This window comes from Roseibium sp. Sym1 (assembly GCF_027359675.1).
Lineage (GTDB): Bacteria > Pseudomonadota > Alphaproteobacteria > Rhizobiales > Stappiaceae > Roseibium.
Genome location: NZ_CP114786.1, coordinates 5,251,647 through 5,306,683, shown reverse-complemented (window position 1 = coordinate 5,306,683; position 55,037 = coordinate 5,251,647). Strand labels below are relative to the sequence as shown.

58 protein-coding genes and 3 tRNA genes (2 of these 61 cut by a window edge) are annotated in these 55,037 nt (G+C 60.0%); 29 read left to right on the top strand and 32 right to left on the bottom strand.

Going from position 1 to position 55,037, the window contains the following annotated elements; all coding sequences use genetic code 11:
- The 3 genes in view from O6760_RS24720 to O6760_RS24710 are tightly spaced (at most 42 nt apart) and all read left to right on the top strand, a layout consistent with a single transcriptional unit that may run on beyond the window.
- Positions 1 to 939 carry the final stretch of a serine/threonine protein kinase gene (locus O6760_RS24720; RefSeq protein ID WP_269582309.1) on the top strand. It extends 957 nt beyond the left edge of the window, so 939 of the gene's 1,896 nt are visible here — the last part of the coding sequence; the start codon falls outside the window, past its left edge; it ends in the stop codon at positions 937 to 939.
- A 42-nt stretch (positions 940 to 981) separates the two neighbouring features.
- Positions 982 to 1,404 carry a biopolymer transporter ExbD gene (locus O6760_RS24715; protein WP_269582308.1) on the top strand — a complete coding sequence of 141 codons (423 nt, stop codon included), beginning with the start codon at positions 982 to 984 and terminating at the stop codon, positions 1,402 to 1,404.
- The gene (locus O6760_RS24710; RefSeq protein WP_269582307.1) at positions 1,401 to 3,206 is read left to right on the top strand and encodes a hypothetical protein; all 1,806 of its coding nucleotides are present in this window, start codon (positions 1,401 to 1,403) and stop codon (positions 3,204 to 3,206) included. The genes O6760_RS24715 and O6760_RS24710 overlap by 4 nt, the downstream gene beginning before the upstream one ends.
- Here the strand turns inward: O6760_RS24710 and O6760_RS24705 are convergent.
- The 3 genes from O6760_RS24705 to O6760_RS24695 all read right to left on the bottom strand — a co-directional run bounded on the left by O6760_RS24705 (position 3,198) and on the right by O6760_RS24695 (position 4,856).
- Complete coding sequence (locus O6760_RS24705; RefSeq protein ID WP_269582306.1) at positions 3,198 to 3,869, bottom strand: MotA/TolQ/ExbB proton channel family protein; 672 nt, start codon at positions 3,867 to 3,869, stop codon at positions 3,198 to 3,200. The two genes, O6760_RS24710 and O6760_RS24705, sit on opposite strands and share 9 nt — an antisense overlap.
- 33 nt (positions 3,870 to 3,902) lie before the next feature.
- Positions 3,903 to 4,334 (bottom strand): hypothetical protein, encoded by a 432-nt coding sequence (locus O6760_RS24700; protein WP_269582305.1) that lies wholly within the window; start codon positions 4,332 to 4,334, stop codon positions 3,903 to 3,905.
- 69 nt (positions 4,335 to 4,403) lie between these two features.
- Positions 4,404 to 4,856, bottom strand: coding sequence for a DUF1036 domain-containing protein (locus tag O6760_RS24695; protein WP_269582304.1), 453 nt, complete (start codon positions 4,854 to 4,856; stop codon positions 4,404 to 4,406).
- A gap of 149 nt (positions 4,857 to 5,005) precedes the next feature.
- Between O6760_RS24695 and O6760_RS24690 the strand changes: the two genes are divergently transcribed.
- A complete protein-coding gene (locus tag O6760_RS24690) occupies positions 5,006 to 5,431 on the top strand; it encodes an ExbD/TolR family protein (protein ID WP_269582303.1) in 426 nt (141 codons plus the stop codon).
- A gap of 89 nt (positions 5,432 to 5,520) precedes the next feature.
- Here O6760_RS24690 and O6760_RS24685 read toward each other — a convergent pair whose 3' ends face one another.
- Positions 5,521 to 7,056, bottom strand: a complete 1,536-nt coding sequence (locus O6760_RS24685; protein ID WP_269582302.1) for a caspase family protein — start codon at positions 7,054 to 7,056, stop codon at positions 5,521 to 5,523.
- A gap of 482 nt (positions 7,057 to 7,538) precedes the next feature.
- Between O6760_RS24685 and O6760_RS24680 the strand changes: the two genes are divergently transcribed.
- On the top strand, positions 7,539 to 8,393 hold the full coding sequence (locus O6760_RS24680; protein ID WP_269582301.1) for a hypothetical protein: 855 nt from the start codon (positions 7,539 to 7,541) through the stop codon (positions 8,391 to 8,393).
- Positions 8,394 to 8,439: 46 nt separating this feature from the next.
- Here the strand turns inward: O6760_RS24680 and O6760_RS24675 are convergent.
- Both O6760_RS24675 and O6760_RS24670 read right to left on the bottom strand, forming a co-directional pair.
- Positions 8,440 to 8,515 (bottom strand) — tRNA-Glu (locus O6760_RS24675).
- A gap of 125 nt (positions 8,516 to 8,640) precedes the next feature.
- On the bottom strand, positions 8,641 to 9,081 hold the full coding sequence (locus tag O6760_RS24670; protein ID WP_269582300.1) for a VOC family protein: 441 nt from the start codon (positions 9,079 to 9,081) through the stop codon (positions 8,641 to 8,643).
- 56 nt (positions 9,082 to 9,137) lie between these two features.
- Between O6760_RS24670 and O6760_RS24665 the strand changes: the two genes are divergently transcribed.
- The 5 genes from O6760_RS24665 to O6760_RS24645 all read left to right on the top strand — a co-directional run bounded on the left by O6760_RS24665 (position 9,138) and on the right by O6760_RS24645 (position 12,417).
- Positions 9,138 to 9,917, top strand: a complete 780-nt coding sequence (locus O6760_RS24665) for an SIR2 family NAD-dependent protein deacylase (RefSeq protein WP_269582299.1) — start codon at positions 9,138 to 9,140, stop codon at positions 9,915 to 9,917.
- Between the two features lie 137 nt (positions 9,918 to 10,054).
- Positions 10,055 to 10,636 carry a cold-shock protein gene (locus O6760_RS24660; RefSeq protein ID WP_269582298.1) on the top strand — a complete coding sequence of 194 codons (582 nt, stop codon included), beginning with the start codon at positions 10,055 to 10,057 and terminating at the stop codon, positions 10,634 to 10,636.
- 160 nt (positions 10,637 to 10,796) lie between these two features.
- Entirely contained in the window at positions 10,797 to 11,282 is a 486-nt protein-coding gene (locus tag O6760_RS24655) for a DUF192 domain-containing protein (RefSeq protein ID WP_269582297.1), read from the top strand.
- A 99-nt stretch (positions 11,283 to 11,381) separates the two neighbouring features.
- Positions 11,382 to 11,458 (top strand) — tRNA-Pro (locus O6760_RS24650).
- A 248-nt stretch (positions 11,459 to 11,706) separates the two neighbouring features.
- Positions 11,707 to 12,417 carry a hypothetical protein gene (locus tag O6760_RS24645; RefSeq protein ID WP_269582296.1) on the top strand — a complete coding sequence of 237 codons (711 nt, stop codon included), beginning with the start codon at positions 11,707 to 11,709 and terminating at the stop codon, positions 12,415 to 12,417.
- Here the strand turns inward: O6760_RS24645 and O6760_RS24640 are convergent.
- Positions 12,389 to 12,895 carry a hypothetical protein gene (locus tag O6760_RS24640; RefSeq protein ID WP_269582295.1) on the bottom strand — a complete coding sequence of 169 codons (507 nt, stop codon included), beginning with the start codon at positions 12,893 to 12,895 and terminating at the stop codon, positions 12,389 to 12,391. The genes O6760_RS24645 and O6760_RS24640 overlap by 29 nt on opposite strands.
- A 30-nt stretch (positions 12,896 to 12,925) precedes the next feature.
- On the bottom strand, positions 12,926 to 13,165 hold the full coding sequence (locus tag O6760_RS24635) for a hypothetical protein (protein ID WP_269582294.1): 240 nt from the start codon (positions 13,163 to 13,165) through the stop codon (positions 12,926 to 12,928).
- 337 nt (positions 13,166 to 13,502) lie between these two features.
- Between O6760_RS24635 and O6760_RS24630 the strand changes: the two genes are divergently transcribed.
- The gene (locus tag O6760_RS24630) at positions 13,503 to 13,808 is read left to right on the top strand and encodes an ETC complex I subunit (protein WP_269582293.1); all 306 of its coding nucleotides are present in this window, start codon (positions 13,503 to 13,505) and stop codon (positions 13,806 to 13,808) included.
- Positions 13,809 to 13,946: 138 nt separating this feature from the next.
- A tRNA-Arg gene (locus tag O6760_RS24625) sits at positions 13,947 to 14,023 on the top strand.
- Between the two features lie 182 nt (positions 14,024 to 14,205).
- Here O6760_RS24625 and O6760_RS24620 read toward each other — a convergent pair.
- Positions 14,206 to 14,463 carry a hypothetical protein gene (locus O6760_RS24620; RefSeq protein ID WP_269582292.1) on the bottom strand — a complete coding sequence of 86 codons (258 nt, stop codon included), beginning with the start codon at positions 14,461 to 14,463 and terminating at the stop codon, positions 14,206 to 14,208.
- A 178-nt stretch (positions 14,464 to 14,641) separates the two neighbouring features.
- On the opposite strand from O6760_RS24620, the gene O6760_RS24615 reads away from it, so the two are divergent.
- Positions 14,642 to 16,624: a BTAD domain-containing putative transcriptional regulator gene (locus O6760_RS24615; RefSeq protein WP_269582291.1), complete on the top strand. Its 1,983-nt coding sequence runs from the start codon at positions 14,642 to 14,644 to the stop codon at positions 16,622 to 16,624.
- 120 nt (positions 16,625 to 16,744) lie between these two features.
- Here O6760_RS24615 and O6760_RS24610 read toward each other — a convergent pair whose 3' ends face one another.
- A complete protein-coding gene (locus tag O6760_RS24610; protein WP_269582290.1) occupies positions 16,745 to 17,035 on the bottom strand; it encodes a hypothetical protein in 291 nt (96 codons plus the stop codon).
- Between the two features lie 71 nt (positions 17,036 to 17,106).
- Complete coding sequence (locus O6760_RS24605; RefSeq protein WP_269582289.1) at positions 17,107 to 17,397, bottom strand: hypothetical protein; 291 nt, start codon at positions 17,395 to 17,397, stop codon at positions 17,107 to 17,109.
- Positions 17,398 to 17,677: 280 nt separating this feature from the next.
- On the opposite strand from O6760_RS24605, the gene O6760_RS24600 reads away from it, so the two are divergent.
- Positions 17,678 to 19,042, top strand: coding sequence for a YcaO-like family protein (locus tag O6760_RS24600; RefSeq protein WP_269582288.1), 1,365 nt, complete (start codon positions 17,678 to 17,680; stop codon positions 19,040 to 19,042).
- Positions 19,043 to 19,051: 9 nt separating this feature from the next.
- On the opposite strand, the gene O6760_RS24595 is transcribed toward O6760_RS24600, so the two are convergent.
- Together O6760_RS24595 and O6760_RS24590 are read right to left on the bottom strand one after the other, a co-directional pair.
- The gene (locus O6760_RS24595; protein WP_269582287.1) at positions 19,052 to 19,555 is read right to left on the bottom strand and encodes a CAP domain-containing protein; all 504 of its coding nucleotides are present in this window, start codon (positions 19,553 to 19,555) and stop codon (positions 19,052 to 19,054) included.
- Between the two features lie 44 nt (positions 19,556 to 19,599).
- Entirely contained in the window at positions 19,600 to 20,436 is an 837-nt protein-coding gene (locus tag O6760_RS24590) for a phosphodiesterase (protein ID WP_269582286.1), read from the bottom strand.
- A 157-nt stretch (positions 20,437 to 20,593) separates the two neighbouring features.
- On the opposite strand from O6760_RS24590, the gene O6760_RS24585 reads away from it, so the two are divergent.
- From O6760_RS24585 to O6760_RS24570, 4 genes are all read left to right on the top strand, one after another.
- Positions 20,594 to 22,426 (top strand): ArnT family glycosyltransferase, encoded by a 1,833-nt coding sequence (locus tag O6760_RS24585; protein ID WP_269582285.1) that lies wholly within the window; start codon positions 20,594 to 20,596, stop codon positions 22,424 to 22,426.
- Positions 22,410 to 23,321 (top strand): phosphatase PAP2 family protein, encoded by a 912-nt coding sequence (locus tag O6760_RS24580; RefSeq protein ID WP_269582284.1) that lies wholly within the window; start codon positions 22,410 to 22,412, stop codon positions 23,319 to 23,321. The genes O6760_RS24585 and O6760_RS24580 overlap by 17 nt, the downstream gene beginning before the upstream one ends.
- Entirely contained in the window at positions 23,318 to 24,079 is a 762-nt protein-coding gene (locus O6760_RS24575) for a glycosyltransferase family 2 protein (RefSeq protein WP_269582283.1), read from the top strand. Before O6760_RS24580 ends, O6760_RS24575 begins: the two co-directional genes overlap by 4 nt.
- A gap of 64 nt (positions 24,080 to 24,143) precedes the next feature.
- On the top strand, positions 24,144 to 24,458 hold the full coding sequence (locus O6760_RS24570) for a lipid-A-disaccharide synthase N-terminal domain-containing protein (protein ID WP_269582282.1): 315 nt from the start codon (positions 24,144 to 24,146) through the stop codon (positions 24,456 to 24,458).
- 23 nt (positions 24,459 to 24,481) lie between these two features.
- Here O6760_RS24570 and metC read toward each other — a convergent pair whose 3' ends face one another.
- Positions 24,482 to 25,660 (bottom strand): cystathionine beta-lyase, encoded by a 1,179-nt coding sequence (metC, locus tag O6760_RS24565; RefSeq protein ID WP_269582281.1) that lies wholly within the window; start codon positions 25,658 to 25,660, stop codon positions 24,482 to 24,484.
- Positions 25,661 to 26,138: 478 nt separating this feature from the next.
- Between metC and O6760_RS24560 the strand changes: the two genes are divergently transcribed.
- From O6760_RS24560 to O6760_RS24545, 4 genes are all read left to right on the top strand, one after another.
- Positions 26,139 to 27,158 (top strand): amino acid ABC transporter substrate-binding protein, encoded by a 1,020-nt coding sequence (locus O6760_RS24560; protein ID WP_269582280.1) that lies wholly within the window; start codon positions 26,139 to 26,141, stop codon positions 27,156 to 27,158.
- Positions 27,159 to 27,389: 231 nt separating this feature from the next.
- Positions 27,390 to 28,595 carry an amino acid ABC transporter permease gene (locus O6760_RS24555; protein ID WP_442969938.1) on the top strand — a complete coding sequence of 402 codons (1,206 nt, stop codon included), beginning with the start codon at positions 27,390 to 27,392 and terminating at the stop codon, positions 28,593 to 28,595.
- 10 nt (positions 28,596 to 28,605) lie between these two features.
- Entirely contained in the window at positions 28,606 to 29,757 is a 1,152-nt protein-coding gene (locus O6760_RS24550; protein WP_269582278.1) for an amino acid ABC transporter permease, read from the top strand.
- Between the two features lie 66 nt (positions 29,758 to 29,823).
- Complete coding sequence (locus O6760_RS24545; RefSeq protein WP_269582277.1) at positions 29,824 to 30,627, top strand: amino acid ABC transporter ATP-binding protein; 804 nt, start codon at positions 29,824 to 29,826, stop codon at positions 30,625 to 30,627.
- Between the two features lie 191 nt (positions 30,628 to 30,818).
- On the opposite strand, the gene O6760_RS24540 is transcribed toward O6760_RS24545, so the two are convergent.
- A complete protein-coding gene (locus tag O6760_RS24540) occupies positions 30,819 to 31,442 on the bottom strand; it encodes a TetR/AcrR family transcriptional regulator (RefSeq protein WP_269582276.1) in 624 nt (207 codons plus the stop codon).
- Positions 31,443 to 31,532: 90 nt separating this feature from the next.
- Between O6760_RS24540 and O6760_RS24535 the strand changes: the two genes are divergently transcribed.
- On the top strand, positions 31,533 to 32,345 hold the full coding sequence (locus O6760_RS24535) for an HD domain-containing protein (RefSeq protein WP_269582275.1): 813 nt from the start codon (positions 31,533 to 31,535) through the stop codon (positions 32,343 to 32,345).
- Positions 32,346 to 32,504: 159 nt separating this feature from the next.
- Here O6760_RS24535 and sseA read toward each other — a convergent pair whose 3' ends face one another.
- From sseA to O6760_RS24515, 4 genes are all read right to left on the bottom strand, one after another.
- Positions 32,505 to 33,350 carry a 3-mercaptopyruvate sulfurtransferase gene (gene sseA, locus O6760_RS24530; protein WP_269582274.1) on the bottom strand — a complete coding sequence of 282 codons (846 nt, stop codon included), beginning with the start codon at positions 33,348 to 33,350 and terminating at the stop codon, positions 32,505 to 32,507.
- A gap of 9 nt (positions 33,351 to 33,359) precedes the next feature.
- Positions 33,360 to 33,833, bottom strand: coding sequence for a GFA family protein (locus tag O6760_RS24525; protein ID WP_269582273.1), 474 nt, complete (start codon positions 33,831 to 33,833; stop codon positions 33,360 to 33,362).
- Between the two features lie 37 nt (positions 33,834 to 33,870).
- Positions 33,871 to 34,587, bottom strand: a complete 717-nt coding sequence (locus O6760_RS24520) for an alanyl-tRNA editing protein (RefSeq protein WP_269582272.1) — start codon at positions 34,585 to 34,587, stop codon at positions 33,871 to 33,873.
- A 150-nt stretch (positions 34,588 to 34,737) separates the two neighbouring features.
- Entirely contained in the window at positions 34,738 to 35,172 is a 435-nt protein-coding gene (locus O6760_RS24515; protein ID WP_269582271.1) for a hypothetical protein, read from the bottom strand.
- A gap of 170 nt (positions 35,173 to 35,342) precedes the next feature.
- On the opposite strand from O6760_RS24515, the gene O6760_RS24510 reads away from it, so the two are divergent.
- Positions 35,343 to 36,326, top strand: coding sequence for a helix-turn-helix domain-containing protein (locus O6760_RS24510; RefSeq protein ID WP_269582270.1), 984 nt, complete (start codon positions 35,343 to 35,345; stop codon positions 36,324 to 36,326).
- Between the two features lie 92 nt (positions 36,327 to 36,418).
- On the opposite strand, the gene O6760_RS24505 is transcribed toward O6760_RS24510, so the two are convergent.
- From O6760_RS24505 to O6760_RS24490, 4 genes are all read right to left on the bottom strand, one after another.
- Positions 36,419 to 37,063, bottom strand: coding sequence for a LysE family translocator (locus O6760_RS24505; protein ID WP_269582269.1), 645 nt, complete (start codon positions 37,061 to 37,063; stop codon positions 36,419 to 36,421).
- An 82-nt stretch (positions 37,064 to 37,145) separates the two neighbouring features.
- On the bottom strand, positions 37,146 to 37,640 hold the full coding sequence (locus O6760_RS24500) for a hypothetical protein (protein ID WP_269582268.1): 495 nt from the start codon (positions 37,638 to 37,640) through the stop codon (positions 37,146 to 37,148).
- 120 nt (positions 37,641 to 37,760) lie between these two features.
- Positions 37,761 to 39,275, bottom strand: coding sequence for a cardiolipin synthase (cls, locus tag O6760_RS24495; RefSeq protein ID WP_269582267.1), 1,515 nt, complete (start codon positions 39,273 to 39,275; stop codon positions 37,761 to 37,763).
- A 28-nt stretch (positions 39,276 to 39,303) separates the two neighbouring features.
- Entirely contained in the window at positions 39,304 to 40,338 is a 1,035-nt protein-coding gene (locus O6760_RS24490) for a cysteine synthase A (protein ID WP_269582266.1), read from the bottom strand.
- Between the two features lie 315 nt (positions 40,339 to 40,653).
- Here O6760_RS24490 and O6760_RS24485 point away from each other — a divergent pair, with 315 nt between their 5' ends.
- On the top strand, positions 40,654 to 41,310 hold the full coding sequence (locus O6760_RS24485; protein ID WP_269582265.1) for a ChrR family anti-sigma-E factor: 657 nt from the start codon (positions 40,654 to 40,656) through the stop codon (positions 41,308 to 41,310).
- Between the two features lie 58 nt (positions 41,311 to 41,368).
- Positions 41,369 to 42,175: an SDR family NAD(P)-dependent oxidoreductase gene (locus O6760_RS24480; RefSeq protein WP_269582264.1), complete on the top strand. Its 807-nt coding sequence runs from the start codon at positions 41,369 to 41,371 to the stop codon at positions 42,173 to 42,175.
- Positions 42,176 to 42,215: 40 nt separating this feature from the next.
- Here O6760_RS24480 and O6760_RS24475 read toward each other — a convergent pair whose 3' ends face one another.
- From O6760_RS24475 to O6760_RS24435, 9 genes are all read right to left on the bottom strand, one after another.
- Positions 42,216 to 43,445, bottom strand: coding sequence for an SAM-dependent methyltransferase (locus tag O6760_RS24475; RefSeq protein ID WP_269582263.1), 1,230 nt, complete (start codon positions 43,443 to 43,445; stop codon positions 42,216 to 42,218).
- A 19-nt stretch (positions 43,446 to 43,464) separates the two neighbouring features.
- Complete coding sequence (locus O6760_RS24470; RefSeq protein WP_269582262.1) at positions 43,465 to 44,316, bottom strand: DUF1365 domain-containing protein; 852 nt, start codon at positions 44,314 to 44,316, stop codon at positions 43,465 to 43,467.
- Positions 44,313 to 45,611, bottom strand: coding sequence for an NAD(P)/FAD-dependent oxidoreductase (locus O6760_RS24465; protein ID WP_269582261.1), 1,299 nt, complete (start codon positions 45,609 to 45,611; stop codon positions 44,313 to 44,315). Before O6760_RS24465 ends, O6760_RS24470 begins: the two co-directional genes overlap by 4 nt.
- Before the next feature lie 265 nt (positions 45,612 to 45,876).
- Complete coding sequence (locus tag O6760_RS24460; protein ID WP_269582260.1) at positions 45,877 to 46,476, bottom strand: hypothetical protein; 600 nt, start codon at positions 46,474 to 46,476, stop codon at positions 45,877 to 45,879.
- A gap of 908 nt (positions 46,477 to 47,384) precedes the next feature.
- Complete coding sequence (locus O6760_RS24455; RefSeq protein ID WP_269582259.1) at positions 47,385 to 48,848, bottom strand: M81 family metallopeptidase; 1,464 nt, start codon at positions 48,846 to 48,848, stop codon at positions 47,385 to 47,387.
- 21 nt (positions 48,849 to 48,869) lie between these two features.
- On the bottom strand, positions 48,870 to 50,780 hold the full coding sequence (locus O6760_RS24450) for a beta-N-acetylhexosaminidase (RefSeq protein WP_269582258.1): 1,911 nt from the start codon (positions 50,778 to 50,780) through the stop codon (positions 48,870 to 48,872).
- Positions 50,773 to 51,582 (bottom strand): SDR family oxidoreductase, encoded by an 810-nt coding sequence (locus tag O6760_RS24445; RefSeq protein WP_442969827.1) that lies wholly within the window; start codon positions 51,580 to 51,582, stop codon positions 50,773 to 50,775. Before O6760_RS24445 ends, O6760_RS24450 begins: the two co-directional genes overlap by 8 nt.
- The gene (locus O6760_RS24440) at positions 51,575 to 52,441 is read right to left on the bottom strand and encodes a MurR/RpiR family transcriptional regulator (RefSeq protein WP_269582256.1); all 867 of its coding nucleotides are present in this window, start codon (positions 52,439 to 52,441) and stop codon (positions 51,575 to 51,577) included. The genes O6760_RS24445 and O6760_RS24440 overlap by 8 nt, the downstream gene beginning before the upstream one ends.
- 4 nt (positions 52,442 to 52,445) lie before the next feature.
- Positions 52,446 to 52,832 carry a RidA family protein gene (locus O6760_RS24435; RefSeq protein WP_269582255.1) on the bottom strand — a complete coding sequence of 129 codons (387 nt, stop codon included), beginning with the start codon at positions 52,830 to 52,832 and terminating at the stop codon, positions 52,446 to 52,448.
- A gap of 87 nt (positions 52,833 to 52,919) precedes the next feature.
- On the opposite strand from O6760_RS24435, the gene O6760_RS24430 reads away from it, so the two are divergent.
- The 3 genes in view from O6760_RS24430 to O6760_RS24420 are tightly spaced (at most 3 nt apart) and all read left to right on the top strand, a layout consistent with a single transcriptional unit that may run on beyond the window.
- Entirely contained in the window at positions 52,920 to 53,441 is a 522-nt protein-coding gene (locus tag O6760_RS24430) for a hypothetical protein (RefSeq protein WP_269582254.1), read from the top strand.
- Positions 53,442 to 53,443: 2 nt separating this feature from the next.
- Entirely contained in the window at positions 53,444 to 54,952 is a 1,509-nt protein-coding gene (locus O6760_RS24425; protein ID WP_269582253.1) for a M81 family metallopeptidase, read from the top strand.
- 3 nt (positions 54,953 to 54,955) lie between these two features.
- Positions 54,956 to 55,037, top strand: the beginning of a protein-coding gene (locus O6760_RS24420) for a D-TA family PLP-dependent enzyme (protein ID WP_269582252.1). The gene runs 986 nt beyond the window's last position; the window shows 82 of its 1,068 coding nt (coding positions 1–82); its start codon is at positions 54,956 to 54,958; the stop codon falls past the right edge of the window.

Here is a 55,037-nt window from a genome sequence, read left to right as displayed (position 1 = left end):
TTGGGAATTGCCGGTGTCGGGGCGGCGGGTGTCTATTTCCTCGTTGGTCAGACGGTTCCCGATCAGGATCAGAAACCCGTCCTTGTTGCGTCACCGCGCGAAGACGCGCCAGAGGCTCCGGTGGTTCCGGAAGTTCAGCCCGTCACCCCGCCGGTTGTCGAAACGCCTCCCGAAATCAAAGAACCGGAAACGATTGCCGAACCGCCGGCAATCCCGCCCGGCACGACAGATCCCGGGACCGGACGTCCCGACCAGGAGCGTCCTGAAGTCACGTCCCTGTCGAATGAACAGGTGAACGAGGTTCCGGAGAAGGAAGCCTTGAAACCCGAGGACAAGGTTCGCAATTTCGTGAGCAGCTACCAGGCGGGCGACTGCATGTATCTGCAACCGATCGAAATAGCTGCAAGGCTTGCCGAGATCGAGGGATTTGCCTCGCGCACGCCGCCCTTCATCAGTTTTGACAGCGACTTCACCCAGAGCCAGGGGTTCGAGGCCAAGATCCAGGTTAACCTGGTTTCAGATGCCCAATGTCCCGCGATTTCCTTCCTCAGGGCCACACCGCAAGGCAACGTGAACACCGAACTGCACCTGGACATGCAGCGTACCGTCATCCCGGTCGGCGAGAACATGGCCGGACGCATATCCGGATATGACCCGTCGACGGGAGGACTCGGGCTGGTGTTCGTCAACAGCAAGGGCGAAGTGTCCAACATCTCTCCCTATCTGCAAACGGATGACGGTGGCGCAGGCTTCGTGGTTCCATTGGCCTTGAAGACACCTGCTGAGGAAACCGGTCTGATCATCGCCATGGTGGGTGAGGATATTGCCGGCAGACTGTCCAAGCTGCGTGAAAAGCAGGCGGATGCGTTTTTTGAAAACCTGATGCGGGGGGCACCGGTCTTGCGGGCCACGGCAACTACGGTCAAGGTGGTCCCCTGACCGGAAACGTTCAATCGGACTGTCCCGGTTTTGGGATCGGACATGAAGCGCTACACGAAACCCATTCATCTGCAGGAATTGATCCCCCACCGGCGGGCGGACAGCTCACTCGCGCTGATCAATGTCGTGTTCTTGTTGCTGCTGTTTCTGGTCGTGTCCGGAACTCTCCGGCCGCCGCTTCCGGACGGCTTCGACTGGGCAGAGACAACACAAGGGGAGGGGGCGTCCAGCATCCAGGGCGGACTTGTCCTGACACTGGATGGTGGCGTTTGGGTTGACGGCAGCCGCGTGGAACGCGAGGAACTGAACAAATATCTGGCGGAGGCGGCACGGAGCAGTGACCGTTTGACCGTACAGGTCGACAAACGGGCAAGGATGGAATTCGTCGCTGCACTCGCGAAACAGGCAAGGTCAAGCGGCCTGACGGCGCTGACACTTGTTACGGTGCAGGCGGACGGACCTTGAGCGCGGCGGCCTACAATCTCGAAAACCGCTGGGAGATACCCGCCTATGTCTGGCCGGCCGTTCTCGGAGTGTCAGTCGCACTTCACATCTCCATCTTCCTATTCGGCCTGCCGCTGACGGAGTGGGAAAACGAGCCTGTTGATCCTCCCCTGGAAACCGAGGTCATCATTGAAAGCGGCGGACCGGTCTTCGAGGATGTCGCGCTTGCGGAACCTTCGCCAACAGCCTCAGAGCCTGTCGAGCCCGCGCTGGTCGCGACCCGGCCCGAAGTTCCGCTTGCGCCGGCCGTTCCCTCCGAGTTGAAGGACTTGCAGCCATTGGCTGCCGAGCCCGCGGACGTTTCCACCGTTCCGGTCGAAGAGATCGAAAGCGCGGAAGTCCCAATCCTGTCGCAGGTTGCGCCAAATGAAATTGACATTTCCGAGGTCCCGGAAGTGACCAATGTCGCCCCTGTGCAGGTCCAGGCGATCGAGGTGCCACCGGCGGAAACAATCGAGAGTGTCCCGCCCGAAACAGGTCCGGATCCGGAGGTTGTCGTTGCTGATCCGGCGATCCCTGTCGTATCGCTGTCTCCGGCCGACACTGTTGTTCCGCTTGCGGTCACATCGCCAGCCGTTGCAGAGATAGCCGCCGAAAACGTGACCGATACACCGCTCGCGCAGCCGGACAGGGAAGAGCTCACCACCATCGATGCCGAGGCAGTGGAGGTGATTGCTTCCTCGGAAGAGCGAACGGAGCTGATCGCGGAAACGCCAAACGGGACAGCGTCTCTCATCGTGGACCAGGCGGCGGTGGATGTGGCGGCAGGGCCGCAGGTAGTGAGCGAAACGCCACCGGAAGCGCTGGTCGACGCGGAACCGGTGACGGTTGTGGCTGCGAATCCGGTGCCCGTCATCTCTTCCGAGGAAACCGCACTTCTGGTTGGCGAGACGGAGGAGGTGGTGACCGTTCTGGAAGCTGAGAACACGCAGATCGAGACCGTGTCGCCGCTTGAGCAACAGCTTACCGAGATCGAGCAGGTCGAAACAGAGGTGGCTGCGCTGTCACCGGCGGAGCCTGATACGGCGGCGGTGCCGTCCGTCGAGCTACCTTCGGCTCCCGCCGATATCGTGCCGGCTGCGGAAGTCGCGACGATCGACCCGCTTGCAGACGTCACCAGATACGTCAGCAACTACAATGCCGGTGATTGTGCGCACCTGTCCGTTGTTTCGGCCGGGGCAGACAATGCACAGGTAACGGCCTTCGGACCCGGAATCGGCCCCTTTGCTGTTTTCGACAGGCGGTTTGCGGACGACCAGGGCTACGAGGCGTCCATAGAATTGCGGATCGTAACGCGGCAGCAATGCGCTTTGCTGGATGCGCTCGGAGTGTCCGGAGGCGTCGAGGCGGCCGGACTTGTGGAACTCGACAAGACACTGGTCAAGAGCGGTGCGCTCCTGACCGGTCTGATCCAGCGTGACCTGCCGCTTGCGCGCATTGCCGCGGCCCGGGAGACCGGACTGGATCTGAGTGGGAAGGGACCGCCTGAACTTTACCTGATCGATGACGCCGGACGTATCCATGACGGCCGCGATTACCTGCTACCCGCCTCGAACGCCCGGACGGCGGGCGCGTGGCGTTTCAAGATCCCGGTTCACCTGACCTCGGCCGTGGAGCGGGAAACGGCGCTGATCCTGGCGGTCTGGAACCGGCCGGCGTCCCGCCAGCCGGCGCGTTTCGGCACGTTGCCGTCCGCGCGCATCGCCGCCATCCTGGCGGAACCAGGCGTTTATTCGCTGGCGGCGTTCAAGGTATCACGATGAAACGGTGACAGAGCCCGCACCGGCTGTGAAGACACCGGTCAACAGGACCTCGAGCGCGGCCCGTTCCTTTTCCAGCCGGGTTTCGAACCAGGTCACGGCGACGGACACCGGAATGGCGACGGCGAGGCCGCAGGCCGTGGTTAGAAGAGCCACCCAGATGCCTCCGGCAAGTGTAGACGGGTTCGCCGAGGCGCCCGAATCCTGCAACGTCTGGAACGTCTCGATCATTCCGAGCACCGTGCCGAGGAGGCCGAGCAGCGGTGCAATCTGCGTCACGAGATCGAGCGCTTTCAGCCAGCTGGCGAGCCCAAACAGTCGGTCGGCTGCCCGGGCGGAGATTTCCTCGCGCAGGCGCTCCTCCCTGATGTCCCGCTCCTGGGACGCCATGGGCTGCTGGTCCAGCATGTGGATGGCATCCATGGCACTGCGCACAAGCGCGGCGGACAGGGACCTGTCTTTCAGGAGATTCTGGGCGGCCTTTCCCCTGTCGCCGGAGCGCCATTGGGCCACGGCCTGGCGCACCTGGGAATGACGTCCGACACGGGCCGAAGAGAACTGGAAGACCTTGGCGAGGATCACAGCCAGCGCGGCCACGGATATGGCCAGGAGAATGAGAACGACGGGGCCACCCAGTTCCAGCAGGGAGCTATAGAGTTCAACCATGCGTGTGATGATCCGTTTGGCGCGTCAAAGGGGTCAGTCGCCGAAGCGAATGGGCGTGCGATTGCTCAGGTTCAGGAGATCGGGACAGTAGACATCCGTGATGCTCGCGGGAACACAGTTGGTGACGTTGTTGACGTGAAGGCGGGATATGCTGTTGCATGACTTGCCTGCCAGCGCGAACTGAAGGATCTTGGTCTTTCCGGCTGAAATGCGGGAGAATTTTAGCCCGAGAAACTGGTCAACCAGGCCGTCCTTGTCGAAAGCAACCATCTCCAGGCTCAACTGCTCCACGGGGCGTTCCAGGCCGTTGGTGGCAATGATCGACAGGCGGCAGCCGCCATCGGCGGTTGACTGCAGCTGGTTGAGTTCCAGACTGATCTGGCCGGTTACTTCCTGTGCCTGCGCAGTGGTCGCGCAAGCGACGGCGAAGACCAGACCTGCAATCAAGTGAACGACATTCCGCATCAATTCCCCCCGAAGTGTTCCTGCAATTCCTGTTTCGACCCGGTCACCGGCGCCTGGTACGAGCCCGGGTCAGTCGTAGGACAAAAGCACTGTCCAGTCCGCGGCGCCTTCGGTTTCGATCTGAAAGAAATCGGCCTCGATCAGCCCTCGTTGCCAGCATTGATCGCCATCATACAGAACGAATTTTTCTTCGCGAATGCAAAGGGTAATATCTCCGCCCAGCCTGCCTTCTCCAAAACCGTCAGCGACATGAAGGTAATAGCGGGCATTTCCCAGTGGTTCCTGCAGCACCTGGCTGCAGGCATTCGAAGTAATGGTCCACCATCCCTCGGTGCGCAGGCCGTCCTCGGTCTCGTAGCCGATTGCGACATTCACCAGGTCGACCGATCCGTTGCAGACGCGCAGTCCCGCCTCGGCAGCTCGAGGCACGCAGACGCCCGTTGCGGCGAGGACGAGGATCGGCAACATCCTGCGGCCCGGACGGCGCCGCGACGCCTGACTGTTTCCGGAGCCATTTTTCATTCGCGCAAATTCCGGTGCAATGGATTGGACCTTCACGCTAAGGAAATGCGACACGGCGGTCAATTTCACAATTGAGATTGTGGTCTGTCCGGATCTGGGAAACAATCGCACCACGAACCCGTTCCGCTCCACAGGCAGTGATTAGGTGGATGATCCTGATACCGACCCCCGTTGCAAGACGCAGGCGCATTCCGCTGACGCCGCTGATAGACGTGATCTTTATCCTGATCATGTTCTTTCTGTTGTCGTCGACCTTCGGGACCTGGCGACCGCTTGACGTCTCGCTGGGGCGGACGGCCGCACAACAGGGAACGGTGGCAGCCGCATCGCCGAAGGTTCCATCGGTTCTCATCGTCGTCCGGCCGGCCGGGCAGGAGAGCGGAGCCGAACTGACCGTCAACGGTGTTGACCTTTCCTTTGAGAAACTGGCCGACGAACTCGACCGTCTTGCGGCGCTCGGAGCTTCCAATGCGATGCTTGTTCCGGAAAAGGGCACGGACTTTCAGCAGGTCGTTCGCATCCTGGACGAAGCGCGGTCTTCGAGGTTGGCAAGGGTCAGCCTTCATATGCCGTAAAATCGGCAAGGGAAGCTGCCGGGACGAGATTGCCTGACAAAAAAACGGCCCGGCAAATTGCCGGGCCGATTGTCAGTGTCGGTGCATGATCAACGCCCGATGGCGCCACCGATGATCCCGCCGACAATACCACCTACAAAGGCGGCACCTGCCGGATTGATCCCGCCACCGGTATTGTTGTTTGTGCGCCGGGTCGTGGTCGTGTTGGTCCTGCGCGTCGTGGCGCTGCGGGAGGCGGCAGCCGCCTTCTGCTTGCGGTTCACCTCAGCCTGGTAGGCAGAGTACTGCGTTGCTGTCTGCGTCGTCAGCAAGGCATATTGCGCCGCCGTGAAATAGCCTGTCGGCACGATGCCGTTGGCTGTCTGCCACGAGGTGACACCCGCGCGGGTCTTCGGCCCGAAGGCACCATCGGGACGGCCGACATCGTGGCCGGCCAGGTTCAGGCGGGCCTGCACTTCCCGGCGCGCGGTCCGGTTCCAGCCGAGGGACGCTTCGGTTGCCTGCGTGCCTGGAATGGCCTTTTGCGGGTCCGGAAGGGTTGAGACAATGCCGGACCCGTTGGCAGCGGCGCCGGCCGTCGGGTTGACGGAGGCCACCTGGTTGGCGCTGCCCAGACGCTTGATGGAGTTCCGGGCGAAGTCCGCGAACAGGCCTGTCGGGTAGGCGTCCAGATAGGCTTCATAGTCGGCGACGGTGTTGCTCGACTTGGCGGTTTCCCAGATCAGCTTCTCGCGTTCCCAGGCGATATTCGACTGGGTGGCGGACGGCGTGGTGGCAACGTTGGCCGCCGGCTGCTGCGGAGCCGCGGTGGACGTGTCGCCGAGCGAGGCAACGGTCGTCGACGGCGCAACGGAACGCTTGTTCAGGAACACTTCGCCGATGAGGGACGCGTTCACCCACGGACGCTGGCGTTTCTCGGTTTCTTCGTAGACGTCACCGGTCACACGGGTCATCACGGTCTGGATGGATGCGTTCGGTGTGTCGATGTGCTTGATCAGCGCGGACGTGAAGGGAGAGTTCGTGCCGTCGCCATCAAGGGCGACATCGCCGGGGCTCGTGGCAAAGGCGATCACCGATCCTTCACCACCGGTTTCCTCGATCTTGATCTCTGCAAGACCGGCCCCGACGCTGCCGGAGCGGCTCGGCCCCATGCGGCGGGAAAGGGTGCGTGCCAGCGGATTGTCGCGGCAGGCGTCCAGGAACACCATCTGCACCTTCACGTCCTTCGACATCTGGCGCATGATGAAGTCGACGGTGATGGTTTCGAAATCGAGAGACGTCTCGTCCTCGATCGTCGCGTCGATCGGAACCAGATGGTTCTTGCCGGCGACCTGGAGGCCATGACCGGCATAGAACAGGATCGCGATCTCGGCTCCGTAGGCCTTTTTGGCGAAGTTCATCACCGACCGTCGCATGTCGCTGTAGTTCTGGTCCTGGCCTGCGACGACATCAAACCCGAGGGCGCGCAGCTTCGCAGCCATCTGTTCAGCGTCGTTTGCCGGGTTGGGAAGGGGTACCGTATTCTCATACGCGCCGTTGCCAATCACCAGGGCAACCCGCTTGGCGAGTGCCGGGGCGGTTCCTGCAAGTATTATTGCCAGCACGGCGATCAATCGTTTGAACATGTCCTGTCCTCTCGTAGATCTTTGTTGCCTGTCGGTTGGACCGATCTTGAAGCGAGGTCTGCGTCCTCTTGGAAACAGGAATACCCCGATTGGCACTATGGTTCTGTAATACGCGTCACAGGAACTTGAAATTGGAAATGCTGCCCCTATGACGACGTGCGGCGCAACCGGCCCTACCCGGATCCGCCCTTGTCAAATCACAACCGACTATACGCAAGAGTGTTTCGAAACACCACTTGTCAACGCAATGTTGCTGCCATTTTCAGCATGTTTCTAAACGGATTGTGACCGTATAACGCCCGCGGGCCATGCCAAAGGCGCTTTCTCGCGGCTTTGGACCCGCAATTGGTCCTGGAACCGCCGCCAAACCCAATATTGTGACTTTGATCACCGCCGTCTGCAGCCGGGGTTTGCTAGGGTTGCTGCAACGTGGACCGAGCCGGCGGTCGGAGCGGTTGCCACGATCAGCGGAGGCCGGGCCGATGGCTGGAAAAGCGGATATCTTCAAACATATGAGGCAGGAGCACGCGGGAGTGTTCCTCTCGGCGGCACGTCTTTACAAGGTTGCCATTCTGGTTCGCAGGACGAACACGGCATCGCTGCAGCACATTGGCGAACCCTACGCGACACCCAAACGGCTGGACTGCAAGGCCAAGACCGCGGATTTCGATGTCGCACCGGCCGGCAGCCGCGTGCCGGAGGCCAGGCGCGGCTGTCTGGCCGGTCTGGTGGTTGATCCCAATCTGGTCGGCGCCAGGGCCTATTCCGATGGCAAATACACCAAGGCGATGGAAGCCTGGCGCGCCTTTGTAAGCCAGCTTCGTCCTGAAATGTCGACCTTCGAGAAACAGAAAAGCCTGACATACATTCCGGGCGGGGGACTTTATTTCGTCGAACGCAATCCGGAAGATCCCTTTTTCGGCTGTGTGAAATTCTCCTCGAGTTCACTCATTTCGGCCGGAAAATGCATACATGGCGACTTCGATCTTTACGGCATCGTCGACATGGAGGCGCCTGCCGAGATCGTCCGCGTCAGGGAGGACCGGCTTGGGCAGACCCACGCCCGTTCGCCGAAATTCTTCGATGTACAGAATTTCGTCAACAGCCGCATCGGCGTGACCATGGTGCTGCACGGGTCGCAAGAGACCTATGCTTCGAAACACGAGGATGATGATCTGGATGTGTTTTTCCCGGACGGCCGGATCGATTACGCCGGACCGACGGCTGCGAAGATCGAACAGTTTTATCAGCGGGAGTTTCCGGGACGGACCCTGTTTCGCAAGGACGATCCGGCGCAGCAGGTCAAGGGGCGGTATGTCAGCCCGGGCGCTTCGTGAGCACCTGCGGAAGCTGCTGTTCGTTTCTCATGTGCCGGAAAGAAAATGGCACGCCCAACGGGACTCGAACCCGTGTTTCCGCCGTGAAAGGGCGGCGTCCTAGACCGCTAGACGATGGGCGCGCGGTCGACGCGGCTGCGTCGTGGGGAGGCTTATAGGCGGGAATGGTTCGCCCCGCAAGAGCCTTTGAAACAATTTTTTGCAGGCCCGTGACCCCGGGCCTGCGGCTGTTGAAAACCGGGCTGACCTACCACTCGCCGGTATTGGGCATGGACGCCCATGGTTCTTTGATTTCAAGCGCTTCGCCTTTCTGAAGCAGCTCGAAGGAGATGTTGTCCGGCGAGCGCACGAATGCCATGCGGCCATCGCGGGGCGGACGGTTGATGGTCACGCCCTTTTTCTGGAGGGCATCGCAGAATTCATAGATGTTATCGACCTCATAGGCGAGGTGGCCGAAATTGCGTCCGCCGGAATATTCCTCCGGATCCCAGTTGTAGGTGAGCTCCAGCAGCGGCGCCCCGCTGGCCTTGCCGCTGTCGATATCCTCCGAGCCGGCCAGGAAGATCAGGGTGAAGCGGCCTTTTTCGCTTTCGGTGCGGCGCACTTCGGTCATGCCCATCTTGTTGCAATAAAAATCGAGCGAGTCTTCAATGCTGGTCACGCGGACCATCGTGTGCAAATAACGCATGTCCTATCCTTTTCCTCAGGCGAGGGGTCTTTTAAGTCAGGGCGCGGAACCAGCCGATGAAAATCATAACTAGCCTGCCGGAAGCGCAGGACTTTGTGGCACAGTTCGGGAACGGTTCCTACCGGCAGATCGTGGCCCTGACGGGGGCGGGAATTTCGACGGAGTCCGGCATTCCGGATTTCCGCTCACCCGGCGGGATATGGTCCCGACGCGAGCCGGTTCAATACCAGAACTTTGTCGCCGACAAAACGTCCCGCCTGGAAGACTGGGACCGCCGGTTCGAAATGCAGGACTTTTTCGCGCGCGCCGAACCCAATGATGCCCACCTGGCGCTGACGGCGCTGGCCGGCTCGGGTCTTCTGACCTGCCTGGTCACCCAGAATGTCGATGGCCTGCATCAAAGGTCCGGGTTCCCGGACGACCGCCTGGTCGAAATACACGGCAATTCCACCTACGCGACCTGCCTCGATTGCGGAGCGCATGCCGAACTGGACGATCAGCGGCCGCTGGTCGAGGCCGGAAAAAGCCCGCGCTGCCGCGCATGCGGCGGTCTCCTGAAAGCGGCGGTCGTGAGTTTCGGCCAGCAGATGCCGGAGGAGGCGGTCCACCGGGCGGCCGCCGCCGCGCAGGACTGCGACCTCTTTCTGGTGCTCGGCTCCTCGCTTGTCGTCTACCCGGCTGCACAGCTGCCGGCCCTTGCGGTCCGGAGCGGGGCGGAACTGGTGATTCTCAACGCGCAAGAAACGCCGCTCGATTCGATTGCGTCAACAGTCATTCGAACGCCGTTGGCACAAACATTTGCGAAATTTCGCAAAGAACAGCCGGATATTCCGTAAATGGTCTGTGGTTAGTCCGTTAATTTCCCTTCTCGTCCATAAGCACAATGTTATCCTTTTGTTAGGAATCAGCTGACAGGCGAGTCGATCTTTGTCTTCAGCTGAAGGATGCGGACCAAAGACGGGACAAGAAGGCTATGGGGGTCAAAACCGCTCGGGAACCCCGCGCACTCGATACGCTGACGGAAGACGTTGCCGTTGATGTATTCGAGATCGCCGGAACGATTAAGTGGTTCGATGTCGGCAAGGGCTACGGCTTCATCGTACCGGACAGCGGCGAGGGAGATATCCTTCTCCACGTCACATGCCTGAGGCGGGACGGCTACCAGACCGCCTATGAAGGTGCCCGTGTGGTCTGCGAGGTGCTGGACCGGCCGCGTGGCCTGCAGGCCTTCCGCATCCTGTCGATGGACGAAACGACCGCGACCCATCCCTCGCAATTGCCACCGTCCCGGACCCATGTCCAGGTCGTCGCCGAAAGCGGCTTTGAAAAGGCGACCGTGAAATGGTTCAACCGGGTCAAGGGCTTCGGATTCCTGACCCAGGGCGAGGGCACGGAAGACATTTTCATTCACATGGAAACGTTGCGCCGCTTCGGCATCACCGAGCTCAGGCCCGGCCAGGAGGTGCTGGTGCGCTTCGGCGCGGGGCCGAAGGGCCGCATGGCCGCGGAGATCCGGCCGGTCGGTGCGGGCACGCATATTCCCGCGTCTCACTGACGCCATACCGAAATTTGGTGCGCATCACCTGGGCCGGACATGTTCCGGCCTTTTTGTTTGCCGACGTTTGGCAGGATCCGGTTTTGCCGGTATCAAGGTTTCAGATGGCACCTTCGCTGCCCGGCCTTCAAAGTTCCGTCCCGCTGTCAGGATCTGTCCTATGACCTCTCGATTTTTCCGCAAAGGCCTGCTTGGACTGGCCGCTGTTGTGATCATGGCGTTTTCCGGCGTCGTGGCGCAGGCACAGGCGCCCCAGAGCGGCCTGCCGGTGGAGGAACTCGTCGTGACCTCCGGGGACGGGGAACACCGCTTCCAGGTGGATGTCGCCGCGACGGACAGTCAGCGCTCCTATGGCCTGATGTTTCGCCAGGAAATGGCCGCCGACCAGGGCATGCTGTTCCTGTTCGAAGGCGAGGGCGAGCGCTATTTCTGGATGAAGAACACACCCCTGCCGCTCGACATCATCTATATCGGCGCCAACGGCGAGATCGTCAGCATCGCCGCCGACACCGAACCGTTCTCCCTGGACGCGATCCCGTCCGGCGGGCCGGCGAAATACGTCCTGGAAGTCAATGCCGGCATTGCGAAGAAGCTCGACATCAAAGCCGGTGACACGGTTGCAAGCCCGTCGATCACCGGGGACTGACACGATTTCCCGAAAACGCCTGTCCACATCCCTGCGGGCCCGCACCATTCTCCCTTGACGCCCCGTGCGAACGCGGCTACACCCGCAAAAATCAGGCGTCGGGGTATAGCGCAGCCTGGTAGCGCATCTGGTTTGGGACCAGAGGGTCGCAAGTTCGAATCTTGCTGCCCCGACCATTTTTCTCAAGACATATCTTCAATGCTGCGGCCGTGCCCGGAAGGGCGAGCGGCCACGGCGACGGCGTGCCGGCTCCTCAGCCGCAGGATATCCCAAGTCCCCCGCAAAGGCCGGGATAACTATGGGGAAGCTGCGCCTGCGCCCTTGTGCAACCCGGCGCCGCATAACAGACTGTTCGCACTAGCGTTTCAGATCCTTGGGGAAGGGGCTCTGCCTGCGCGAACGCGCGGGCGGGCCGGGTGGACGGATGCTGCCGGACGGTGACGATCAGGCGACGCTGGATGTGACGGCCGCAATTGCGGCAATCACGTCCAGGGTGGAACAGAGCGGGCTTTCGTTAAAGGAAAGCGCGGACTTCAACCTGTTTGAAAAAACCGTGCGGGCAACCGAAGACAAATACCTGATGGAGGATTTCTCGCCGCGCTTCTTCGATCTGCACGGCGCCACCGCGTTCTGGATCGGCGCCTATAACAGCCACGGCAACGTCGTGTCCGTCCAGGCGGCCAAGATGGAGGATCTGAAGGACCGCAGCCTTGCCGAACACTGGCAGCAGCAGCAACGGCGTATCTTTGTCGATCCCAATCCGCAGGCCCGCTTCGGGACGGAACATGCCCACGACGCCTTTCACATGCGTGGCCGCATCGTTTATCACGGCAACCTGTGGCTCCGAAAGGACGTCCGCGGGCAGGGGCTTGCGGAACCGCTGACGCAGCTTGGCTTTCTGCTGTCCCTGCTGAAGTGGTCCCCGGACTATCTCTACGGACTGATGGCGGCCCGAAGCGCGGAAAAGGGGTTCGGCATCAGGGTCGGCTATCGGCGTTTCGTGCCGCGCGGAACCCATTGGGAGCGGGCCCCCGGCCATGTCAGGCCGGACGACTGGCTGGTCTACGCAACGCGCAGCGACCTGCACGGACTGGCGAAGCTGATTGTCAGAGAGTCCGGCGAAGGTCCTGAATGACGCCCAGATAGGCGCAGAAGCGGATCTGTGAGGTGAGGGCCGGACGGACGGCCAGGATCAGCCGTTCGAAAGCGACTTCGTAGGACTGGCCGTTCACGTGCACCTGTGTGCGGGCATAACCGTAATAGGGGCTGCCCTCGAGCGCGGCGCGGTAGCCGTCGGCCGACGCCGTTTCGAGGTCCGGATCCGGGGTCCGCAAGCCCGTGGCGGGGCTGGACGGCACGGCCCAGTCCTCGCCGAAAAGCGTTCTCTGTCCGCTTTCCTTGCCCACATAGAAAATCGGCGGCGGCGCGCCGCCCACCATCTTGTCCGAACACAGGCTCAGATGGGGCAGGTAGGGTTTGAGGCGTTCCTGGACACCACCGGCAGGCGCGGACATGAGGCTTTCGTAAAAGGCGGACAGCATCGGATCCGCCAGCCCCTTTTCAATGGCTTGCGTCCCGATTTCCGTAAACAGTGCATTTGGGCGCGTCAGCACGGTTGCGGTCTCGCCTCTGGTCCCTTGCGGTTACTTGTCGAACGCCTGCAGGAGCAGGTTCATGACATTGAGAAACTCGTCGCGTTTCTCGGGTGAAAGCTGGTTGGGCTCCGCGACACCATAGTCGAGCGACAGGATCATGTCCCACATCTCGGTGAGATTGGCTTCATCTATCGCGGCCTTCAGGTTCAGCCCTTCTGCCGATATTGGGCGCGCATGTTCGGGAACATAAGATTCCATGCGCTTCAGATATGCGTAGTGCATGTCCATGCCTTGTTTCTTGGGCTGCGCCTGTGAGCGGCCTGCAGGCCGGCCGGAAGGACGATAGCCAAATAGCGGTGCACGCGGCATGGCAGACTGGTGACTGCCAAATTCACGTTACGGCAGTTAATACCACGCGGCGGTCAGGTTTGTCATGTTACAGAACTGTCATGGTTCAACCTTTGCGAAACACTGTTAATGCGAACTTTCGAAAGTTGTATACCCACTGTTGCCCACCGGGATGGCGCGCCGGAACAAGATCGGTGTTGACTCCGAGGGCAAAGGCGGGAAAAAGCTCTGTGCAGAGAAATTCAACTTGCACGAATTGAATTGAGGGCACAGTCACATGGTTGCGCGCATCTATCGTCCGGCAAAAACAGCCATGCAATCCGGCAAGGCCAAGACCCAGCGCTGGGTGCTGGATTACGAACCGGAGGCAGCCAAGTCGGTGGAACCGTTGATGGGCTATACGTCCTCGTCCGACATGAAGCAGCAGGTCCGCCTCACTTTCGAAAGCCAGGAAGAAGCCGTTGCCTATGCCAAGCGCCACGGCATCGCGCACCGGGTCGAGAAGGCCCAGGAGCGCAAGGTGCGCGGCGCGGCCTATGCCGACAATTTCAAGTTCAACCGGGTCGCTCCCTGGACCCACTGACCCCAAGCCGGTCCACAGGCGTCTGAAACGCGTCTGGCGGATTTGGATTGCCTGTTGAAACCGGCACAAGCGGATCGACAAGGCTAGGCGTTTCGGCGATGAAAAGATCAGGAACGACCGCAGGCCTTCTCACGAATTGGCCCCGTAGCTCAGCTGGATAGAGCACTCGCCTTCTAAGCGAATGGTCGCAGGTTCGAGTCCTGCCGGGGTCGCCACCTTTCTGAATGTCCGATGCGGCCTGTCTCCTATAGGGCAGGCAAACAGGTCCCTTCTCAGGATTCGAACGCGCCTCGGCCAGTGTTCCGAGGCGCGGCGCACTATTTCAGGAACGGCAAAAAAAACGCACCAGCTCACCCATGCCGTGAGCGTGGTGCGTTTGCGCCCCATCGAGAAGGTGTCAGGCGGATTCTGCCTTGCCTGCATCCACGGGCTTTTGCCCCACCATGAGCGGTGTAATCTTGGTCTTGAGGATCGAGTCGACATCCTCGGACCCGTCTTCAAGAGACTGAAGCGCCATGTCCAGGAAATACGAACAGAAGGTGCGTCCGTCCTTGTCCGATTCCTTCTTCGTATAGCGGATCATGCGCTTGATCGCTTCGATCGCCGGTTCCTGCTCTATCTCAGCACGATCCAGTTTGGTTGACTTAGACATCATACTACCCACCAGTATTTGATTTGCCGTTTGCAGCAGTGCTGCTGTGACCATCCAAAGAAAAGCATGCTGTTGCAGCGTGAAATGAGCGTGATAAAGTACTGTTGTGTTTCAGGTTGTGTTAGCGTCGCGGTTGCGCGGCAGCAGCGTCTGAACTGTGAATCTCAATTACGGGGAATTGATGGCAAACGCGTTGTGCTTCGCGTGTCTCGGGCGGCCGTTGCTGTTGAGCAAGGGGCAGGATCCGGTCGCGGTCAAGACCCGCAAGGCCTTGGCAATAATGGGTTATTTGAGCCGCAAGAGCGGCCTCGCATCGCCGCGCGAAGCGTTGGCGGACCTGTTGTGGAGCGGAACCGATCGCCACAAGGCCATGCAGTCCCTGCGCCAGGCGCTCCGTCAGCTCAAGACGGCGGAGGAAGCCGCCGGCATGGACGTGGTCCGTTCGTCTCCGGGCCATGTCCAATTGGATTCTGCTGTCTTCTCCTCTGATCTGACGCGGGTCCTGGAACTGGTTGAACGGGGCCGGACGGGCGATTTTCACGAGGCCGAGGAGCTCTGGCGCGGCGATTTTCTGAGTGGTTTCGAGGATATTGATCCTGAATTTTCCGAATGGCTGCTGGTGGAACGGGAAAGGGTTCATTCGGAAGTCACAGGCGCAGCCTTTCGGCATCTCAATCAGGTGACCGTCGATGACGGTGGCGTGCAGGTCGAGGCCGGAGGCCGGTTTCTCCTGAAGATCGATCCCGCCTGCGAAGCCGCGCACCGCGTGCTGATCCGGCTCTACAAGAAACTTGGCCAGAAGGAACGGGCGGAACAGCAATACCAGGCCTGCGTGCGCGAGATGCGCCTTCATCTGGACGTCGAGCCCGAGCCTGAAACAAAGGCGCTGCTGGAGGAGGACACCGCGACGGTCCGCGAGACCGTGACGCAGGCGGTGGAAGATCCCGGAAGCGCGCTTCTCAACAGTGAAAGCGTCATCCGGCTGCCGGAAATTTCCATTCTGGCGGCAACGGAGACCAACCCGAGCCTGGCGGAAGCACAGAACCTGAAGGAGGAAATCGTCGCCGGCCTGTCGTCGTTCCGGTCCTTCGATCTTTATCACGGTGACTATTTCGGCGAGGACAACCTGCCGTCACCGACACTGGTCAAGGGCCATGAACTGGGAAGCTATCTCCTCAGGTTTCGGCACAATGAACGCGGCGGCAAGGTTGCCATTCAGTTCGAGGACAGAACCGACGGACGCATCGTTTTCAACGAGATCGTCGATCTCAACCAGTGGGAAAACCTCCAGGCCGCCGCCAGCCAGACCATCAGCCGCATTCACCTGTTCACCATGGGCAAACTCAGGAATCCGGGGAACAGCGCCGCCTTTGCCCGATGGTGTCAGGCGGAAGCCCTGATGTGGGATTTCGATCCGCAGTCGGATCGCAAGGCCTTGCAGCTGCTGAACGATCTGGAGCGGCGGCACAGCAATTTCTCCATGGTCTTTTCGGCAAAAGCGCTGATCAACATGAAACAGCTGATCCACTATCCGATCGAGGACCGGGAAATCGGTTTGGCCATGGACGACATTCTGGCGCTGAGCGAACATGCGGTGCTGCTTGATCCCTGGCAACCGCTCAATCAGAGAGCCTACGGCTGGGCCTTGATTCAATCCAAGATGTCGGATCAGGCGCGGAGGGCGTTCCTTCAGGCCGGACGCCTGAACACGGTCGACCCGGCGAATTTGATGTCCGTTGCCGAAGGTCTCGCCTTTGCGGGAGATATCGCGCTGGCCAAGAAGAACGCCGAAACCGCGATGGCCTTGTTCACATCTGTGCCAAGGGTTTTTTACGAGTATTATTCCAACGTCTTTTTCGCCGCGGAAGATTATGAAACCGCGGCCCAGTTCATCGAACGGGCTTCGTATACAAGCATGTCCGGGCTAACCACCCGCATCGCGGCATTGCTGTGCGCCGGCAAGCGGGACGAAGCGGTCCAGGTGCTGGAACGGCTCAGCGACAAGTACTCGGAAATCCTGAAAAACACTCTGACTGCCCAGGAGAACCCCAATGAGTGGGCCAAGAATGTCAACTTGTTCCAGGACCCCAAGACAAGGTTGAATTACGAGCAGGGCGTCAATCTCGTCAAGAAGTTCTTCTTTGGCGACCGGGCCACAATCTAGAGTCCGGGTTTACTGATTTTGTCGGAATGGCGCAAAAAACTCGGATCCGCGGCGTTTCGTCAGCTCGACCGGACAGGGACACTTTCGGGCATTTCCGCTGCCTTCAGGGGAAGCGGGACCCTAGTTGGCCCTTGAGAACCCGGATGCGAGGGAACCGAGATAGGCAGGGTCCTTGGCCTCAAGCTTGCGCTGGTTGAGCTTGTAGGGCAGTGCGACCGCGGAGTTCGCGGTATCGTCGACAACCGTGAACGAGATCAGCTCCGTAACGCTTTCGGGCAATCCGACGCGCCGCAATTCGCTCTTCGGGTCTTCGAGCAACCGTCTCCGTACCTCGCTGTCCAGCCGTGCGTCGGCAAGCAGTTTTCCAAGCGCGGCAACGTTCCGGCCGTAATAGGGAAACCTGGCCATCATTTCCTCCTGGTTCAACGCGAACCGCCCGGGCACCGAGAGACTCGGGTGTCCGGGCGGTGCGAAAGCAAGGCTCAGTCGGGCATTTCTTCGTACATGCAGCTGCCCAGAGCCGCCTTGCCGAGTTCTTCGAAGTAGCTCTCGTCACCGGCGGCAACGCGGGCAGCATCGATTTCGGCAGGGATCACGAGGTGAACCAGATCCGCGGTATCCGCGAGGAGGGTCAGATCGCTTTGTGCGCCGATCTGCGCCAGAACTTCGGTCGAATTCTCAACCAGCCGGGCACGGGTTTCGGTGTTCTGGATCATGGCGCCAAGTGTCGCACCGAGTTCAAGTTCTGTTTTGGAAGTTGTTATTGCGTGCATGATGAGCCTCCTGAAGTCAAAGTTGCGCGGTTTCTTGCCTGGTGGTTGGATGGTCACTCGGCAAAATTGAATTGAGTCAAACTTTAGTAAAAATTAATCTATGAATGTTATTTACTACTGTTCGACTGCTTTCGAAATGAATGTAGAATGAATTGTGACGGTGCCTCAATAGTAGTTTCAATAATCTACAAGGGGTGCAATTGCAGGGTGAGGCAAAGTACTTTGCCGTTACTGAAGGTAGGCGCGCCGAGAGGGGAGCATGGAGCGAGGGCGGATTGAGGTGCCTGTTGAACTGGCGGGGTTGGGATCCGACATCCTGTCGGATCTTGCACGTGCCGGACTGCTGCGGTCGGAGCGTGGTGGCGCCGTTCCCGAATTGCGCGTGACCGATGAAGGTTTGCGCCTTTTTGTGCCCCTGCTGGAACGGTACCAGGTCAGGCTGGTGCCGATGGTACGGGACGCCTGTCCGGTCAGATTTTGTACCGGCCTGTTGAAAGACAGGGATACTGCGGCATCTTCATCAGCACCTTTGACAGGGCCGATACCCGCCGGCGGGCAGGGCGATTTTGAAAAAAATGCAGCTCTAAGTTGTCTTGGGGAGTTGGCGGAACGGCTAAGTCTTTGTAGTCTGGGTGTCGGTGATCCGAGAATTTTTGTCGATAGGAATGAGCAACCGGAAGTAGATTTTCCGGAATTGATGGGGCTGAGTGCAGCACAGGCTGCGAAGATGGCCGGAACCCTGACCGCGAAGATTGGCGCGCGCCCCGACGGAATGACCGGTTGGCAGTCACTTTCGGATCGTCGGATCGGGTTGCGAAACCTGGTCAATGGACACCAGGTGCAGTTCCCGAGTTTTGGGGTTTTGTTTCAGGAAAGCGAACTGGCTACCGACGGTGCTTTAACCTTTGCATCAAGCGTCGGCAGCGCAGTCTGGCCCACCTTGGGAGGGGCCCGCGAGCGCGCCCTCCTGGAGCTGGCCGAACGCGATGCGGTCGCGCAGGCGTGGTACAACCGCCTGGGGATAACTTGTTTGAAGCGTGAAATGTTGCGTGACGTTCTTCCGGCCCCGTTGACGGACTACCTGAATGCGCAAATCCGGTGCTGGGGCGTGTTTCTGCTGTCCACAGATCTCCCGGTTCAGGTTGCAATGGCAGTCTCACATGACGGTGCCGGTTACCGGTGTGCTTTTGGTTCGTCCGCCGGCTGGGACCTCGCAGCCGCATGCAAGGGGGCGCTCCATGAGCTCCTGCAATCGGAAAATGCGCTCGAATTGATGGAAAAGGCGTATCCTTCGAACAGGACGGGCGCACGCGTGCCAAGCCAGCTGGCGTATGCGCGCACGGGATCCATCCTGGAGGACCTGCCGCTTGGGACGGCACCCGATGCGGTATCGGCCGATGCTGCACGAGCCTACGGCTACGAACAACTGATGCAGTTTATCGAGGATCGGGGACTGACGATTTGGGAATTCGAGGCCACGCGCCCGGACCTGGCCATTCCCTGCGTCAAGCTCCTGTCGCCGGACCTGTGCACCTGGGAGCCGCGTTTCGGCAAGAGGCGCCTTTATGAAGGCGTTGTCGAGCGGGGCTTGCGCGGACAACAGGCGAGCGAGGCCGAGTTTGCGGCCCGCCCGTTCCCGTTTTGAAGACCCCTCTCACCGGAGGGTTGGGCGTCCGTCAGCGAAGGGACGTGCAAGTGTCATCACCCAGAAGTTCCGCCACTTGCCCGTGTTCCTGTTTGTACGCGCAATCCCGACGCTGGTGACATAGGGATTGAGCAGGTTCTTGTTGTGCCCTTCCGACCCCTGCCAGCCGCGGAACGCCGCCGAAAGGTCTGCGTAGCCAGCGCCCAGATTTTCAGCCGCCGCGTAGTTTGCATATCCGGCCTTGTCGAGGCGCTGTGACAGACCGAAAGCGCTGTGCGCCCATGTCTGCATGCTGTCGCGTTCGGCAATATGGCGCGCCATCTTTTGCGAAACGGCATCGAGTTCCGGGTCGTGGCGGAGCGGAGGCAGGCCGTTTTGCTGTCGGTAACTGTTCAGCATCGACAGCATTGCCGACTGATCGACGGGCTGGTTTGTCAGGACCGTCTTGTCCTCAAGATCGCCGCCGCCCGGCACGACGCTGCAGGCCGCGGTCAGGGTGGCCAACAAGGCCATCAAGAGACTCAGGGCCAGTTTTCTTGAAGGGATTGCCGCCAGCATCAGGCTTCATCTCCCGGCCACACGACGCCCTCATCGGCGAAGAAATCATAGGGACCTGGATAGTCCTCCACATAGGCCATGTGCGAGACAACGCCGGTCTCAGGACTGTGGTAATGCAGGAAATAGGCGGCGGGTTCGAAATTGAACATCGCCGGACCGTCTTCCCTCAGGTCGAGGACGACCTGATGACCGGTGCTGGGGGCAAGTGTCATGATCTTGCCGGCGAATGCGGTGATGATCGGCCGGTGCAGGTGACCGCACAGGATCCGTTCGACATGTGCGTGGGGGGCAAGCACTTCCGCGAGTGCCGGGGCATCGATGAGACCGATCGCGTCCATGTGCCGGATTCCGGTCAAGGCCGGCGGATGATGCAAGGCGATCAATGTTGGCTGGTTGTTTTCCCGCAACCGTGCTTCCAGCCAGGAAAGCTGGTTTGCACCGAGTTCTCCGCAGGGTTTGCCTGGCATATGGGTATCCAGAACAATCAGGCGAACACCGCCGACCTCGGTTGTATAGAAGATCTTGCCGTCGGCGTTTTCCGACAGGCCGGGAAAGCCCGTCATTTCACGGCGCATGTCATCCGTGCTGTCATGGTTGCCCGGGAGAATGTAAACAGGCATGTCCAGCTCGGACAGAAGGCGCCTGGCGACCGCATATTCGCGCGGGTCGCTCCTGTCGGTCAGGTCTCCCGTGACAACGAGCGCGTCAGGTGCCGTGTCGAGCGCTTTCAGCGACCGGATGGCGCGCTCGGCCAGCATGTTGGTGTCGGAAACGCGGTAACAGGGCAGGCCTCTCGGGCGCAAATGAAAATCGGTCATGTGGGCAATCAAGGTCATGAGAACTCTTGCAGACTCGAGAATGATTCAGGTTGATGGACGATAGCTCAGCGGGCAGGGAGGGCAAGCACTGGTTTCCCTTTTTGAAAAGCTCATGTAGGAGATGCCTGAAAGGCGGGATTTCCGATCTTCTGGAAAAGACTGGACACGGGACTTGATGGCGGACAAGAGCGACGCGGACACTGGACAGGCTCCTCAGCACAAGGCGGCCGACCCCGGAGAGGAAACAGGCAAGCATCAGGCCGGCAACGGGTCCGGAACAGGCAATTCCGTGCGCAAGCCTGTCTGGCTGCATGTTTTCGGTCATGACATCACGGCCCCGTTTCTGCTGCTGTTTCTTTCGCTTGTCCTGTTTGTTCCAGGCCAGTGGACGGTCCCCCCCCTTGACCGGGATGAGCCGCGTTTCACTCAGGCCACCAAGCAGATGCTGGAAACGCAGGACTATGTCGACATCCGCTTCCAGGAGCAGGCCCGGCACAAGAAACCGGTCGGCATCTATTGGCTGCAGGCGGCCGCCGCGAAGCTCTCGGGGCAGGGCGCGGACGCGCCGCTCTGGGTATACCGGTTGCCCTCACTTGTCGGGGCCATCCTGAGCGTGCTTGCCTCTTTCTGGCTGGCCCGGGCGTTCATGGGGCCGGCAGGTGCCCTGGTCGCCTCGGGCTTTGTCGCCCTGGCGATCATCGTCGGGGTCGAGGCGCGCCTGGCCAAGACCGATGCCGTGCTTCTTGCCACCATCATCATTGCGCAAGGGGCGCTTGCGCGAATCTGGCTGAAGAACCAGGGCAAGCGCTTGTGGGGACTGGCATTCATCTTCTGGACGGCCCTGGCGGCGAGTGTCCTGATAAAGGGACCGGTCGGGCCGATGGTTGTCGGGTTCACCGTGCTTGGTCTTTTTGCGTTCACACGCAAGTTCGCCTGGTTCAAGGCCGCATCTCCTTTGGTTGGGGCGATCTGGTTCGTGCTCCTGGTCCTGCCCTGGTTCGTGGCGATCTGGATCGCGACCGACGGCACCTTCTTCACCGAAGCGATCGGAAAGGATCTGCTGGGCAAGGTCGGGCAGGGTCAGGAGGGCCACGGCGCTCCTCCGCTGACTCATTTGGGAGCGATGCTCGGTGTTTTCTGGCCACTGCCGGCCTTCGTGCTGATTGCAGTTCCGCTTGTCTGGCAGGAACGAAAGAGCCCGCTCGTCCTTTTTGCCGCGTCCTGGTTCGTGCCGAGCTGGGTTGTCTTTGAACTCGTGGCGACCAAACTTCCGCACTACACGATGCCGCTCCTGCCGGCGCTGGCGTTGCCCGTCGCGGCCGCCCTGATCGAGGGAGCCGGCTCGTTTACGCGGCCATGGCTAAGGTGGGTCGCGGCGGTGCTGACCGGGCTGCCCGCGATTGGCCTCGGCGTGGCGGCCTTTGCGGGGCCGATCCTGCTCGGGGTATGGCCATCTCCCCCCGGAGCCGTCATCGTCGGGCTCGGCGCTGTTTTCGGGATTGCTGCCGCGAGCCGGCTTTTGCGCGGACCGGCGCTTTATGCGCTCCCGGCTGTCACGATGAGCGCAATCTGCATCACCGTCGGCGTGTGGGGCTTTGTCGGACCCGCGCTGACGCCCATTTGGGTCAGCCCGCGCCTGGTGGCGGCGTTGGACACCATCCCGGGCTGTGCCGACCGGAGTGTCCGGCAGGTGGTCACGTCCGGCTTCCACGAACCGAGTTTCATCTTCCTGGAGGGAACGGATACCCGCATCGTGTCGCCGAAAGCGGCTGCCGAATTCCTGGCTGAACCGGCCTCCGCTGCCACCGGATCCTGCCGGATAGCAGCCATAGAAAGCAGGGAACAAGCGGCGTTCGAAGCATCCGCCGCCGAGATTGGACTTGTGCCCGAGGCGCGAAAAGAGGTAGACGGCCTCAATATAAACGGCGGTGACGACGTCAGGATCAAACTCTACCAGAACGCCAAATCGGTCACGGGCTCAGAAAACGACAATGCAGAGCAGCAGTAAACAGGTCAGGCATATTCTGGCGCGCATGCGCGGGAATATTCGGCGCGCTGTTATCTTGTTTTCAGGTCGCGGCGCGCGGGCCGATCAGAATCGTGATCCGTTGCCGCCCGGGCAACGGCCCCAGGACATCCTCGCCGTGTTGCTGCTGACGGTCGGTATCGCGGTAGTCGCCTTCGATGTGCCGACCTACCCATGGCTGCGTTCGCTTCCCGGGGAATACCGCTCCGCCTTTCGCACCTTTACCGATATCGGCAAGGCTGACTGGATCCTGATTTCGACCGGCGTGACCTGCCTGGCGCTCCTTGCACTGGAGGCGGGGCGCTACAGTTTCAGGCTGCGCATGGCGATCGGTTCCGTCTTCACCTACGCGGCCTTCATCTTCTATTCGGTTGCCGCCACGGGGCTCCTGGCGATCGCCTTCAAGTGGTCGCTCGGGCGCGCGCGCCCGAAACTCTACGAGGAAGTCGGCCCGGTCCGCTTCGACTTCCTGGCCTTTGACGGGACCTATACGAGCTTTCCCTCTGGACACTCGACCACGGTGGCGGCTCTGGCGACAGCGCTTGCCTTCATCTTTCCCGCTTACCGCTGGCTGATCGTCGTCGCCGCCTTTTGGCTGGCCTTCAGCCGGGTGATGGTGGGCGCACATTATCCGAGCGATGTCATTGCGGGCACCTTGCTGGGCATGACCTTCACATTCTTCACGGTCCGTGCGTTGGCGCGGCGCAGGATCGGTTTTCACCTGTCCGCCGCAGGAAAGATCGTACCCAACATGAACAAGCGCTCCGCGCTGTCCTGTCTGCGTGCGGTCTGGCAAGTGCTGCGTGGCCAAAGGGGCAGCGGCCGAGTAAGCCCGGTAAGTTCCCGGCTGGACGAAACAGAACGGACAAACGCATGACACAGAGCTTTCTCGATGGGCTGGCAGCCGCCAAGGGAGCGCTTGCTGTGACTGTTGTTGTCCCGGCTAAGGACGAAGCAGAGAATCTTCCGATCCTTCTCGACGAGATCGAGGCGGCCCTGAGCGGGCGGCGTTTCGAGGTTATTGTCATCGATGACGGGTCCTCCGACGGCACCGACATTGTTCTTCAGGACTACGCCGCCACCCATGACTGGCTGCGGCCCGTGCGCCACGAACGTTCCTGCGGCCAGAGTTGTGCGGTTCGCACCGGCGTTCAGCATGCGCGCGGTGACGTGGTCGCGACCATCGACGGCGATGGCGAGAACAATCCTGCCTACATTCCCGAACTGCTCGACGCGCTGGAAGCGGCGGGGCCCGCCGTCGCGCTGGCTGCCGGTCAGCGCCTCGGGCGCAAGGCAAGTCTTGCGAAGCGCTATGCCTCGAAATTCGCCAACAAGCTTCGCGGTGCGATCCTGCGTGACAACACCCGTGACAGCGGTTGTGGACTGAAGGCCCTGCGCAGGGAGGTCTTTCTGCAACTGCCCTATTTCGACAGCTGGCACCGGTTCCTGCCCGCACTTGTGATCCGGGAGGGTTTCGGCGTCACCCATATTGACGTGCAAGATCGCCAGCGCCGGCATGGAACTTCCAAATACGGCATCTTTGACCGTGCGCTGATCGGCGTGCTCGATCTGTTCGGCGTGTGGTGGCTGCGCCGGCGGCGCAAGAAAGTTCCGCAAGTCCGGCCGCTGACCTGACCCCAGCCGTAGAGACACACCACGACACGGGCTTTCGACCCGCGAAACTTAACGGACAAATTTTATGGACGCTCTTCTCAACTGGTTACACGCCGTCTTTGTCGAGCAATTCGATTTCTGGATCATCCTGGGGTTCGTCGCCCAGTTCATGTTCATGATGCGCTTCGTAATCCAGTGGATCGCCTCCGAGCGGGTCGGCAAGTCCATCGTTCCGGTGGCCTTCTGGTTCTTCTCCATTGCCGGCGGCTCGCTGCTTCTGGTCTACGCGATCCAGCGTCAGGATCCGGTCTTCATCGCCGGGCAGGGGCTTGGCCTTCTGATCTATTTCAGAAACATCTGGCTGATCTTCAAGGAAAAGCGCGACGACCCGGCCATCTGAGCCGGTCGCCGCGCCGAGAATTTCTAGGCGAAGGTTTTGTTCAGCGCCTGATCGAGATCCTTGATCAGGTCCTCCGGGTCTTCCAGGCCGATATGGAGGCGCACCGACTGAACGTCCTGGGGCGGCGCCGTCACCGTGCGCATCCCGTTGAGATTGACCGGAATGGCCAGGCTCTCAAATCCACCCCAGGAGTAACCCAGTCCGAACAGTCTCAGGGCGTCAAGGAACGCAAGGCTTTGCTCCCTGGATGTGCCGTCCGCGAACTCGAAAGCGCACAGTCCCGATGCTCCGGAAAAGTCCCTTTTCCAAAGGGCATGGCCGGGATCCGACTCAAGCGCCGGGTAGCGGATCCGGGAGATGAGCGGTTGCTGGCTGAGCCAGTCGAGAACGGCCCGCGTGTTGCGCTGATGCCGTTCCAGTCTCACGGACAATGTCCTGAGGCCGCGAAGGCCCAGATACACGTCATCGGGGGCGGCGTGACAGCCCATGGCGCCGTAGAGCCGGTCCAGGCCTTTCCAGGCCCTTTCGCTGGCGGCAATCGTGCCGAGCATGGCATCGGAATGCCCGACGATGTATTTTGTGCCGGCCTGGATCGACAGGTCGACGCCATGGGCGAGTGGCTGGCAATAGAGCGGAGAAGCCCAGGTGTTGTCCATGAGGACCGTGGCATCGATTTCGTGGGCTGCCAAGGCGATCGCCGGAATGTCCTGCATTTCGAAGGTGAGTGACCCCGGCGCTTCCGTGAAGACGGCTGTGGTCTCCTCGCGAAACATGTCCTTGATCCGGGCGCCGATCTTCGGGTCGTAATATTCCACGTCGATATTGAAATTCGGCAGAACCGTATCGGCAAAATGCCGGGTCGGGCCATAGGCGGTATCGGTGATCAGGATGTGGTCGCCCGACTTGACGCAGGACAGGATGGCGAGGGCTATGGCGTTGAGGCCCGAATTCGCGATCTTGGAGCCCGCCGCGCCTTCGATCTCCGTTATCGCATCCTCAAGGGAATTGGTCGTCGGGTTGCCGCGCCGCGCATAGGAGTAGGTCTGTCCGCCCGGTACCATGGTGGCGGTATCCGGATAGAGGACAGTCGAGGCGTGAACCACTGGCGGATTGACGAATCCGTGAAAGGCCAGCGGGTCGCGGCCTGCATGGGCAAGTTTGGTGTCGGCCTTTTGAGCAGGCCGTGAATCGGAACTGGACATGAGCACTCTTGACGAAGTGTGTGGAGGATGGTGCAAACAGGAGGCGGGCCGGTTCGGTCCGTCGCGGTTCGCACACTCTAGTCATCTTAAGTCAGGGCGCAACCTGCACCTTGCCGAGGTGCCGGCACAGTCGGATTTGTCGGGAATTTTACCGACAGCGTTAACGTTGGCGGGACCGCGTCTAAATGGATTGAAGCCTTTTTAGGCATTGAGTGAATTCGTTTTAGCCATGTTCGCTGTTTGTGCAGCAATCCGGGTGCGGATTGTCGAACACCTATAGAAAATTGACGAGATATCTGCAGCAAGTACTTGACCCGAACAGCTAAATGCCATCGTATGGGTTCGTTGGGTTGGGATGAAAGATATCTGGAGGAAACAGCCGACAAGGCTGGGAACCGTCCGGAAAGCGAGACGGGGAAGATGTCTTTCAAAAAACCCGACGCAATAAAGTATGGGTAACAAAAAAGGCTGCATATCCATGTCGAAAAAAATCCTTCCGCTCGTAATCGGCGCTGCTATGGGAGTCGCCGCGACGACGGCTGCCGGTGCAACGACGCTGGAAGACGTCAAGGCTAAGGGCTTCATTCAGTGTGGCGTGAGCCAGGGTCTGCCGGGCTTCTCGAATCCGGACGCTCAGGGGAACTGGACCGGTCTCGACGTTGACCTTTGCCGCGCGATGGCCGCTGCCGTATTCGGCGATGCCACCGCTGTGAAGTATACGCCGCTGTCCGCCAAGGAGCGTTTCACCGCGCTTCAGTCCGGCGAAGTCGACGTTCTGTCCCGCAACACCACCTGGACCATGTCCCGTGACACTCAGCTGGGCCTGAACTTTGCCGGTGTGAACTATTATGACGGTCAGGGCTTCATGGTCCGCAAGGATCTGGGCGTGACCTCCGCACTGGAACTGTCCGGCGCATCCGTCTGCACCAACACCGGTACGACCACCGAGCTGAACGTTGCCGACTATTTCCGCGCGAACAACATGCCGTACGAAATCGTTGCCTTCGAAAAGGCTGACGAAGTTGTTGCTGCATATGACGCCGGTCGTTGCGACGTCTACACCACTGATGCCTCCGGCCTGTATGCTCAGCGCCTGAAGCTTCAGAACCCGGGCGACCACATGGTTCTGCCGGAAATCATTTCCAAGGAGCCGCTTGGGCCGGTCGTGCGTCAGGGTGACGATGAGTGGTTCAACATTGCAAAGTGGACCCTCAACGCAATGCTCAACGCTGAAGAGCTGGGCGTGTCCTCGGAAAATGTCGATGAGATGAAGTCTTCCGACAATCCGTCCGTCAAGCGTCTGCTCGGTGTTGAAGGTGCGTTCGGTGAAGCCATCGGTCTCTCGAACGACTGGGCCTACAACATCGTCAAAAGCGTCGGCAACTACGAAGAGTCCTTCAATGCCAACGTTGGTCCGGACACTCCGCTGGGCATCTCCCGCGGCGTGAATGCTTTGTGGAACGACGGCGGCTTCATGTACGCTCCGCCGATCCGCTAATCCTCATCTTGATTTGAGGATTGAAGGGGTTCCGGCGGTCTGCTGCCGGAACCCTCAATAAATTCCACGCAAAATAAACGGCATTCAGTTCGTAACCGCGTGGGGGAACAGACTGCTTCCGTCGATAGGGGCGTGCTGCCAAGGCACGATGAGGAAGCAGGACAGGCACGTTAGAGGAGAGGCTGCGAGCCGGGCTCTTTCGTGAAACTTGGGCGAGGTTCTATGTCAGTAATGGAGCAGGACTCGGCGGGGGCGCCGGCGCGTGCTTCGCTGTTGAACGATCCCAAGGCCCGCGGGCTGTTTTATCAGGTTGTCCTGGTCGTCGCGCTGGTCTTGTTTGGGTATTTCATCGTTTCGAACACGATCCACAATTTGGAGCAGCAGAACATTGCCTCCGGTTGGGGCTTTCTTGAAAACACGGCAGGGTTCGGAACAAACCAGTCACTGGTTTCCTATTCCGAAACGTCCAGTTACGGCCGGGCAATATATGTCGGGTTCCTGAACACCCTCTTGGTGGCCGGGGTCGGCATTTTCTTCGCCACGCTCATCGGGTTCATCATTGGTATCGCCCGGCTGTCCAACAACTGGGTCATCAGCCGGCTGGCGTATTGCTATGTCGAACTCGTCCGCAACATTCCGCTGCTGCTGCAGATCTTCTTCTGGTACTTCGCGGTGCTCCGGTCCATTCCCGGCAAACGCGACAAGTGGTCGTTGTTCGATACCGTCCACCTGAACATCGGTGGGCTGCGGCTGCCGAAGCCGATCTGGGAACCGGGTTCCGAGTTCATAGGAATTGCCCTGATCCTCGGTATCGTCGCCTCTTTCTTTGTGTCCAGGTGGGCGCGCAAGCGGCAGGAAGCGACAGGTCAGCAGTTTCCGGTTTTCTGGACCGGGGTCGGGCTTGTCCTGGGTCTTCCGATCATCACCTACCTGGTCACCGGCATGCCGATGACACTTGAGCATCCGAACTTTGTCGAGACAGGCCCGATCCTGCGTCAGGGTTTTGAACTGAATGTCGGCATCAACGTCATTCCGGAATTTCTGGCACTGACCGCGGCGCTGTCGATCTACACCGCCTCGTTCATCGCCGAGATTGTCCGCGCCGGTATCCAGGCTGTCAGCCACGGACAGACAGAGGCAGCGCATGCGCTCGGCTTGCGGAATGGGCCGACGCTTCGGCTGGTGGTTATCCCGCAGGCAATGCGCGTGATCATCCCGCCGCTGACCAGCCAGTACCTGAACCTCACCAAGAACTCGTCGCTGGCTGTTGCGATTGCCTATCCGGACCTTGTTTCCATGGGAGGCACGGTCCTGAACCAGACCGGGCAGGCCATCGAAATCATCGGTATCTGGATGGCGGTGTATCTGTCGCTCAGTCTGCTCACATCGGCCTTCATGAACTGGTACAACCAGCGCATGGCGCTCGTGGAACGGTAAGGAGCGCAAAATGTCCGACACACAACTGTTCGAAATGAGAACCGAGGAGGCGCCGCGTTTGCCGGCGCCGGTCTCGACCTCCGGTGTTATCGGCTGGATGCGGCAGAACCTGTTTTCTTCCATCGGCAACACCATCCTCACCGTCATCGGTATCCTGATCGCCTACTTGCTCATTGCGCCCCTGATCCAGTTCGCGTTGATCGACGCGGTCTGGACCGGGGACAACCGTGAAGCCTGTCTCGCTCAGGATGGCGGACACGCCGGTGCCTGCTGGGCCTATGTGGAAGCCTATTTTCCGCAATTCATCTATGGCCGGTATCCGACGGAAGAGATCTGGCGTGTGAATGTCGTCTACGCGCTGTTCCTGATCTTGCTCGTGCCCCTGGCAATTCCGAGTGCTCCGTTCAAGAAGACCAATGCAATCCTGTTTCTGGTGGTCTTCCCGATTGTTGCCTACTTCCTCCTGACCGGTCTGGTCTTCGGCGATACGGTCATCCTGCCGATCGTGGAAACTGCGGTCTGGGGTGGTTTGCTGGTCACGCTCGTTATTGCGGTAACCGGTATCGTGGCCTCTTTGCCGCTGGGTATTGCCCTGGCCCTGGGCCGGCGCTCCAAGATGCCGATCATCAAGATGGTTTCGATCATCTTCATCGAGTTCTGGCGCGGTGTTCCACTGATTACCGTCCTGTTCATGTCCTCGGTGATGCTGCCGCTGTTCCTGCCGGAGGGCGTGACCTTCGACAAGCTGCTGCGGGTCCTGATCGGGGTGACGCTGTTCTCCGCGGCCTATATGGCGGAAGTGGTGCGCGGCGGCCTGCAGGCGATCCCCAAGGGGCAGTATGAAGGCGCAATGGCACTCGGGTTGCGGTTCTGGCCGATGATGTATCTCATCATTCTGCCGCAGGCGCTCAAACTCGTGATCCCCGGTATCGTCAACACCTTCATCGGTCTGTTCAAGGACACGACCCTGGTCCTGATCGTCGGCATGTTCGACCTTCTCGGGCAGATCCAGTCGTCCTTTACCGATCCGACCTGGTCGACGCCCAGCACCGGGCACACCGGCTATCTCTTTGCGGCAATGGTGTTCTTCTGCTTCTGCTTCGGCATGTCGCGGTACTCCATCTTCATGGAGAAGAAGCTGCACACGGGACACAAACGCTAGCACGAGGTCTCCGGGGCGCGCGACACACCGCAGCGCCCCGGCCAAAGAAACTCTTGGAGTCTTGAAATGAGCGAAAACGTAGCACGCGAAGAAGACATCGCAGCCGACCGCACGAAGATGACGATCTCCGACACGGATGTGGCGATCGAAATCAAGAACATGAACAAGTGGTATGGTGATTTCCACGTACTGCGCGACATCAACCTGAAGGTTATGCGCGGTGAGCGGATTGTCATCTGTGGACCCTCCGGGTCAGGCAAGTCGACCATGATCCGCTGCATCAACCGTCTTGAAGAACACCAGGCCGGCCAGATCCTGGTCGACGGCATCGAATTGACGGACGACCTGAAAAAGATCGACGAGATCCGCCGTGAAGTCGGCATGTGCTTCCAGCACTTCAACCTGTTTCCGCATCTGACCATTCTGGAAAACTGCACACTGGCCCCGATCTGGGTGCGCAAGATGCCGAAAAAGGAAGCCGAAGACATCGCGATGCACTACCTGGAGCGCGTCAAGATTCCGGAGCAGGCCCTGAAATATCCCGGGCAGCTTTCCGGTGGCCAGCAGCAGCGTGTTGCGATTGCGCGCTCGTTGTGCATGAACCCGAAGATCATGCTTTTCGATGAGCCGACCTCGGCGCTTGACCCGGAAATGATCAAGGAAGTTCTCGACGTGATGGTCGGTCTCGCGGAAGAAGGCATGACCATGCTTTGCGTGACCCACGAAATGGGCTTCGCCCGCAAGGTGGCCAACCGCGTGATCTTCATGGATGCCGGCCAGATCGTCGAGCAGAACGAGCCGGAAGACTTCTTCACCAATCCTCAGCACGAGCGGACCAAGCTGTTCCTCAGCCAGATCCTGCACCACTGAGGTCGGCGCGTTTCGGGGGAAGACATTTCCCCCGAAGGTCTCTTGCGGGACGTCCCGCATTGCCTCGGACCCCGAACTGCCATGGGCCCCGGAAACATCATTCCGGGGCCTTTTGCTGTCCGGACCCTGCCGCAGCTGGATCGGTACCTGACGTCATTTGCTGTTTTCCGCTTGGCGCCTGGAACTACACATCACGCAGCAAAGGCGCGTGGCAGCAGCTTGTCGACTGCTGTCGTTGCCAGTCGCTTCAAGGCTTCAGGCGGTTCGCCCGCTCTGGCCCGAACAGAAAGCCCGTGCAGGACCAGGGAGAGGTGCTGAGCGGCAAGCACGACTTCCTCTTCATCCATGCCACCGGTCGCATCCTGACGGATCAGGTTGGCAAATCCCCTGTCCATGCGGGAGACCACATCCGTCAATGCATCCCGAAAATCGGGATCGTCCATCACTTCAGAAGGCAAGGTGGAAACAGCCAGGCAGCCAAGCGCCGCATCGCTCAATTTCGATTTTCCGGCATAAAGATCAACGGCCGCCGACATGATGGCTTTCAGCCGGCCAGGTGCACCGGTCTCGTCGCCTCCAGCTGCGCGCAGGTAGGTTTGCATCTGGTCGGCAAAACGGAAGATGACCCTGAGATACATGTCCTTCTTGCTGCCAAAAGCTGCGTAGAGGCTGGGCCGGTTCATGCCCGCCGCTGCCGCTATCTGGTCAAGACTGGTCGCAGCAAAGCCATGTCGCCAGAACACGTGCATGATCTGGTCCAGAGCTTCGTCTTCACTGAATTTTCGCGGCCGTCCGCGTTTCGCTCCCGTTTTCATTTTATACCAGTTCGCACAAAAACATCGACCTGTCTATTTTTGTACGATACAGTACAAAAAAAGGAGCCGATTATGGAAAGGTGGTGGGAGATGGCCGACGTACAGGCAGACATGGGAACCGTGGCGTGGGGACGGCGGCAGGGAGCCTATGCGGACGGACGTTTGACCCGGGTCGAGAAACTGAAACTGGTGCTCAACCTCGGCCGCATGACGGCCCTTGAGGCAATGGACGGCCTCAAGGTCAGGACAGGCCTCATGAATGCCTTCGGGACAGATCTCGACGGCATGCAGCCACCGGACACCGCACTGGTGCGCGACGCGCTGGATTTTGCCGACGACGTCCAGAGCACCGAATTGATGCGCCATAGCTGGCGAACCTACTATTGGGCTGTGGCATTGGGGGAGTACAAAAAGCTGCCGGCAGACCGTGAGCTCCTGTTTTCGGCCGCCATACTTCACGATGTGGGGCTCGCCGGCGGACGAACCAGAGAGCCGGGAGACTGCTGCTTCGTCGTCCACGGAGCCGAACGGTGCAAGAGACACCTTGTCGGCAAGGGGCACGACCGCGCGAAAATCCGCAAGATAGCCGACGCCATTGGCCTTCATCTCAATGGCTACGTCTCGGAGCGTCTCCATGGCGCTGAAGCGCACCTGCTGTCCAGAGGTGCCATGTGCGATGTCTTCGGTATGGGCCGCATGCGGATTTCGCCTGCCTTGCGCAATGAAGTCAGCACGACCTACCCAAGGGGAGACCTGGTGAACGCGCTCGAGATCTGGCCCGGGCATCATCTTGAAGGCACGCGCGCCGATGTGCTGATCAAGCTGGGTGGCAAACGCGGCAAGAAGGAGAGGGCGATGCAATCTTCACCGCCGGAAAACGCATCAAAACGATTGCGGGCCTGACGTCGTCAAGGACCTGAGAACAGGCCGACGAGATGACGTGTGACGACGGTGCCCCGAGCCTGCGTGTCAGCCTGTACTCGCGGCGTTGTTGCTTGCCGGTGCAGCCGGACAAAGACCAGGACGATGCCTGGTCTGTCCCTGGAGCGGGATCGCAATCGATTAGTCCGTGCCGGTAGCGATCTCCGTGTCGTCACGGCTGCCCCATTCCGCCCAGGAGCCGTCGTAAAGCGCCAGGTCGCGAGCCCCCAGAATGGTAAGGGCAAGTGTCAGGATTGCGGCGGTCACACCCGAGCCACAGGTCGTCGTGACGGGTCGGTCCAGATCGACGCCGGCCCGCTTGAAGGCCTCCGCCAGTTCTTCCCTGGTACAAAACGTGCCGTCGTCATGGATGAGTTCCGTGAATGGCAGGTTCAGCGCGGTCGGCATGTGTCCCTTCTTGAGCCCGGCCCTGGGCTCGGGCGCATCGCCGGCAAAGCGTTCGGACGAGCGGGCATCCAGGATCTGCCGGTCACCGCTGGCGATCGCCGTGCGAATGTCTTCCAGGTCCGCTACCGCACCGTTGTTGAGGCGTGCGGAAAAATGGCTCTGTACCCTTCTCGGGGCCTCATCGACAAAGGGACGGCTTTCGGCGCGCCATTTCGGAAAACCGCCATCGAGGACATGGACACGCTCGGCACCCATGCTTTTCAGGGTCCACCACACGCGCGGGGCGGAGTAGAAACCGAAATCGTCATAGACCACAATCGTCTGCCCGTCGCCGATGCCGAGTTTTCGCATGGCGGACGAAAAAACATGCGGTGCCGGCAACATGTGCGGCAGGTCGCTCGACTTGTCGCAGATCTCGTTGACATCAAAGAAGACGGCGCCGGGAATATGCGCGTTCGGAAACACTGCAGGGGCGTCCGGATGGGTCACGGGCGGCATCCAGGCGTTGATCACGACCAGGTCGGGAGACGACAGATGGTCGGCCAGCCATTGGGTGGATACAAGCGGATGGTCGGTCATGGTGTCTCCTTAAGCCTCGAAAAGTCCCTTGGATCGGTGCCAGTCTTCAATGGACTTGTCCGGGTAGTTTTGAAAATGCACATGTCCCGGACCGTCGGGCACGGTGATCCAGTCCGGCTTGAACGCCAGCATGATATGGACCGTCTCCGGCGGCGTTGGCAAGGGGCTGTCAACCGCCCCCGCATGGGGATGGATCAGTTCGGGCCAACGCGGGTCCCAGACCCACAGATGCGACCCGCAGGATTTGCAGAAATGCCGTTCGGCTGGACTGGTATTGCCATCGATGACCGCATTGTAGACGCCTTTTGTTTCCGCCCCGCGGACCATGAGGCTGCCGGCGTCTGCCATGAGGTTTATGGCGTAACCGCCGCTGCCGCCGATTTTTCGGCAAATCGAACAGTAGCATCGCATATAGGGATAGGGTGCCTTGCTCTCGAGCTCAAAAGTTACGGCACCACAGTGACAACCACCTGAAAGTTTCATCTCCCGCCTCCCTTTGGCAAGCATGTCCGCCAGGGCATCAATCGGCAAGGCGAATGCGCACGCGCCTGTTCTGTTTGCCCTTTTTTTCTATCTTGCCGAGCGCGAGTTCGCCGATCTCCGACGTCCGGGTAACATGTGTTCCGCCGCAGGGCTGCAAATCGACATTGTCGCCGATCCTGACGAGCCTGACCCTGCCGGCGCCGCGAGGCGGTTTCACCGACATGGTCTTGACCAGGCCCGGATTGGCGTCGAGCTCCTCGTCGGTGATCCATTCGGTGCTGATTTCGTGATCGCCACCGGCAAGGGCGTTGATCTTCTCGACGAGCGCCTCCTTGTCGATCGTTTCGTCGCCCATGTCGAAGTCCAGCCGTCCCTCCGGATCGCCGATCTGCCCGCCGGTAACGGGATAGGGCAGGGCAACGGACAGAAGATGCAGCGCCGTGTGCATGCGCATCAGCCGGTAGCGGCGTGCCCAGTCCAAATGAACGGTCAGCCGGGTTCCGACCGCTGGCAGGGGCTCTCCTTCGCAGGGGACGTGCACAATGGTGGTTCTGTCCTCGTCGTAGACCGTAGTGGCAACAGCGATTCGATTGCCATCCTGCATTTCCAGGGACCCATTGTCGCCCGGCTGGCCACCGCCGGTCGCATAGAACACGGTCCGGTCGAGAACGATACCGCCCCGGTCATTCACGCCCACCACTTCTGCTTCGCATGTTCGAAGATAGGCGTCTTCGCGAAACAAGGGCGTGGTCATCTGGCTCTCCGTTGTTGTGCTTTCCAGAATTGAACAATGATCCATGGTGTGCGCAAGGAGAAATTTGACGATCGCGAGAAGTGTTCAATACAAACGGGGCCCGCGGACCGGATGATCCGCGGACCTTGGAATGCACCTGGTACAGGAGCGTTACTCTGGGAAATTCAGGTCAACGAATCCTTCCGCCCAGTTCTGGCTGTTGGACGTGCCCTTGGCATTTGTGAAAACGGGTTTGGCGGGATCTTCCCGCGTCACTGTAAAACACAGTTTGCCCCAGCCATCCGCACTCCAGTCCTCGCAATAGTGACCGGTTCCGTCGATCTCGACAGCCTCCCAGGGGATGTTTCGGATCTTGTCGCCCTTGATCACAACCACGGCGATGCCATCGTCATGATTGTTCTGCCGGTATTCCGTAACACCGTCGGGAAAGAAGCCGAAGATGGAATTTCCGGCCATCATTGCCTCGATTTGCGACACTGTCAGATTTGCGGGTTCGGCGAATCCGGCGCTGCCGTTTGCGAAGAAAGCAAGACCCGCCACGACAGCTATTCCGGCCGGCTTTAGACCCTTGATGAAAATACTCATGTTACCCTCGTTCTCGACGCTTGCATTCGAACTCGACCCCTGGTTTCGTCCAGGGTGCCGGCATCGTGCCCGAGGGGACCGGGAACATTGTGAATATCAGCGCCAAAATTTCAGGGTCCGGATTGGGGCCGGCCGGCACCGGAAGGGTACCAACCTCGGTCAATGCCCCGATGGGGGAAGCTTACGAGGCCTACTGGAATTGGTGGCTGCGGGAATATGCCCGGCAGATCGGCTTGCGGTTTCCGGACCTGAGCGAATCCGGGCACGAACCAGCGGGTGGATCGTGCGATCCGATGGCGACCATTGAACGGTTGTACCGTCTGCGCGGCTGCGATGCCGTGTTCGGACTGGCCCGTGCCATGGGCAGTCCATCCGGCTTCGACGTGGTCAGTCTTGTCCTGACCAGTGCCCTATCCGTTCAGGACCTTGTCCGGCGCTGGAGCGGGCTCCTGTCGCTGCAGGCGTCCCTGCGGTACCAGGAACGCAATGCGGGCCACGGCTTCGTCATGAGCGAAAAGGACAGCTCCCTCGTATTGTCGCCTCACAAGGTGCGACCGGCGAACAGGAAGCCTTTCGGACCGGCCATGCTCGCCGGGGTCGTCACAGGCACCCTGGAAAGCGCCGGACTGTCCCTTCGCGGCATCTGGTCGGTGCCGCGGGGAGGGGCCGCGAAGCCTGTGTTCAGGTTCGGCACCTTTCTCGGTGAAACCATGGAATTTGACAGCGACATAGTCCTCATGCTGTCCGGGGGAGCGAACGCCCTGAAACGGACGCCCGGTTTTCCGCCTTCACTCGGCTTCAGGCACCTTCTTGATCCAGGTGTTGGCCCGGTCCAGCTCAGGCTGGTCAAGCGTCTGGTTGACACTCTGGAGCAATCCGAAGGAGACCATGCCGCATTGCCAGATACGGCGGCGCGCCTGGGACTGTCTTCGCGCAGCCTGTCGCGACGGCTGGCTGAAACGGGCATCGGTTATGGAAGGCTGGCGCGCTTTGTCCGGTTGCGCAAGGCGTCCCGGCTGTTGCTGGCGGGGGAAACGTCTCTTGAAGACATTGCCTACAGGGCCGCCTATTCGGACAGGCATCACATGTCCCGTGACTTCAGAAGCATGGCACAGATAACGCCGTCCGGCCTGCGTGATCTGCTGGCACGCTGACGCCGTCCGCAGCAAGGCTGGACCGCCGCAGACTTCCATTCCGCCGGTCACGCATCGGCAATGGAGACACGGCACGACAAACAGCCATTGCCTCAACTGTTGGCCTTGGCCACCAGAAGCTTCAGGGCAAATGTTCCCATGATGCCGGCAAAGGCCCAGTCGAAGGCGCGCATGAACCCGGGCGACGACTTAAGGAACCTGGCAAACGCGCTTGCGCCGATCACCATCAGAGCACAAATAGGCATGCCGAGCAGCACAAAATAGAACCCCAGGAAGAGCAGTTTCCCGACCGCGCTGGGGTCGCTCGCACTGACAAACTGAGGCAGGAACGTCACGAAGAACAGCACGATCTTCGGATTGAGGATGTTGACGCCGAGCGCTTGTAGCCAGACCCGGTGGAAAGGCTGTTTCGGGGCCTTGGCCGCCTCGAGCGAAAAGCTGGTTCCGTTCCGGATCGCCTGGTAGGCAAGCCAAATCAGATAGACCGCACCAACGATTTTCAAGAGCGTGAAAGCCAGCGCAGAGGCCGCCAGCAGCGCGGAAACGCCGACCGCCGCCAGGATCGTGTGCACGATGAGGCCCGCCGTTGCTCCCAGCACGGCCGCAAATCCGGCGAGCCGTCCCTGGGTGAGCGTCTTGCTCATGAACAACGTCATGTCCGGCCCGGGCGTGATCGTCAGGACCAGGGCGGCGGCGGTGAAGGCGAGCAGGGTCGCATAGTCAGGCAGGAAGGTCATGAAGTTTCATTTCAGGAGCTTTGGTACTTTGCTCAAGGTAGAACATCCCGTCATCCAAAACCAGATTATACGGATCTGACTTTCAGCGACGCTTACCGAAGGCCTGACGCCTTTGGCCTGCACCTGGGGGAGAGCTCGGACGGGGTTGTGGCGCTTGCCGCGGTGCCGGTCCCTCCACGGCGGTGGCCGGGCGTCTGGCCGAAAAGTATTTGGCCAGAAACCAGAGTAAAAGGGCGGGGAACAACAGGACGGTCAGGATCCTGTTCCAGAGATAGTCCTGGCCGACATCCGAAGTCAGCTCCCCTGTGGTGTTGCTTCTCAGAAGTGAAAGTGTATCCGGGGCGCCGAGAGAAACGAAGAAATAGGTCTGGCTTTGGTCATCGTGGTTGTAGACATAATCGTAGCTGCAATGGTGAAACAGAAAAAGTCTCGAACGGCATTCGCGGTCGGTGGTCGCGACATAGGCCGGTGCAAGCGAGTCGAACCTGAGCCGGAAGTCCTTGAGGATCGCGCCGTCCAGAAAGAAGAAGGCCGGCCCGATAGCCAGCAGAACGATGAAGCTGAAAATCAATCTCATGAAATGCCCCTGTCAAAAATCGTTAGGGCGACTATGAGAATTACGACCTAAAATTGCATTAAACCGATGCTGCAAATGCCGTCTATCGGCTGTAATAAAACTCCGCACAACCCAGGAAGCTCAAAGAATGGGCGACAGCAGCCGAGCCCCTTGGGCAAGGACCTGGAAAACGTAGCTGCGGGACTGGAACGCATCCGGCCAGGTCAGCCGGGCATTTTGAAAATCTGCGTCCAGCATGGCTTCGACGTTCCGGATCATGCGTTCATGTGTGAACCACAGTGTCAGCTCGAAATTGATCTGGAACGACCGGTTGTCGAAATTGACCGTGCCGATGGAAACCAGGTCGTCGTCGAGCAACGTCACCTTCTGATGCAGGAAGCCGTCCGTATAGCGATAGACCTTCACCCCGCGTTGAACCAGCATGTCTTCATAGGCGTGGCTGGCGAGCCAGACGGTCCAGTGGTCCCGTTTTTCAGGCAGGAGGACACGCACATCCACGCCGCGCATCGCCGCCGCGCACAGAGCCGTCTGCACATCCAGTGACGGGACGAGATAGGGCGTGGTAACCCAGAACCGTTTCTTCGCTCGCGCAGCCGCCTCAACGAATGCGATGGCGCATTCTTCCAGTTTGTCGGCGGGCCCCGTCGGCATGACAAGAACCGACTCGTCGCCGGGCATGGGTATCTCGGTCACTTGCGGAATATGGATCTGCGTGCCGCTGGCCCAGAGCCAGTCCTCGACAAAGGAAAGCGCGCAGGCAACGGCTGCGGGACCCGAAACACGCACGTGGGTGTCCCGCCAGTGGCCGAACCAGTTGTCCCGGCCGACATACTGATCGGCAACATTGTGACCACCGACAAAGGCTTCACTGTAGTCGACAACGACAAGCTTGCGATGGTTGCGGTAGTTGAGGCGCATCGGTCCGAGCAGGCGCAGGAACTTGTGGTTCTCGTTGAAACCGCAAACCCTGACCCCGGCGTCGGTCAGCTTTTTCAGAAAGTCCCGTGATAGGGAATGACTGCCGACGTCGTCATAAAGAAAATAGACATCGATGCCTTCCTGTGCCCGCGCAATCAGTGCATCGGCCATCTCGCGGCCGAGAGCGTCGTCATGGATGGCGAAAAACTGGAACAGGATAACGTTCTGCGCCCGTGAGATGGCGTCCTTGATGGCGCTGAACGTTGCGTCGCCGTCAATCAGGAGCTCCGCCCTGTTGCCGGCCAGAAAGGGCACACCGGCAACCCGCGAGAGCACCGGCCAGTCGCGTGTCTCTTCGTGATCGGTGAGGCCGAGTTCATCAGCCCGGCGGGCCCTTTCCTGGCGGCCGAGCGTTGCTTGTATCTTGGCGTAGTCGGAAAATGACCTCCAGCCGAACACGAAATAGAGCGGCACCGTCAGATAGGGCATGAAGAAGAGGGACAGGAGCCAGGCGACCGAGCCCTGCGACGTCCTGGAATTCATCACTTCGCGCACGGCGCAGATGCCCGCGGTGATATACATGGCCGCGACAAAAGCCGCGACCAGGCCCAGATTGTTGGCCACCGTGTCGAGGATCCCGGCATCAGTCACGGCATCGCGGATCACCGCGTCGGCGGCGGCTCCGTCATGCGCAAGTGTGGCTGTTTCCGGATCCATGGGGTGTCAGCGTCTTTTTGGTGTGCCGTCAGACATAGGGAGGCGTGATGGTTATTTCCCGTTCCAGCCAGGCCGGGACCGGCAGGTTTTTCGACCTCAGGAAATCCGGATTGTAGAGCTTGGACTGAGAGCGGGTGCCATGGTCGCACAAGATGGTCACGATCGTCTTGCCCGGACCGAGTTCGCGGGCAAGTCTGCGCGCGCCGGCGAGGTTGATCGCGGTAGAGCCCCCCAGGAGCAGGCCTTCGTTCTGGGCAAGGTCGAAGACCAGTGGCAGGGCTTCCTCGTCGGGGATCGTGTAGGCATGGTCGACCTTGAGGTCCTCGACGATCACGGTGCTTCGGCCAAGTCCGATCCCTTCCGAGATGGATCCGCCTTCCGATGCCACGGCTTCCCCGCTGGTAAACAGCGATTGCATGGCCGCACCGCGCGGATCCGCGCAGCCGATCACGACACCGGGTTTGTTTTGCTGCAGATAGGTCGAGACCCCCGCAAGCGTGCCTCCGGATCCGACCGCACAGATGAAGCCGTCGACCCGGCCACCGGTCTGGGCCAGGATTTCCGGGCCGGTTGTGGTGAAATGAGCCTTGCGATTGTCGAGATTGTTCCACTGGTCGGCAAACAGGACACCGTTGGGTTCCGTCTTGGCCATCTCCTCGGCCAGGCGGCGGGCGACGTGCTGGTAGTTGTTGGGATCTTTGAAGGGTTTTGCCGGCACTTCAACCAGTTCCGCGCCGCACAGGCGCAGCATGTCCTTCTTTTCCTGGCTCTGTGTCTCGGGAATGACGATGACGGTCCTGTAGCCGCGAGCGCTGGCAACAAGGGCAAGTCCGATGCCCGTGTTTCCGGCCGTACCTTCCACGATGACGCCGCCGGGTTTCAGGTCGCCGCGGGCTTCGGCTTCCAGGATCATCTGACGGGCCGGCCGGTCCTTGACCGACTGTCCGGGGTTCATGAACTCCGCTTTTCCAAGGATTTCACAACCTGTTTCCTCGGACAGAGCCTTCAGGCGGATGAGGGGCGTGTTCCCGATCGCATCGACAACAGAAGCGGACACAGACATTCTTTTTATCCTGGCTGATCTGACCCGGTTGTGTTGTCCGGACAGATGAAACTGATGAGCACCGGACGCTAAAGGTCAGCGGCATCTTGATCAAGGTCGCAATGTAAGGTGCGGCTCCCGGATTACCAGCGCAGTCCGTGAAGACGCAATGACTTTTCTCCAGAGCATAAAAGGTGAGCCGGGATTTATTCTTTCTTCGTCCCATTCTGAAATTCAATTTCAAATATTTATGGTGTAAACGATGATCCGGGCGCTGTTGCTTCGCGTATCGCGGTTAAGGCAACTTGGGACAAAATGAGTTTTATGAGATCCGCAATGGAAAAGAATGTGACCGGAATGGATGAGTTGCTGGCCGGATACGCGGCCGGGACCTTGACCTATCCGGCGCAGGCACTGGTCGGAGCGCATCTGGAACTGAGCGACCGGAACCGAGGTTATGTGTCTTCACTTGAAACACTTGCCGGGGTTGGTCTCGAAGACTCGGAACCCGTCGCCTTGTCGGACCGTGACAGTGCACTTTCTGCGATCCTCAGCGCAGATCCGGCCGACTTGAACGACAACCAGCCCGTTTTGGTGGAGACCGCGCCCGAGCAGACCCGTGTCCCGGACTCATTGCATGCCATCATCGGAAGTTCGATGGACACCTTGCCCTGGAAAACCCTGCTGCCAGGCGTCAAGGAATGCAAATTCGGCGAGATCGATGGCTGCGACAGCAGTCTTCTGTGGGTGCGCGCCGGGCGCGCAATGCCGTCCCACACCCACCATGGCACCGAATTGACCCTGGTTCTTCAGGGAGGATTCAGGGACGAGGACGGCCACTACGAGACCGGTGATCTTGCTTTTGCCGATGGCGACGTGGATCACAAGCCGATCGCCGACGAGGGCGAGGATTGTATCTGTTTCGCGGTTACAGCCGGGCGCCTGGAATTGACGGGTCCGGTCGGTCGCTGGTTCGCCCCCTTTATGCGCTGATCGCAAATCCGAACCCCCGGGCGCTTGCGTAAGCAGTCAAAAGCCCCGGGAGAACACTTTGTCCGCAAAAGAATTCGTAGCAACACCGGCCGACGGTTGCGCCTGGATCACAGGTGCGAGCTCGGGGATCGGTCGTCAGCTCGCACTTGAACTTGCCCGGGCCGGCTGGTCCGTGGCCGTGACGGCGCGATCCGGCGAGGCCCTCGAAGATCTCGCGCGCGCTGCGAGCGGAAGCCGTGGCACGATCCTCCCGTTCCCGGGTGATGTCGGCGACACCTCCCTGATGGTCCGGCAGTGCACGGCGATCGAGGAACGGTTGGGCCCGATCGCCCTGCTTGTTGCAAATGCAGGCATCTATTGTCCCCAGGACGGCCTGAAAGGCGATCCGGAAGCCTTCCGGAAGAGCTTTGACGTCAATCTGATGGGGACGGTCAATGTGCTGCTGCCCGTCATTGAGAGCATGAAGCAGGCGGGCAGGGGGCAGATTGCCGTGGTGTCATCGGTGGCCGGCTACGGCGGGCTGCCGACGTCCGCGGCCTATGGTGCGACCAAGGCCGGACTGATCAACCTTGCTGAATCGCTCAAATTCGATCTCGACCGTGCAGGCATTCGCATCCAGCTGGTCAATCCGGGCTTCGTCGATACGCCGGCAACACGATCAAATCCGTTTCCAATGCCACATCTGCTTTCCGTGGAAGACGCCGCGCGCGAAATCATCCGCGGCCTGCAACGGTCCACAGGGTTCGAGATCGCCTTTCCCAAAACGTTTGTGCGGCAGTTGAAGGCGTTGCGGTTGCTGCCATATGGCGCCTATTTTGCCGTTCTGAAAAGGACCACGGGCTGGAACCGGAAACGGGCCGGATAGAACCCGGCCCGCTCACTCCTCCAGCAAGGGGGCGACACTCTCAACCCGGTTTTACGTAAATCATCTGGCGCACATCGATGTTGCCCGACCGGAAGCCGGCTTCGCAGTAGTGCAGGTAGAATTCCCAAAGCCTCTTGAAGCGTTCGTCGAAACCGAGCGGACGGATTTGCGGCCAAGCCTGGCGAAAGCGTTCGCGCCATTCCACCAGCGTGCGGGCATAATCCTGGCCAAATATCTTCTGGTCTTCCAGGTCGAGGCCGAGGGACTTGCTGATCTCCCTCAGGCGTTCGGGTGGCGGCAGCATACCTCCTGGAAAGATATAGCGCTGAATGAAATCCGTGCCGCGCCGGTAATCATCGAACATCTTGTCCTGGATCGTGATGATCTGCAGGCCGGCCCTGCCGCCGGGCTTCAGGCAACGGGACAATTGCTGGAAATAGGTCGGCCAGTATTTTTCCCCGACAGCCTCGAACATCTCGATGGAAGCGATCCGGTCGTAGACACCTTTTTCATCGCGGTAGTCCTGGAACACCACATCGACCTTTTCGCTCAGGCCGGCATTGAACATCCGTTCGCGCGCGTAGTCGAATTGTTCCCGGGAGATGGTCAGGGCCCGCACGTGGGCGCCGACTGTCTTGGCGACATGTTCCGCGAAGCCGCCCCAGCCACAGCCGATCTCAAGAACCTTGTGATCCGGGGCGATACCGGTCTGGCGCACAAGAGAGGCGTATTTCTCGGCCTGTGCCTGTTCCAGATTGTTGGTTTCGTTGCTGTAGATGGCCGAGGAGTAGGTCATCGATGCATCGAGCCATTCCCGGTAGAAAGCGTTGCCGAGGTCGTAATGGGCGGAAATGTTTCGCTTCGAGCCACGCTTCGTGTTGGTGTTGAGCCAGTGACGCATCGACAGCAGAAACCGCGAGAACGGCCTTCCCTGCAGCGCCTCGAGGGTCGATTCCTGATTGATGCAGAAGACCTCGAGAAAGGTTGTCACATCAGGGGAAGACCAGTAGCCGGCCATGAAGGCCTCACCCACGCCGACGTCGCCTCCCTGGACAACCATCCGGAAAAAACGCCAGTTGTGGATCTTCAGCACACCGTGGGGCCCGGATTCTCTCCCGTTTATCAGAAACGTCCGGCCGTCAGGAAACTGAACTTCCAGGGACCCGTAACGGATCTTTAGGGCCAGGCTGGCAGCCATCCGCGCAAGGCGCGGCATGCCCTTCAGCTCTTTGCGAAGATTTTCCTGGGTCAGAACAATAGGCTCACTCATGGCAGAACCTCTTGATATGTCAATCGTTGGAAACCAGCACAGTGTCCCGTCCACCCCGTTGCGTCGACGCGTCCGAAGCGGTCTGAACCGGCTTGCGATGAAATGGTACACGCTTGCGCCAAATTTTAAAGGCTTCCCAGTGAATGGCGCCAATGACCTTGAGCGTCAGGAAAGGCACACGCAGGCAGGCCTTCAATATCGAACCGGTTCGCATGGGGACCTGGCCGCCCGAAAATGTGGCCGCCAGCAAGGGGCCGGACGGATCCTTTTCCAGAATGCGGACCCGGACCGTTTCTCCGGGAGGTAGCATTCGGAAATGATAGTGCTGATCCATGCTGATAAAGGGTGAAACGTAGAATTCCTTGCGCTGATCCTGGCGAATGCCGGCGTCGCTGGACTGGCCGGGACGGACTGGGGCGACATAGGTGTGAAGGCCGCCGAAGGTGTTGCGGACCTCGTAAACGAGGGCCAGAAGACGGTCATGCCGGTCATAGGCGTAGTAGACGCTCAGCGGGTTGAAGCCGTAGCCAAGCAATCTCGGGTAGGCGAGCAGAAGAACACGGTTCGGCGTCTCAACCCCTTCGTTCGTCAAGAGGTCGTTGACGTGGCGCCGCAGGTCGGTGCCGTCGCGGGGACCATGATCCTTCTCATGAAAGGACATCAGGTTGAAACGGTTGACCGAAAAGACCGGACTTTGTCCCGCGGCACTGTCCAGCCTGTCCAGATCGATCAAAACGGTAAACACCGCGTAGCTGAAGCGGTGTTCGCGCGGCTTCATGCGATGATGCATGACCGATCCGCAATAAAGCGTGGCCGCCTCCCGGGGAAGCGCCCCATTGTCGCTGACACGGTTGCTCGCACGCGGTTTCATTCGGCGGCATCCAGAAACTGCTGCTCCGGTTCGTTTCGGTCCCAGGGCAACCGGGCGCCAAGAGCACGGGCGACATCGAGGCCGGACGCCAGGCCGTCCTCGTGGAACCCGTGACCGCGCCAGGCACCGCAGAACCAGGTGTTGTTGACACCCTGTATCTCCGCAAGCCTGTTTTTTGCGGCAATGGCTGCGGTATCGAATTGCGGATGGTCATAGACATACCTGGCGAAGGTCAGGTCCTCTCTGGGTGCCAGGAACGGGTTGAGGGTAACAAACACCGGTTTTGAGCGATCGATGTTCTGGAGCCGGTTCATCCAGTAGCTCACGGTAACGTCACGGGTCTCACCGGCTTCCCGGTCGGACATGTAATTCCAGGAGGACCAGACCCGTTTGCTCCGCGGCATCAGATTTTCATCCCGGTGCAGATAAACCTCGTTTGGACGATACCGGATTGCACCCAGGATGTCCCGTTCCTGCTGACTGGCATCTCCGAGCATTGCCAGGCTCTGGTCGGTGTGAGCCGCGAGAACGACATGGTCGAAGACATCCGAATTGCCGGATCCGTCCACGACCGTGACTTTTCCGTTTTCCCGCAGGATCTGCGTGACCGGCGTTCCCAGGCGGACCTTGTCCCGGAGCGGTTCCAGCAAGCGCCGGACGTAGTTCCGGCTGCCGCCGGAAACGGTGCGCCAGAGGGGCTGGTCGAAGGAGAGCAACCTGTGATTTTCGAAAAAGGCAACGAAACTTTCCGCCGGATACGCGCGCATTTCGTTGATGGGTGTGGACCAGATCGCTGCCCCCATTGCAAGGAGATAGTCGTTGATGAAACCGGTCGAGTAACGTTCCTTGTCGAGGTAATCGCCCAGAGAGACGCCGGCAAGGCACCCATTGTGCAGGTCCTTTACGGCGTTGCTGTTGAACCGGAAGATATCGCGCAGCATGCGAAGGAAACGCGGCGACAAAAGGTTTTTTCGCTGTGCGAAGACGGAATTCAGGCTGTCCCCCGACCATTCCAGTTTCCCGTCATCCGCAGAGAGCGCAAAGCTCATGTCGCTGATTTCACTGGCAACGCCAAGGTGATCGAGCAATGCGGTGAAATTCGGATAGTTGAGCTCGTTGTAAACGATGAAGCCGGTGTCGACGGAGAGCCGCGTGCCTTCATAGTCTATGTCGGCGGTCGCGCTGTGGCCTCCGGGCCTCAGGCGTTTTTCGTAAAGGACGACGTCGTGAGTAGCGCTGAGGGCCCAAGCTGCACTGTTTCCGGAAATTCCGGAGCCGATAACGGCAATCCGCATGTTGTATCCTTCGGCCTGTCAGGACGGTCCGGGGTGGCCGCCTCTTGTTGGGTGTATGAAACAATTGTTCCGGAACGGTTACGCCCAAGAAAATCATCCGGATCACGCAGGCCAATGAATTCTATAAATTTTTTCGCTTTCCCGGATCTTTTTGGAGACAGCGCACAGATGAGCGCCCGCGGTGCTGGTACCGCGGACAGCGCGAAACCCCCTGTCCGAAAAACCGGGCAGGGGGCTCACACGCGATGGAGGTCAGGTGCAGGGATTAGGCCTGAATTGTATCGACGAGCCAGTTCCAGGCAACTTTCATGCGGGTTCCGGCTGCATCGAAGAAGGCGACGATCTTCTCCCAGACCAACTCGCCGAAATCGGCAACTTGCAGCATGGTGCCACGCTTTTGAACCGGTTCGTCAGCTGTCTCGATCAATTCGACCGTGGTTGCGTCGGCTCCTTCATTGACGACCCGCCGGGTCACCATAAGAGTGCCTTCGTTGACAAGCCTCGACTCGTCCTTGGCCGCGATCAGGTTTTCCTGGTCCATCGAGCGGACCACCACTGCGCGTCCATCGGGCAGAAGATGCGTCTCATTTGTGCTGACTTCGGAATCGTAGATCACTTCACCATAGGAATCGATCAATTCGACCCACACCGCCTTGCGGCCGTCGATTTCGATTTCTCCGACCCAAATGGTCAGTTCGCTTTCCAGCGGGTCAGCCTGGTCCTGGGACGAGGAGGCAACTGTGACCGCAAGTCGGTCCTCCGGCAACGTAATCGTTTCCTGAGGCAATGGGGCCGCAGCTGCGCCGCCTGCCAAGGCAAGGATGAGGCCAAGCGCATAAATTCCAGCTTTGCTATTCCGTTGCATGTACGCCTCCCAAGGCTAATACAACTTCCTTCACCGCATCTGGGGTCTCTAGGCTTGTCCTTTTTGGACCTTTTTCAATGACTTGTGCCTTGCGCCCCGATTTTGCGCGGTCACGATTTTGCCATTATCGCACCACAATCTCGCAAAGAGATGTAATAAAGATCACAAATTATGCCGAAAGCGGTGATATTTCGGTAATAAGTGTGGTGACCCGCCCGATCTTCAAGCCCCCTCACGGGCCTGTGATCACTTCCTCCCTGTCAGAAATACCAATGATGCGCAGCAAGTTGCTTGACTGTGATGTTTTTGCAACCGAATTCGCGGTTATTTGGAGCAATCTGGACCAAAGGCAGCGGGCAACCCTGATCAGGCACCCATTTCAAACCGGGCTTTCCAGCGGAGACCAAAAGGAAACGCCCCACCAGTGGACTGGTGAGGCGTTGTCGGGTTCAGCACGGTCGATGGGGCAACGTGATGAAATCCCGGTCTGTCCGTGCCTGGTCTCGAAGAGCGGTTCAATCCGGTCTTGTCTTGCCGTTTGATCGAACCGAGCTCCAGGCAGGTCGGGCATTTGCCCTCTTGTCTGCCAAGGCACTTTGGAAATTGATACCGAGTGGTAAGTCACTTTCAACCTTGTTAAAAATAACAGTGATACATCATTAGACGAAAGTATAATGCATGCATTGAAGTCTAAGTTGTTGAAAATAAGCAGGAATGAACCAGCAGTTTATCCATGTTGCCTTATTTCGTTCTCCTAATTAAATTCGGACAAATCTTATGCGACACTGGTATGGCAGTGTTGTTTTATGCATGAAGAATCTATCCAAACGTTATCTTCATGGTATGGCCAATTGACCGCCTGCAATAATGGTCAGTAATCCCGTCAAATTATCGAGAAATTCTGAAGTTTAATTGCCATCTGCAGGAGCAGCGGTTCCGGCGCGCGCGCGTTCGGAGAGACGGGGCCGAGGTTGCCAATTCGCAGGTTTCTGAAAAGGAAAACGGGGTCTCGGGCGAACCAGGTTCGCAAGGGACGAAATATCCTGATTGACAGCGCCGTCGGTCAACGCCATCCGGGCCGGGTTTGCGATCCGTGCGAGGTCCGGTGACAGATACCCGGATTTGACGATGAGGAACTTGGCCTGTTCCGGGTTCACGCCGTACTTCCGAAAATCCTCCAGATGATGAAAGGGACGGCGCCGTTCTGTCAGAATGACAAGATTTCCTCCAATTTCGACGAGAACTTCCCGATCGGAACAGGAGGCACACCCATGTTGGGCCAATACAATCGCCTCAACATCAACGCGCGGGCAGGTGCTTCCAAGCGCACCGCCTATGGTGATCCTGACAGTGGATCCTTTGGCGATCGGCCAGGCGCGGGTTACCGAGCCGGGATCTGCGATCCCGGCAAAAACGGCACCCGTGAGACCGCGGCCGATCCAGGCCTTGAGCACGTCACTGCGGTCGCCGACACCGCCACCAGTCGGATTATCGCCACTGTCGGCGAGAATGAAGGGACCGGTCGATGTTCGCGCGGCGTCGTCGAGACAGTGTTCAAGACACATTGTCGGGACACCGAAGTCGAAATGATTGCGTGCGTCCCAGTAGCCGTTCGCAATCTCGGCAGCGGTCTCAAGTGTTGCCTTGGCCTCGGTCCCGGTGACAACCGCTGCGGCTGTCGCACGGGCGGTGTCGGCCCAAACGTATCCAACCATCAGGTTGGCGTCGCAGACACCACGCCTGTTGTTGAACCCGTGAAGCCGTGCATAGAGCGACTTCGCCGGTTCGTCTTCGGTGCTGGTCTTTTCGCCCGGAAGCAGCACCGGCACGGGTGCCCAGGCGACCAGGCGGCGTGGTCCGCCGTTCAACTGGTCGACGAGATGACGGGCGGCTCGCAGATGGGTCTCGACAACATCGACATGCGGCGCGGTGCGGTAAGCGCAGAAGATGTCGATTTGGTCGACAATTTCCTGGGTGACATTGCCGTGAAGGTCATAGCTGACCGCAACCGGCACTTCCGGTCCGACCACACGGCGTACCGCGGTGATCCAGTCGCCCTCCGGATCCGGAAGATCCGGCACATGCATGGCGCCGTGCATGATGAGCAGCACGCCATCCACCGGCAGCGCCGCCTGCAATTCCGCGATGAATTGGTCCCTGAATGCGGTGTGGCAGTCAGGCGTCACCGGACCGCCGGGAATTGAGCGGGCATGGAACAGCGGACGGAAGGAGACAGGCGTGAATTCATCACCGTCAAGACCGCATTGCCTGATCAAGGCCTCACCGCGTACGACCTTGAAATCGTCTGTCACCTGACAAAGCGGGGAATAGGTGCTGCATTCTGTGTGAATGCCCCCGACGGCAATCTTCATGGCGTGGGTCCCCCGACGGCGCTATAGAGCGGGAAACAGGGGGCAACGGGCGGCAAAGCGTTGCCAGTCCTTGTTCTCGGGCTGGGTCCAGCCCGCCTCGGCAATCGCGTAAAGCCGCGGAAACACCATGTGATTGAACAAGGTGTTGTCGACCAGGTGCTCACACCAGATACAGGCTTGAACTCCCTTGAGCGCCCCTTCGCCGGTATCGCTGAGACCGTCACTCGGTTCATATCCATAGGTGTCTTCCGGCGAGGAAACGCCTGCCCAGCTTGCCCCGGGTTCCTGCCAGCCGGATGCCTGCGCCATATCGAGATAGTAGAATTGACCCGGCGTGCAGATGACATCGTAACCCTGGTCGATCAGGTCCCTGGTGACCTCCGGTTTCTGCCAGGCCATCAGCAGAACACCGTCCGGGTCAATGCCGCCACCGTGGGAGACCTCGTCCCAACCGGCAAGTTTCTTGCCCAGCCGTTTCAGAATGTCGCGGACACGCCCCATGAAATAGGCCTGCACTTCCATCGTGTCCCTGAGGCCGCGTTCCACCATCAGACGCTGTGTTTTCGGGGAGGCGAGCCAGGACTGCATGTCGACCTCGTCGCCGCCTATGTGGACAAAGTCACAGGGAAACAGGCCGGCGACTTCGGTAAAGACCTTTTCGAGGAACGTGTAGGTCTCGTCCATCGCGGGATTCAGCGCGTTGTTTGGGTAACCCTGAACCGAGTGGTAGCTTTCCGGAGTTTCTGCCTGGTCCGCCAGATGGGGGTAGGTCTTGAGCACCGCGGTGGAATGACCGGGGACATCGATTTCCGGAAGCACATCGATGTTGAGACTGGTCGCGTGTGCGACGATCTCACGGACATCGTCCTGGGAATAGGCGCCCTGGTAGACTTCACCGGCAAAACCGAGCTGGGCGACCTGCTTGCAGCCCGGCCCGCGCTTCGCTCCGCTGACGGTCAGTTCGGGATAGGCCTTGATCTCCAGGCGCCAGCCTTCGTCATCGGTCAGGTGCCACTGGAAGACATTCATGCGCGCCCAGGCAAGGATATCGAGCAGGCGCAAGATCTCCTTGGGGCCGCGGAAATGCCGGGAGACGTCGAGATGGGTGCCGCGCCAGGAAAAGCGGGGGGCATCCTCGATGACGCCTTCCGCCGGGATCTTGTAGATTTGCGGCGCGCAGTAGAGGCCATGGGCGATCTGCGCCAGAACCGTGAGGCCGTAGTCGCGCCCGGCGGCTCCGCCAAAGCACAACGTCACGCCTCCGGCCACGAAAGTCAGCCTGTACCCCTCCGTCGGCAGGTCGTCAGCTGCCTGGAACTTCAGAGCCATCAGACCCTGGCTCTCTGTGAAACGGAACGGGTAGGGGGCCCCGGAGAAGAGGCGCCTGGACAGGGCGTTGATCCTGGCCGCGGCGGCCCTGTCTTGCACGTTTTTGCCGGTTACAAGGAATGCCGCTATGTCTTCGGCGTAAGCTTCCATCGTCACCGATTGCGGCCAGGGAACGATGTGGAGTGGTGTACCGACAGTTCCTTCCGGCACGGTTCGGCGTTCGCCGCTGTCCAGATCCCGTGGGGCTGCAAGGTCCGTGCATAGCACATCGACGATCCGGCCCGCTGAGGTCAGATAAGCCGACTTCGGCCCATCCAGGCGGTGGCGGGCCGGATTGGTCAGACCTTCCACGGAAAAGCGCCAGCTATCGCCGGGTTTCAGGTCAAGTCCGTCCGGAGGTGTGATCTCGTGGAAATTCGCAATGCGCGAGAACGAAACGGCGTTGTGGAGCTGAGCGTCTGCCCTGGCCCGGACAAGAGACGTGTAGGCGAGCGTGAATGCGGACAGTGGCTTGGAACCCGTATTGGTCAATACCAGGTCGAGACGCGCGGTCTTGTGGTCATCGGAGGGGTGGAAATAGCTGTCGAGAACAAAATCACTCATGGGACGATCCATCAAAATCGCGAGATTGCGTGAAGGTGCGGGGCAGGGCCGTCGAGCCCGCGGTCAGGCCGCTGTCGACAGGCAGGCATACGCCGGTGATACAGCGCGCCGCAGGCCCGGCGAGAAAGGTCACGGCCCCGGCAATGTCGTCCGGCTCCGGCAGTTGTTTCAGCGGATACCAGCCGAGCGCTTCGTCGAAAACACCCGGGTTGGCCAGCGCGCGGTCCTTCCAGGCGCGTGTCCTGACGGTGCCCGGGGCGACGGCGTTGGCCCTTACTCCGTATTTGCCATATTCGACGGCAATGGCCCTGGTGGCGTGAATCAGTCCTGCCTTGGCGGCGCTGTAGGCCGGATGGCCGAATGTGCCCAGGCCGTTGACGGAGGCTATGTTGACGACACAGCCGGTGCCGCATCCGGTCAAGGACGGTTCCAGGGCCTTGAAGGTGTTGAGAGCTGCTTCCAGATTGAGGGACAGGTCCCTGGAAAGGCTGTCGGAAGTCATGGCGTGCAGGGTCAGGGCCGCCGCCGCCCCCGCATTGTTGACCAGCACGGTCACGGGGCCAAGCGCAATCGCCGCCGTCGCCATGGCAGACAACTCGTCAGGATCCGTGAGATCGCAGGTGAGGGCCGTGGCCTCGAAACCGGCCGCTTTCAAAGCCGCGACGACGTGTTCAAGAGCGGCCGCATCGATGTCCACGGCCGCAATGTGATGGGTATGCGCAAGTTGCCTGGCAATGGCCGCACCGATATCACCGGCTGCGCCTGTGACAACTGCGACCGGCTTGCGGGTTTCGTCAGTCACCGAGGGCCTCCTTGTCATCCGGGTCCCTTGTATTGCTGAGCTGGTATTTGACCCGTCGGAGGCTTTCGCGTGCTTCGTCGCCCCGCTTCATGGCAACCAGGGTCGCAAGCAGGTCGGTCACGTACAGGAACGCGAACCGGCTGGAACTGGGCCTGAGAATGTTGTCGCCTTCCGGCAGGTCGATACCGATGGTGATGTCGGCAAGTTCGGCAACAGGCCGGCCCGGCCGCGTCAGGGCGATCACGGTGGCACCATAGGTTCGCGCGGCTTCCAATGCGCGCACCATCTGCAGGTTTCGGCCGGAAACCGACAGGGCCAGCACGACATCGCCGGGCTTGAGCGTGGCGGCCTGCATCAGTTGCATCGCGTGATCGGTGATGCTGACCGTCCGCAACCCGAGCCGGAAGAACCTGTTCTGCATTTCATCCGATATCATCGACGACGTGCCGCCCGCGCCGAAGGCGGTCAGAAGCCCGGCATTGCAAATGGCATCCGCGGCGTTGACGACGGCATCCATGTCCAGTGCCTGCCGCGTCGTGACGGCGGCTTCCTGCAACTGGTGCAGCAGGCTGTCGGCAACATCATGCGGGGCGGCGGAGGCCGCGTTGGCGGTCAGGTAGCGGGTTCCGGCAAACGTGATCTGGGCAACCTGGACCTTGAAAGCCGTATAGCTTTCGCAGCCGAGGCGGCGGCAGAACCGGGTGACCGTCGGAGGAGACACACCCGCGCGTTCCGCCACTTCCGTGATGCCGGCATTGACGATGAACTCGGCGTCATTGCGTAGCAAGGCAGCCAGAATGCGCTCGGACTTGGACAGGTCCGGTTCAACCTGTTGCAAGACGGACAGGATGTCCCGCATCGTGTCAGTCCGGCTTCTTGTAGGCGACACAATCGATCTCGACCTTGCAGTCGACCATCATCGTTGCCTGTACGCAGGCGCGCGCTGGGGAATGCTCACCGAAATAGGTCTTGTAGACGCCGTTGAAGGACCAGAAATCACGTGGATCGTCCAGCCAGACACCGACCCGCACGACATGTTCCAGCCCATATCCGGCTTCTTCCAGAATGGCGATGACGTTCTTGATGGTCACGTGTGTCTGCTCGACGATGCCTGTGCCGACAATCTCACCGTCCTTCATCGGCACCTGGCCGGATACATAAAGCCAGCCGTCGGCTTCCACAGCGCGCGCAAAGGGAAGGTTCTGGCCGCCTGCTCCTGATTTTTCAGCACCATAGCGTTTGATCGACATTTCAGGCTCCAAAATGAAAATGATTTACATAGTGGTTTGACATTGGTTCTATTTCATCCGTATATTTTTCAAAAATCAACCATCAAAATGAAAATGGTTTCCGGCATGCAGGCGCTTTCAGACAATCAGAGCAACCCTTTTTCAGGGACAGACGCGGACCGCGCGGAAATCTGGGACATGCTGGTTCAGCGAGATATCAACGCCTTCGTTTCCGCTGACTGGAGCCAGGTAGCCGATGATTTCGACGAAGCCGCGTTTTTCGGGGTGGACGGCGGAAAGGCCGCCAATCCGGATGACTGGACCTTGGGGTTTCCGGACCTTGCAACTTACCGCTCGGAATGGCTGCGCCAGGCCCGGGAATTCGCCGAGACGGAGTTCGCGGAAGATGCCAGGGCGGCGATCTTTGATGCCACGCGTCTGACCCAGATCGAGATCAGCGGCGGACGGGCCATCGCGCACAAGAAATTCGACGGTGCGATCAGGAAGGCAGACGGCAGCGAAGACAGGCTGCTCTGGCAGACCCTTTATTTCTGCGTGCACAAGGAGGGGCGCTGGAAGATCTGCGGTTTTGCCGGCTACCTGCCGAATCCCCTGGTCGTGGCGTCCTGATCATGAAGACACCCCGCGCATTCACCGCCGTTCTGGCGACCGAGACGAACACCTTCTCTCCGATCCGCATCGACATCGACGCCTTCAGGGCGTCACTCCTGGCCCGGCCGGGTGAACATCCTGAAACCCCGACCCTGTGTTCGGCGGTGGTGACGGTCGGTCGCCGGTTCGCACGCGAGCATGGATGGGACCTGGTCGAGGGAACGGCCGCCTGGGCCGATCCAGCCGGACTGGTGGCCCGGCAGACTTTCGAGACGCTGCGAGACGAAATACTCGGCCAGATCAGGGATCAGGCGCCGTTCGACGTTGTCGTGATCGGCCTTCACGGTGCCATGGTCGCTGAAGGCTATGATGATCCGGAAGGGGATCTGCTGGCGCGAATCCGGGCCCTGATCGGTCCGGACACGCCGTTGATTGCGACGTTCGATCCGCACAGCCACCTGACCGACAAGCGGGTCGCTGCCGCCAACGCCCTGATCGCCTTCAAGGAATTTCCGCATATCGATTTTGTTGACCGTGCGGTGGACGCATGGGAAATCGCCGGCCGCACCGTCGCGGGAGAGATCCGGCCGGTCATGAGCGTCTACGACCCGAAGATGATCGACGTTTTTCCGACCACGTCGGAGCCGATGCGCCGGTTTGTCGACGACATGATCCGGCGCGAGCGTGAAAACCCGGATATCCTGTCGCTGTCGGTCATACACGGCTTCATGGCCGGTGATGTCCCTGAAATGGGCACCAAACTGCTGGCGGTCACCGACAACAAGCCGGAGCTGGGGGGCGAAGTCGCGCGGGAAATGGGGGAAGCGCTCTATCGTCTGCGCGGCAAGGTGCGCAGCGAGGAACTGTCTCCGGCCGAAGCCTTCGAGCGCGCGGGAGCCTTCGATGGCGGCCCCGTCACCATTGCGGATATGTGGGACAACCCGGGTGGAGGAACTGCCGGGGATGCGACGGTCCTTCTGGCGGAAGCCATCGCCCGCAACCTGGAGAGCATTGCCTTTGGCACGATCTGGGACCCGATCGCGGTGCAGCTCTGCCACGTGGCGGGCGAGGGCGCGCGCATGATGCTGCGCCTCGGCGCGAAATCGGCGCCGAACACAGGGGATCCGATCGACGCGGACGTCGAAATCCTGCGCAATATCAGGAATGCGGAACAGTGTTTCGGCCAGAGCATTGTCCCGATCGGCGACGCCAGCCTGATCCGGATCGGCGGCATCGAGGTGATCCTGAATTCGACGCGTGCGCAGTGTTTCGACACCAGCCTGTTCTCGAATTTCGGTATCGATCCGGCCAGCCGAAAGATGCTGGTTGTCAAGTCGACGAACCATTTCCACGAATCCTTCGCGCGGGTAAGCCCGTTGATCCTCTATTGCGCCGCCGGGCGGCCCTATCCGAACGATCCGCGCGTGACCCCATACAAGAAAGCGCCAAGGGATATCTGGCCGATCCATTCGCCGGAGGAATTCGGCACGGTATCCGGCGGGCGTGCTGCAGCCAGGCAGGGAGGCTAGGCCATGTGTGTCGGACATTCCATTCACGAGCTTCTGACGCCGGTGGCGGTGATCGACGAAGATGTCATGGCGACCAACATCAAGG

Coding starts and splice junctions, on each gene's coding strand:
- O6760_RS24475 (WP_269582263.1), bottom strand. CDS start 43,445: ATGAGTGAGCCTATTGTTCTGACCCAGGAAAATCTTCGCAAAGAGCTG.
- O6760_RS24520 (WP_269582272.1), bottom strand. CDS start 34,587: ATGACCACGCCCTTGTTTCGCGAAGACGCCTATCTTCGAACATGCGAA.
- O6760_RS24425 (WP_269582253.1), top strand. CDS start 53,444: ATGAAGACACCCCGCGCATTCACCGCCGTTCTGGCGACCGAGACGAAC.
- O6760_RS24440 (WP_269582256.1), bottom strand. CDS start 52,441: ATGCGGGACATCCTGTCCGTCTTGCAACAGGTTGAACCGGACCTGTCC.
- O6760_RS24515 (WP_269582271.1), bottom strand. CDS start 35,172: ATGAGTATTTTCATCAAGGGTCTAAAGCCGGCCGGAATAGCTGTCGTG.
- O6760_RS24635 (WP_269582294.1), bottom strand. CDS start 13,165: ATGGACATGCACTACGCATATCTGAAGCGCATGGAATCTTATGTTCCC.
- O6760_RS24460 (WP_269582260.1), bottom strand. CDS start 46,476: ATGCAACGGAATAGCAAAGCTGGAATTTATGCGCTTGGCCTCATCCTT.
- O6760_RS24540 (WP_269582276.1), bottom strand. CDS start 31,442: ATGAAAACGGGAGCGAAACGCGGACGGCCGCGAAAATTCAGTGAAGAC.
- O6760_RS24485 (WP_269582265.1), top strand. CDS start 40,654: ATGGAAAAGAATGTGACCGGAATGGATGAGTTGCTGGCCGGATACGCG.
- O6760_RS24465 (WP_269582261.1), bottom strand. CDS start 45,611: ATGCGGATTGCCGTTATCGGCTCCGGAATTTCCGGAAACAGTGCAGCT.
- O6760_RS24500 (WP_269582268.1), bottom strand. CDS start 37,640: ATGAGATTGATTTTCAGCTTCATCGTTCTGCTGGCTATCGGGCCGGCC.
- cls (WP_269582267.1), bottom strand. CDS start 39,275: ATGGATCCGGAAACAGCCACACTTGCGCATGACGGAGCCGCCGCCGAC.
- metC (WP_269582281.1), bottom strand. CDS start 25,660: ATGTCCAGTTCCGATTCACGGCCTGCTCAAAAGGCCGACACCAAACTT.
- O6760_RS24700 (WP_269582305.1), bottom strand. CDS start 4,334: ATGCGGAATGTCGTTCACTTGATTGCAGGTCTGGTCTTCGCCGTCGCT.
- O6760_RS24590 (WP_269582286.1), bottom strand. CDS start 20,436: ATGACCTTGATTGCCCACATGACCGATTTTCATTTGCGCCCGAGAGGC.
- O6760_RS24680 (WP_269582301.1), top strand. CDS start 7,539: ATGGCTGGAAAAGCGGATATCTTCAAACATATGAGGCAGGAGCACGCG.
- O6760_RS24490 (WP_269582266.1), bottom strand. CDS start 40,338: ATGTCTGTGTCCGCTTCTGTTGTCGATGCGATCGGGAACACGCCCCTC.
- O6760_RS24620 (WP_269582292.1), bottom strand. CDS start 14,463: ATGATGTCTAAGTCAACCAAACTGGATCGTGCTGAGATAGAGCAGGAA.
- O6760_RS24595 (WP_269582287.1), bottom strand. CDS start 19,555: ATGGCCTTGTTGGCCACCCTGACCGCGGCCTGCAGCGTCGTGCCGGGC.
- O6760_RS24670 (WP_269582300.1), bottom strand. CDS start 9,081: ATGCGTTATTTGCACACGATGGTCCGCGTGACCAGCATTGAAGACTCG.
- O6760_RS24665 (WP_269582299.1), top strand. CDS start 9,138: ATGAAAATCATAACTAGCCTGCCGGAAGCGCAGGACTTTGTGGCACAG.
- O6760_RS24435 (WP_269582255.1), bottom strand. CDS start 52,832: ATGTCGATCAAACGCTATGGTGCTGAAAAATCAGGAGCAGGCGGCCAG.
- O6760_RS24715 (WP_269582308.1), top strand. CDS start 982: ATGAAGCGCTACACGAAACCCATTCATCTGCAGGAATTGATCCCCCAC.
- O6760_RS24690 (WP_269582303.1), top strand. CDS start 5,006: ATGATCCTGATACCGACCCCCGTTGCAAGACGCAGGCGCATTCCGCTG.
- O6760_RS24570 (WP_269582282.1), top strand. CDS start 24,144: ATGGACGCTCTTCTCAACTGGTTACACGCCGTCTTTGTCGAGCAATTC.
- sseA (WP_269582274.1), bottom strand. CDS start 33,350: ATGACCGACCATCCGCTTGTATCCACCCAATGGCTGGCCGACCATCTG.
- O6760_RS24455 (WP_269582259.1), bottom strand. CDS start 48,848: ATGAAGATTGCCGTCGGGGGCATTCACACAGAATGCAGCACCTATTCC.
- O6760_RS24630 (WP_269582293.1), top strand. CDS start 13,503: ATGGTTGCGCGCATCTATCGTCCGGCAAAAACAGCCATGCAATCCGGC.
- O6760_RS24705 (WP_269582306.1), bottom strand. CDS start 3,869: ATGGTTGAACTCTATAGCTCCCTGCTGGAACTGGGTGGCCCCGTCGTT.
- O6760_RS24685 (WP_269582302.1), bottom strand. CDS start 7,056: ATGTTCAAACGATTGATCGCCGTGCTGGCAATAATACTTGCAGGAACC.
- O6760_RS24525 (WP_269582273.1), bottom strand. CDS start 33,833: ATGAAACTTTCAGGTGGTTGTCACTGTGGTGCCGTAACTTTTGAGCTC.
- O6760_RS24555 (WP_442969938.1), top strand. CDS start 27,390: ATGGAGCAGGACTCGGCGGGGGCGCCGGCGCGTGCTTCGCTGTTGAAC.
- O6760_RS24450 (WP_269582258.1), bottom strand. CDS start 50,780: ATGAGTGATTTTGTTCTCGACAGCTATTTCCACCCCTCCGATGACCAC.
- O6760_RS24580 (WP_269582284.1), top strand. CDS start 22,410: ATGCAGAGCAGCAGTAAACAGGTCAGGCATATTCTGGCGCGCATGCGC.
- O6760_RS24545 (WP_269582277.1), top strand. CDS start 29,824: ATGAGCGAAAACGTAGCACGCGAAGAAGACATCGCAGCCGACCGCACG.
- O6760_RS24610 (WP_269582290.1), bottom strand. CDS start 17,035: ATGATGGCCAGGTTTCCCTATTACGGCCGGAACGTTGCCGCGCTTGGA.
- O6760_RS24660 (WP_269582298.1), top strand. CDS start 10,055: ATGGGGGTCAAAACCGCTCGGGAACCCCGCGCACTCGATACGCTGACG.
- O6760_RS24430 (WP_269582254.1), top strand. CDS start 52,920: ATGAAAATGGTTTCCGGCATGCAGGCGCTTTCAGACAATCAGAGCAAC.
- O6760_RS24575 (WP_269582283.1), top strand. CDS start 23,318: ATGACACAGAGCTTTCTCGATGGGCTGGCAGCCGCCAAGGGAGCGCTT.
- O6760_RS24550 (WP_269582278.1), top strand. CDS start 28,606: ATGTCCGACACACAACTGTTCGAAATGAGAACCGAGGAGGCGCCGCGT.
- O6760_RS24535 (WP_269582275.1), top strand. CDS start 31,533: ATGGCCGACGTACAGGCAGACATGGGAACCGTGGCGTGGGGACGGCGG.
- O6760_RS24655 (WP_269582297.1), top strand. CDS start 10,797: ATGACCTCTCGATTTTTCCGCAAAGGCCTGCTTGGACTGGCCGCTGTT.
- O6760_RS24560 (WP_269582280.1), top strand. CDS start 26,139: ATGTCGAAAAAAATCCTTCCGCTCGTAATCGGCGCTGCTATGGGAGTC.
- O6760_RS24695 (WP_269582304.1), bottom strand. CDS start 4,856: ATGAAAAATGGCTCCGGAAACAGTCAGGCGTCGCGGCGCCGTCCGGGC.
- O6760_RS24470 (WP_269582262.1), bottom strand. CDS start 44,316: ATGAAACCGCGTGCGAGCAACCGTGTCAGCGACAATGGGGCGCTTCCC.
- O6760_RS24615 (WP_269582291.1), top strand. CDS start 14,642: ATGGCAAACGCGTTGTGCTTCGCGTGTCTCGGGCGGCCGTTGCTGTTG.
- O6760_RS24605 (WP_269582289.1), bottom strand. CDS start 17,397: ATGCACGCAATAACAACTTCCAAAACAGAACTTGAACTCGGTGCGACA.
- O6760_RS24645 (WP_269582296.1), top strand. CDS start 11,707: ATGCTGCCGGACGGTGACGATCAGGCGACGCTGGATGTGACGGCCGCA.
- O6760_RS24585 (WP_269582285.1), top strand. CDS start 20,594: ATGGCGGACAAGAGCGACGCGGACACTGGACAGGCTCCTCAGCACAAG.
- O6760_RS24510 (WP_269582270.1), top strand. CDS start 35,343: ATGGGGGAAGCTTACGAGGCCTACTGGAATTGGTGGCTGCGGGAATAT.
- O6760_RS24505 (WP_269582269.1), bottom strand. CDS start 37,063: ATGACCTTCCTGCCTGACTATGCGACCCTGCTCGCCTTCACCGCCGCC.